Source organism: Amycolatopsis sp. NPDC051106 (assembly GCF_040682775.1).
In the GTDB taxonomy this organism is placed as follows: domain Bacteria; phylum Actinomycetota; class Actinomycetes; order Mycobacteriales; family Pseudonocardiaceae; genus Amycolatopsis.
Window position 1 is genome coordinate 1 of record NZ_JBFBBQ010000042.1, and the last position, 54,775, is coordinate 54,775.

Annotated in this window: 55 protein-coding genes (1 of these 55 cut by a window edge); 28 read left to right on the forward strand and 27 right to left on the reverse strand. The window is 71.3% G+C overall.

All coding sequences use genetic code 11. From position 1 onward, the window contains the following. Window positions 1-30: 30 nt before the first annotated feature. The 3 genes from AB0M83_RS27855 to AB0M83_RS27865 form a co-directional block, all read right to left on the reverse strand. Window positions 31-1,236, reverse strand: a complete 1,206-nt coding sequence (locus AB0M83_RS27855; RefSeq protein ID WP_364521332.1) for an MFS transporter — start codon at window positions 1,234-1,236, stop codon at window positions 31-33. Window positions 1,237-1,388: 152 nt separating this feature from the next. Beyond that, complete coding sequence (ilvD, locus tag AB0M83_RS27860; RefSeq protein ID WP_364521333.1) at window positions 1,389-3,104, reverse strand: dihydroxy-acid dehydratase; 1,716 nt, start codon at window positions 3,102-3,104, stop codon at window positions 1,389-1,391. Window positions 3,105-3,131: 27 nt separating this feature from the next. Further along, window positions 3,132-4,499 carry an FAD-dependent oxidoreductase gene (locus AB0M83_RS27865; RefSeq protein ID WP_364521334.1) on the reverse strand — a complete coding sequence of 456 codons (1,368 nt, stop codon included), beginning with the start codon at window positions 4,497-4,499 and terminating at the stop codon, window positions 3,132-3,134. Window positions 4,500-4,566: 67 nt separating this feature from the next. On the opposite strand from AB0M83_RS27865, the gene AB0M83_RS27870 reads away from it, so the two are divergent. Continuing rightward, a complete protein-coding gene (locus AB0M83_RS27870; RefSeq protein WP_364521335.1) occupies window positions 4,567-5,226 on the forward strand; it encodes a GntR family transcriptional regulator in 660 nt (219 codons plus the stop codon). An 85-nt stretch (window positions 5,227-5,311) separates the two neighbouring features. Next, on the forward strand, window positions 5,312-5,452 hold the full coding sequence (locus tag AB0M83_RS27875; RefSeq protein WP_364521336.1) for a hypothetical protein: 141 nt from the start codon (window positions 5,312-5,314) through the stop codon (window positions 5,450-5,452). Window positions 5,453-5,467: 15 nt separating this feature from the next. Here the strand turns inward: AB0M83_RS27875 and AB0M83_RS27880 are convergent, their stop codons facing one another. Next, window positions 5,468-6,286, reverse strand: a complete 819-nt coding sequence (locus AB0M83_RS27880; protein WP_364521337.1) for a helix-turn-helix transcriptional regulator — start codon at window positions 6,284-6,286, stop codon at window positions 5,468-5,470. 133 nt (window positions 6,287-6,419) lie between these two features. Here AB0M83_RS27880 and AB0M83_RS27885 point away from each other — a divergent pair, with 133 nt between their 5' ends. Both AB0M83_RS27885 and AB0M83_RS27890 read left to right on the forward strand, forming a co-directional pair. After that, entirely contained in the window at window positions 6,420-6,863 is a 444-nt protein-coding gene (locus tag AB0M83_RS27885; protein ID WP_364521338.1) for a nuclear transport factor 2 family protein, read from the forward strand. After that, a complete protein-coding gene (locus tag AB0M83_RS27890; RefSeq protein WP_364521339.1) occupies window positions 6,860-7,708 on the forward strand; it encodes an NAD(P)H-binding protein in 849 nt (282 codons plus the stop codon). The genes AB0M83_RS27885 and AB0M83_RS27890 overlap by 4 nt, the downstream gene beginning before the upstream one ends. 40 nt (window positions 7,709-7,748) lie before the next feature. Here the strand turns inward: AB0M83_RS27890 and AB0M83_RS27895 are convergent, their stop codons facing one another. The 5 genes from AB0M83_RS27895 to AB0M83_RS27915 all read right to left on the reverse strand — a co-directional run bounded on the left by AB0M83_RS27895 (window position 7,749) and on the right by AB0M83_RS27915 (window position 12,395). After that, entirely contained in the window at window positions 7,749-8,195 is a 447-nt protein-coding gene (locus AB0M83_RS27895; RefSeq protein WP_364521340.1) for a DUF2000 domain-containing protein, read from the reverse strand. Window positions 8,196-8,216: 21 nt separating this feature from the next. After that, window positions 8,217-9,284 (reverse strand): Glu/Leu/Phe/Val dehydrogenase dimerization domain-containing protein, encoded by a 1,068-nt coding sequence (locus AB0M83_RS27900; RefSeq protein ID WP_364521341.1) that lies wholly within the window; start codon window positions 9,282-9,284, stop codon window positions 8,217-8,219. Window positions 9,285-9,402: 118 nt separating this feature from the next. Beyond that, a complete protein-coding gene (locus AB0M83_RS27905) occupies window positions 9,403-10,599 on the reverse strand; it encodes an FAD-dependent monooxygenase (protein WP_364521342.1) in 1,197 nt (398 codons plus the stop codon). A 5-nt stretch (window positions 10,600-10,604) separates the two neighbouring features. Beyond that, window positions 10,605-11,822: an FAD-dependent monooxygenase gene (locus AB0M83_RS27910; protein WP_364521343.1), complete on the reverse strand. Its 1,218-nt coding sequence runs from the start codon at window positions 11,820-11,822 to the stop codon at window positions 10,605-10,607. A 39-nt stretch (window positions 11,823-11,861) separates the two neighbouring features. Further along, window positions 11,862-12,395: a hypothetical protein gene (locus AB0M83_RS27915; protein ID WP_364521344.1), complete on the reverse strand. Its 534-nt coding sequence runs from the start codon at window positions 12,393-12,395 to the stop codon at window positions 11,862-11,864. 65 nt (window positions 12,396-12,460) lie between these two features. Between AB0M83_RS27915 and AB0M83_RS27920 the strand changes: the two genes are divergently transcribed. Continuing rightward, complete coding sequence (locus tag AB0M83_RS27920; protein WP_364521345.1) at window positions 12,461-13,099, forward strand: TetR/AcrR family transcriptional regulator C-terminal domain-containing protein; 639 nt, start codon at window positions 12,461-12,463, stop codon at window positions 13,097-13,099. Window positions 13,100-13,257: 158 nt separating this feature from the next. Here the strand turns inward: AB0M83_RS27920 and AB0M83_RS27925 are convergent, their stop codons facing one another. Next, entirely contained in the window at window positions 13,258-14,607 is a 1,350-nt protein-coding gene (locus tag AB0M83_RS27925) for a ferric reductase-like transmembrane domain-containing protein (protein ID WP_364521346.1), read from the reverse strand. Window positions 14,608-14,811: 204 nt separating this feature from the next. Here AB0M83_RS27925 and AB0M83_RS27930 point away from each other — a divergent pair, with 204 nt between their 5' ends. Continuing rightward, window positions 14,812-16,068 carry an MFS transporter gene (locus tag AB0M83_RS27930; protein WP_364521347.1) on the forward strand — a complete coding sequence of 419 codons (1,257 nt, stop codon included), beginning with the start codon at window positions 14,812-14,814 and terminating at the stop codon, window positions 16,066-16,068. Between the two features lie 177 nt (window positions 16,069-16,245). On the opposite strand, the gene AB0M83_RS27935 is transcribed toward AB0M83_RS27930, so the two are convergent. Further along, window positions 16,246-20,736, reverse strand: coding sequence for an RHS repeat-associated core domain-containing protein (locus AB0M83_RS27935; RefSeq protein ID WP_364521348.1), 4,491 nt, complete (start codon window positions 20,734-20,736; stop codon window positions 16,246-16,248). Window positions 20,737-20,999: 263 nt separating this feature from the next. Here AB0M83_RS27935 and AB0M83_RS27940 point away from each other — a divergent pair, with 263 nt between their 5' ends. The 4 genes from AB0M83_RS27940 (at window position 21,000) to AB0M83_RS27955 (ending at window position 25,981) form a co-directional block, all read left to right on the forward strand. Beyond that, window positions 21,000-21,674: a HEAT repeat domain-containing protein gene (locus AB0M83_RS27940; protein WP_364521350.1), complete on the forward strand. Its 675-nt coding sequence runs from the start codon at window positions 21,000-21,002 to the stop codon at window positions 21,672-21,674. Then, complete coding sequence (locus AB0M83_RS27945) at window positions 21,668-22,669, forward strand: MerR family transcriptional regulator (protein WP_364521351.1); 1,002 nt, start codon at window positions 21,668-21,670, stop codon at window positions 22,667-22,669. The genes AB0M83_RS27940 and AB0M83_RS27945 overlap by 7 nt, the downstream gene beginning before the upstream one ends. A gap of 227 nt (window positions 22,670-22,896) precedes the next feature. Continuing rightward, the gene (locus AB0M83_RS27950; RefSeq protein ID WP_364521412.1) at window positions 22,897-25,557 is read left to right on the forward strand and encodes a glycoside hydrolase family 9 protein; all 2,661 of its coding nucleotides are present in this window, start codon (window positions 22,897-22,899) and stop codon (window positions 25,555-25,557) included. A 67-nt stretch (window positions 25,558-25,624) separates the two neighbouring features. Next, entirely contained in the window at window positions 25,625-25,981 is a 357-nt protein-coding gene (locus tag AB0M83_RS27955; protein WP_364521353.1) for a hypothetical protein, read from the forward strand. A 60-nt stretch (window positions 25,982-26,041) separates the two neighbouring features. Here AB0M83_RS27955 and AB0M83_RS27960 read toward each other — a convergent pair whose 3' ends face one another. The 5 genes from AB0M83_RS27960 to AB0M83_RS27980 all read right to left on the reverse strand — a co-directional run bounded on the left by AB0M83_RS27960 (window position 26,042) and on the right by AB0M83_RS27980 (window position 29,057). Further along, on the reverse strand, window positions 26,042-26,704 hold the full coding sequence (locus AB0M83_RS27960) for a hypothetical protein (RefSeq protein WP_364521354.1): 663 nt from the start codon (window positions 26,702-26,704) through the stop codon (window positions 26,042-26,044). Window positions 26,705-26,774: 70 nt separating this feature from the next. Then, window positions 26,775-27,374, reverse strand: coding sequence for an NAD(P)H-dependent oxidoreductase (locus AB0M83_RS27965; RefSeq protein ID WP_364521355.1), 600 nt, complete (start codon window positions 27,372-27,374; stop codon window positions 26,775-26,777). Continuing rightward, window positions 27,371-27,826 carry a MarR family winged helix-turn-helix transcriptional regulator gene (locus AB0M83_RS27970; protein WP_364521356.1) on the reverse strand — a complete coding sequence of 152 codons (456 nt, stop codon included), beginning with the start codon at window positions 27,824-27,826 and terminating at the stop codon, window positions 27,371-27,373. Before AB0M83_RS27970 ends, AB0M83_RS27965 begins: the two co-directional genes overlap by 4 nt. A 65-nt stretch (window positions 27,827-27,891) precedes the next feature. Beyond that, window positions 27,892-28,746 (reverse strand): citrate/2-methylcitrate synthase, encoded by an 855-nt coding sequence (locus AB0M83_RS27975; protein WP_364521357.1) that lies wholly within the window; start codon window positions 28,744-28,746, stop codon window positions 27,892-27,894. After that, a complete protein-coding gene (locus tag AB0M83_RS27980; RefSeq protein ID WP_364521358.1) occupies window positions 28,683-29,057 on the reverse strand; it encodes a helix-turn-helix domain-containing protein in 375 nt (124 codons plus the stop codon). The genes AB0M83_RS27975 and AB0M83_RS27980 overlap by 64 nt, the downstream gene beginning before the upstream one ends. Before the next feature lie 93 nt (window positions 29,058-29,150). Here AB0M83_RS27980 and AB0M83_RS27985 point away from each other — a divergent pair, with 93 nt between their 5' ends. Then, a complete protein-coding gene (locus AB0M83_RS27985; RefSeq protein ID WP_364521359.1) occupies window positions 29,151-30,356 on the forward strand; it encodes an MFS transporter in 1,206 nt (401 codons plus the stop codon). A gap of 24 nt (window positions 30,357-30,380) precedes the next feature. Here AB0M83_RS27985 and AB0M83_RS27990 read toward each other — a convergent pair whose 3' ends face one another. Beyond that, on the reverse strand, window positions 30,381-30,971 hold the full coding sequence (locus AB0M83_RS27990) for a helix-turn-helix domain-containing protein (protein WP_364521360.1): 591 nt from the start codon (window positions 30,969-30,971) through the stop codon (window positions 30,381-30,383). Between the two features lie 88 nt (window positions 30,972-31,059). Here AB0M83_RS27990 and AB0M83_RS27995 point away from each other — a divergent pair, with 88 nt between their 5' ends. Both AB0M83_RS27995 and AB0M83_RS28000 read left to right on the forward strand, forming a co-directional pair. Continuing rightward, window positions 31,060-31,737 (forward strand): nitroreductase family protein, encoded by a 678-nt coding sequence (locus AB0M83_RS27995; protein WP_364521361.1) that lies wholly within the window; start codon window positions 31,060-31,062, stop codon window positions 31,735-31,737. Window positions 31,738-32,390: 653 nt separating this feature from the next. Then, the gene (locus AB0M83_RS28000; RefSeq protein ID WP_364521362.1) at window positions 32,391-33,893 is read left to right on the forward strand and encodes an MFS transporter; all 1,503 of its coding nucleotides are present in this window, start codon (window positions 32,391-32,393) and stop codon (window positions 33,891-33,893) included. A gap of 15 nt (window positions 33,894-33,908) precedes the next feature. On the opposite strand, the gene AB0M83_RS28005 is transcribed toward AB0M83_RS28000, so the two are convergent. Next, window positions 33,909-34,064 (reverse strand): hypothetical protein, encoded by a 156-nt coding sequence (locus AB0M83_RS28005; protein ID WP_364521363.1) that lies wholly within the window; start codon window positions 34,062-34,064, stop codon window positions 33,909-33,911. A 233-nt stretch (window positions 34,065-34,297) separates the two neighbouring features. Next, window positions 34,298-34,939: a helix-turn-helix domain-containing protein gene (locus AB0M83_RS28010; RefSeq protein ID WP_364521364.1), complete on the reverse strand. Its 642-nt coding sequence runs from the start codon at window positions 34,937-34,939 to the stop codon at window positions 34,298-34,300. Window positions 34,940-35,034: 95 nt separating this feature from the next. Between AB0M83_RS28010 and AB0M83_RS28015 the strand changes: the two genes are divergently transcribed. Continuing rightward, entirely contained in the window at window positions 35,035-35,982 is a 948-nt protein-coding gene (locus AB0M83_RS28015) for a 2-dehydropantoate 2-reductase N-terminal domain-containing protein (protein ID WP_364521365.1), read from the forward strand. Here AB0M83_RS28015 and AB0M83_RS28020 read toward each other — a convergent pair. Beyond that, window positions 35,979-36,377: a hypothetical protein gene (locus AB0M83_RS28020; RefSeq protein WP_364521366.1), complete on the reverse strand. Its 399-nt coding sequence runs from the start codon at window positions 36,375-36,377 to the stop codon at window positions 35,979-35,981. The genes AB0M83_RS28015 and AB0M83_RS28020 overlap by 4 nt on opposite strands. 186 nt (window positions 36,378-36,563) lie before the next feature. Continuing rightward, window positions 36,564-36,968 carry a helix-turn-helix domain-containing protein gene (locus AB0M83_RS28025; protein WP_364521368.1) on the reverse strand — a complete coding sequence of 135 codons (405 nt, stop codon included), beginning with the start codon at window positions 36,966-36,968 and terminating at the stop codon, window positions 36,564-36,566. Window positions 36,969-37,123: 155 nt separating this feature from the next. Here AB0M83_RS28025 and AB0M83_RS28030 point away from each other — a divergent pair, with 155 nt between their 5' ends. From AB0M83_RS28030 to AB0M83_RS28045, 4 genes are all read left to right on the forward strand, one after another. Next, window positions 37,124-38,077, forward strand: coding sequence for an NADP-dependent oxidoreductase (locus AB0M83_RS28030; protein WP_364521413.1), 954 nt, complete (start codon window positions 37,124-37,126; stop codon window positions 38,075-38,077). Window positions 38,078-38,106: 29 nt separating this feature from the next. Then, entirely contained in the window at window positions 38,107-38,427 is a 321-nt protein-coding gene (locus AB0M83_RS28035) for an NIPSNAP family protein (protein ID WP_364521369.1), read from the forward strand. Between the two features lie 373 nt (window positions 38,428-38,800). Beyond that, window positions 38,801-39,658 (forward strand): oxidoreductase, encoded by an 858-nt coding sequence (locus AB0M83_RS28040; RefSeq protein ID WP_364521370.1) that lies wholly within the window; start codon window positions 38,801-38,803, stop codon window positions 39,656-39,658. 30 nt (window positions 39,659-39,688) lie between these two features. Beyond that, window positions 39,689-40,309 carry a helix-turn-helix domain-containing protein gene (locus AB0M83_RS28045; protein ID WP_364521371.1) on the forward strand — a complete coding sequence of 207 codons (621 nt, stop codon included), beginning with the start codon at window positions 39,689-39,691 and terminating at the stop codon, window positions 40,307-40,309. A 13-nt stretch (window positions 40,310-40,322) separates the two neighbouring features. On the opposite strand, the gene AB0M83_RS28050 is transcribed toward AB0M83_RS28045, so the two are convergent. Further along, window positions 40,323-40,859, reverse strand: a complete 537-nt coding sequence (locus AB0M83_RS28050) for a TetR family transcriptional regulator (protein WP_364521372.1) — start codon at window positions 40,857-40,859, stop codon at window positions 40,323-40,325. Window positions 40,860-40,931: 72 nt separating this feature from the next. Between AB0M83_RS28050 and AB0M83_RS28055 the strand changes: the two genes are divergently transcribed. From AB0M83_RS28055 to AB0M83_RS28070, 4 genes are all read left to right on the forward strand, one after another. After that, window positions 40,932-41,972: an aldo/keto reductase gene (locus AB0M83_RS28055; protein ID WP_364521373.1), complete on the forward strand. Its 1,041-nt coding sequence runs from the start codon at window positions 40,932-40,934 to the stop codon at window positions 41,970-41,972. Between the two features lie 254 nt (window positions 41,973-42,226). Then, on the forward strand, window positions 42,227-42,820 hold the full coding sequence (locus tag AB0M83_RS28060) for a TetR/AcrR family transcriptional regulator (RefSeq protein ID WP_364521374.1): 594 nt from the start codon (window positions 42,227-42,229) through the stop codon (window positions 42,818-42,820). 135 nt (window positions 42,821-42,955) lie between these two features. Next, on the forward strand, window positions 42,956-43,417 hold the full coding sequence (locus AB0M83_RS28065) for a hypothetical protein (RefSeq protein ID WP_364521375.1): 462 nt from the start codon (window positions 42,956-42,958) through the stop codon (window positions 43,415-43,417). Between the two features lie 52 nt (window positions 43,418-43,469). Then, on the forward strand, window positions 43,470-44,033 hold the full coding sequence (locus AB0M83_RS28070) for a hypothetical protein (RefSeq protein WP_364521376.1): 564 nt from the start codon (window positions 43,470-43,472) through the stop codon (window positions 44,031-44,033). Between the two features lie 470 nt (window positions 44,034-44,503). Here the strand turns inward: AB0M83_RS28070 and AB0M83_RS28075 are convergent, their stop codons facing one another. Continuing rightward, window positions 44,504-45,367 (reverse strand): LysR family transcriptional regulator, encoded by an 864-nt coding sequence (locus AB0M83_RS28075; RefSeq protein ID WP_364521377.1) that lies wholly within the window; start codon window positions 45,365-45,367, stop codon window positions 44,504-44,506. A gap of 92 nt (window positions 45,368-45,459) precedes the next feature. Here AB0M83_RS28075 and AB0M83_RS28080 point away from each other — a divergent pair, with 92 nt between their 5' ends. Further along, window positions 45,460-46,305, forward strand: coding sequence for an LLM class flavin-dependent oxidoreductase (locus tag AB0M83_RS28080; protein ID WP_364521378.1), 846 nt, complete (start codon window positions 45,460-45,462; stop codon window positions 46,303-46,305). On the opposite strand, the gene AB0M83_RS28085 is transcribed toward AB0M83_RS28080, so the two are convergent. Both AB0M83_RS28085 and AB0M83_RS28090 read right to left on the reverse strand, forming a co-directional pair. Further along, entirely contained in the window at window positions 46,268-49,360 is a 3,093-nt protein-coding gene (locus AB0M83_RS28085; protein WP_364521379.1) for a LamG-like jellyroll fold domain-containing protein, read from the reverse strand. The genes AB0M83_RS28080 and AB0M83_RS28085 overlap by 38 nt on opposite strands. 88 nt (window positions 49,361-49,448) lie before the next feature. After that, window positions 49,449-50,027: a TetR/AcrR family transcriptional regulator gene (locus tag AB0M83_RS28090; RefSeq protein ID WP_364521380.1), complete on the reverse strand. Its 579-nt coding sequence runs from the start codon at window positions 50,025-50,027 to the stop codon at window positions 49,449-49,451. Between the two features lie 74 nt (window positions 50,028-50,101). On the opposite strand from AB0M83_RS28090, the gene AB0M83_RS28095 reads away from it, so the two are divergent. Further along, a complete protein-coding gene (locus tag AB0M83_RS28095) occupies window positions 50,102-51,121 on the forward strand; it encodes an alcohol dehydrogenase catalytic domain-containing protein (RefSeq protein WP_364521381.1) in 1,020 nt (339 codons plus the stop codon). A 10-nt stretch (window positions 51,122-51,131) separates the two neighbouring features. On the opposite strand, the gene AB0M83_RS28100 is transcribed toward AB0M83_RS28095, so the two are convergent. Next, on the reverse strand, window positions 51,132-51,716 hold the full coding sequence (locus AB0M83_RS28100) for a TetR/AcrR family transcriptional regulator (protein ID WP_364521382.1): 585 nt from the start codon (window positions 51,714-51,716) through the stop codon (window positions 51,132-51,134). Window positions 51,717-51,816: 100 nt separating this feature from the next. Here AB0M83_RS28100 and AB0M83_RS28105 point away from each other — a divergent pair, with 100 nt between their 5' ends. Beyond that, entirely contained in the window at window positions 51,817-52,866 is a 1,050-nt protein-coding gene (locus tag AB0M83_RS28105) for an aldo/keto reductase (protein ID WP_364521383.1), read from the forward strand. Window positions 52,867-52,904: 38 nt separating this feature from the next. On the opposite strand, the gene AB0M83_RS28110 is transcribed toward AB0M83_RS28105, so the two are convergent. Beyond that, the gene (locus tag AB0M83_RS28110) at window positions 52,905-53,471 is read right to left on the reverse strand and encodes a TetR family transcriptional regulator (protein ID WP_364521384.1); all 567 of its coding nucleotides are present in this window, start codon (window positions 53,469-53,471) and stop codon (window positions 52,905-52,907) included. A gap of 103 nt (window positions 53,472-53,574) precedes the next feature. Here AB0M83_RS28110 and AB0M83_RS28115 point away from each other — a divergent pair, with 103 nt between their 5' ends. The 3 genes from AB0M83_RS28115 to AB0M83_RS28125 all read left to right on the forward strand — a co-directional run. After that, window positions 53,575-53,931, forward strand: coding sequence for a muconolactone Delta-isomerase family protein (locus AB0M83_RS28115; protein ID WP_364521385.1), 357 nt, complete (start codon window positions 53,575-53,577; stop codon window positions 53,929-53,931). An 11-nt stretch (window positions 53,932-53,942) separates the two neighbouring features. Next, entirely contained in the window at window positions 53,943-54,362 is a 420-nt protein-coding gene (locus tag AB0M83_RS28120; protein WP_364521386.1) for a DUF6640 family protein, read from the forward strand. Between the two features lie 268 nt (window positions 54,363-54,630). Next, window positions 54,631-54,775: the 5' portion of a CGNR zinc finger domain-containing protein gene (locus tag AB0M83_RS28125; protein WP_364521387.1), read on the forward strand. 434 nt of this gene lie beyond the right edge of the window; 145 of the gene's 579 nt are visible here — the first part of the coding sequence; it begins with the start codon at window positions 54,631-54,633; its stop codon lies beyond the right edge, outside the window.

The window sequence follows — 54,775 nt, forward strand, 5'->3', positions numbered from 1 at the left end:
GTTCAGCCGGGTTCCAACCCGGCTGAACACTCACGACGCCGGGCTGGGCGCCCTCTGCTCGCGTCCGATCCGGTTCCGGGCCGTCTCCGGGCCCAGCGCCAGCGCCACGACGGTCAGCGCCGCCATCGCCGCCATGTACACGAGGATGGGCCACCAGTGCCCGGCCCATGCGTAGAGCGCGGTGGCGATGAACGGGGCCAAGCCGCCGGCCAGGACCGAGCCGACCTCGCGGGAGAACGCGAACCCCGACATGCGGAACTCGGTGTCGAACAGTTCGGCGTACCAAGCGGCCTGCGGCGCGAGCATCGCCGGGTAGAACACGCCGAGCCCGATCACGAAGGCCAGGATCACCCAGCCCGCCGAGCGGGTGTCGCTGAGCAGGAAGAAGGGGACCATCCAGCACACGGAGCCGAGGATGCCGGCCAGGTAGACGGGTTTGCGCCCGACGTGGTCGGAGAGCAGCCCGCAGAGCGGGATCAGCACCGCCTGGACCGCGGAGGCGATCATGACCGCCCCCAGCCCGAGCGATCGGCCGAGGCCCAGCGTCGTGGCCACGTAGGCGACCCCGAAGACCGGGAGCAGGTAAGCAAAACCGTTCTCGCCCATGCGGGTGCCGACGACGATGAAGAAGCTGCGCGGGTGCCGGCGGAGCGCGGCGAAGATCCCGCCCGGCCGCCCGGCCGACGGGCCGGTCCTGGTGCCCTGGAAGACCGGCGGCTCCTCGACGGTGCGCCGGATGAGGTAGCCGACGAGCAGGCACAGCGCGCCGAGCAGGAAGGGCAGCCGCCAGCCCCAGGACGCGAACTGATCCTCGGGCAGCAACAGGAACAGGGAGAACACGCCGTTGCCGAGCAGGGTCGCGACGGCGTAGCCGAGCGGAGCGGCCGAGCCGGCGAACCCGCGACGGTCCGGGCGGGCGTGCTCCACCGAAAGCACCACGGCGCCGGCGTACTCGCCGCCGGCGCCGAAACCCTGGACGAGCCGAAGCAGGACCAGCAGGATCGGGGCCAGGGCCCCGACCTGTGCGTAGGTGGGGAGCAGGCCGATGGCGGTGGTGGACGCGCCCATGAGGACGAGGGTCAGCACGAGCATCCGCCGTCGCCCGACGCGATCCCCGAGCCGGCCGAGCACGAGGCCGCCCACGGGCCGGGCGAGGAAGCCGACGGCGTAGGTGGCGAACGCCGCCAGGGTGCCGAGCAGCGGGTCGTGCGACGGGAAGAACTGCGTGTTCAGCACGATGGCCGCGGCGGTGCCGTAGACGATGAAGTCGTACCACGACCAGCACGGTGCCGACCAGCGCCGCGAGCGACGCTTTCCGTGACTGTCCCGGCGCGCTGCCGGCGGGTTCTGCGGACACGGTGTTCTCCTTCGATCCGGGGGAGGGCGCGTCAGTGGCCGGACGACGGTGTGGCGGGTTGGGGACGGCGGAGGACGGCTCCCTGCTGGACCGGGCCGACGAGCGCGGCGTACTGCCCGAGCCAGCCCCGTTCTTCGGCGGGGCGGCCGGAGGTGACCGGTTCCCCGTGCCGGAGCGGGACGGTGTCGACGGTCCGCTCGTCGAGGTCGATGGTGATCGTGTCGCCGGATCGCACGCCCGCGAGCGGGCCGCCGTCAGCGGCTTCCGGCATGACCTGGCCGAGGACCAGTCCGTGGTTCAGGCCGGAGAGCTCGCCGTCGGTCACCACCGCGACCTTGCCGCCCAGCCCGGCGCCGTTGAGGGCCGCGACGAAGCTCGCCGCGAAAACCGTGCCGGGGCCGCCGCGCGGTCCCATCCCGCGCAGCACGATCACGCTTCCTTCGGCGATGTTCCCGGTGCCCAGCGCGGCGATCGCGTCGTCCTCGCCCGCGAACACCTCGGCGGGGCCGGTGAACCGGCGCCGGGCGGCGCCGGCGCCCGCGACCTTGACCACCGACCCGTCGGGGGCCAGTGAGCCACGCAGGATCAGCAAACCCGGTTCCGGGCGCACCGGGTCGTCGAGCCGGCGCAGGACGGTTCCGTCCGCTTCCGGGGCGTCGCCGGAAAGCTCGGCCACGGTTCGCCCGGTGACGGTCAGCGCGTCACCGTGCAGCCGGGGCAGCAGCGTCCGCAACACCGCCCGGACTCCGCCCACACGTTCGAGGTCCCACACCTGGTGGGTTCCGTTCGGGCGGATGGCGGCCAGCTGCGCCGTGTCCTCGCCGAGCCGCTCGAACAGGGCGACGACGTCGAGGTCCAGGTCCGCTTCGCTGGCCACGGCCGCCAGGTGGCGCGCGCAGTTGACCGAGCCGCCGAGCGCCATCGCGACCCGGACACCGTTCTCGATGGCCTTTCCGGTGATGATCTTCCGCGCGGTCAGCCCCTCGGCGACCATTTCGACGATCCGGCGGCCGGCGTCGGCCGCCAGCGCGCGCATCCGGTCGGAGTTCGCGCGGATCGGCGCCGCGCCGGGCAGGGTCATGCCCATCGCCTCGGCCAGGACGTGCATGGTGTTGGCGGTCGCGAGCCCGGCGCAGACTCCGGGACCCTGGATCGCGGAATCGGCCAGCTCGCCGAGTTCGCCGACCGTCATGGTCCCTGCTTGCACGGCACCGACCGATTCGTAGACGGTGTCGATGTCGACCGAGCAGCCACCGTAGCGGCCACCCCCCTGGAAGCCGCCGGGCACGATGATCGAGGGCAGGTCCAGCCGGGCCGAGGCCATCAGGTGCGCGGGGGTGGTCTTGTCGCACGACGAAAGGCACACCATGCCGTCCAGGACGGCGCCCTCCACCGCGGCCTCGACGTCGTTGACGATGAGGTCGCGGGTGGGCATCAGGTAGCGGGCCTTCCGGCCGGCACTGGTCACGAAGTCCAGCGGCGCGGTGGTGCGGATTTCGAACGGCAGCCCGCCCGCTTCCCACACCGCTTCGGCCACGAGTTCGGCAATGCCGTCGAGGTGGGAGAAGCAGATGCCGAGCTTCGACGAGGTGTTGACGATCGCGATCTTGGGGCGTCCCTGGTCTTCCGGGGCGAGACCCAGCGCCGTCCATTGGGCGCGGCGGACGGCCCAGCGGGTGCTGCCGGGGGTGAACTCGCTGCGCAGTGCGCCCTGGCGCACGGGGTCGTAGTCGGGCAGGCCGGTCACGGGAGTGGTCCTTTCGCGGAGATCGGGTCAGAGACTGCTGCCGGCGGCGTGCATCGCCGCGCGAACGTCGGCGCCGGGCACCGACCGGTACGGCAGGTCGTCGCGCAGCGACAGCAAAGTCGCCGTGGCGGCCGCGTGGCCGTACTCGAAGCACTGGGCGGTGACCCGGGCCGAGGCGAGGGCCTCGTGCTGTGCTCCGAGGCAGCGGCCGGCCACGATGATGTTTTCGCCGGTTCGCGGCACCAGGGAGAGGTAGGGGACCTCGTAGAAGTCATCGAGCAGCCAGCGCAGCTTCGGCCGATCGCCGGAGTGCAGTTCGATGGGCCAGGGTGACCGGACCACCCCGTCTGCTCGTTTGCGGCAGGCGAGGACGTCGGCGTTGGTGAGCTCCTCGACCGCTTCGATGCTGCGGGTCTGGCGAACGCCCGCTTCGACACCGGTGTCGACGACGAACGAATCGGCGCAGCCCGGCACCCGCTGCCGCAGGAACCGGGCGTAGTCCCGGACCTGGCGCCGGCCGTCGATCTCGGCTTCGGTGAAGTCTTCGGGGTCGATCACGTTCAGCATCCGCCCGTCGCGCCCGACCAGCCGGGTCGCGTTGACGAGCAGCTCACCGGGCCGGGTCGTCCGGAACAGCCACACGTGGGACCGGGGGAGGTCGAGCCCGTCCGCGCGGGCTGACTCGATGGCGGAGCTGACCCACGGCGGGCAGATCGTGTCTTCCCCGTACGCTTCGCGAAACGCCGCCAGGTCGACGTTGCCGAGCCGGAAGAACATGGTGGGGTTCTGGATCCGGCCACCGTCCCCGAACCGCGTCGCGTGCCCGGCACGCGCGACGACCGCGGCGTCTCCCGACGCGTCGATGGTGCGCGCGGCCCGGATCACCGATCGGCCGGCGTTCGATTCGACCACGACGCCCGCGTGCCGCCCGTGCTCGACGAGGACGCCCGTGACCGCGGTGTGCAGCAGGATCCGGACCCCCGCGCGTTCGAGGAAGTCGTCGGCGACCTCGCGCCAGACCAGCGGATCGTGCGCGACCGTCCAAGTCTTCCCGTACCGCTGGGGGCCGGTGACGCCGCCGCGCGCGCCGAGCGCTTCCCGGAAGCGCTCGGTGAACCCGTGCACCACCTGCCGCGGCCCGCCCGATTCCGCGGCCAGGTAGAGACCGCAGATCGTCCCGGACATCCCGGCCACCGCGGCGCCGCCGAAGAAGCCGTAGCGCTCGACGATCACCACGGACAGCCCGCCTTCGGCGCACACGGTCGCGGCGGCGACTCCCGCGGCCCCGCCACCCACGACCACCACGTCGACGTCGGCGAACACGGGGAGGCCGGTCGCCTCCGCTGCCGCGGCGTCCAGCCGCCAGTGCGGGAACCCGACTGACATATCACTCATATATTGGTTGTACATGGCCACGGCGGGCGTTGTCCAGCCCCGCTGCCGGATGAGCGATGATGGGGGAGTGACAGAACAGGTCAACAAGGCCGAGCAGGTCTACACCCTGCTGGAGGACATGATCACCTTCCAGGAACTCGCACCGGGTGAGGCCGTCTCCGAGGCCGGGTTGATGGCGCGCACCGGCTTCGGCCGCACGCCCGTGCGAGAAGCGCTGCAGCGGCTCGCCCGGGAGCGCATGGTCGAGATCCACCCGCATCGCGGGGTGTTCGTCGCGGCGGTGTCCGTCGAAGCGCACTTCCGGCTCCTCGAACTGCGCCGTGGCCTGGAAGAGATGGCGGCGCGGTTCGCGACCTACCGCGCGCAAACCCGGCAGAAGGAGCGGATGCTCGCACTCGTCGCCGAGCTGGACGCGTTCGAAGGCACCGATGTCCGGCAGTTCGCCACGTTGCTCAAACGCTCGCACTCCTTGATCGTCGAAGCCACGCAGAACGAGTACCTGGAACTGGCGATGGCGCCCTTGCAGTCGCTGTCACGACGCTTCTGGTTCGCTCACCTGCCCGACGTGGCCGAGGACCTGCGAACCGCGGCCCGGCTGCACGGCGACCTGCTGCGAGCGATCGCCCACGGCGACGAACCGGCCGCGGTCGCCGCGGCGCTCGCCCTGAACGACTACCTGACCGACCTCACCTACGCCGCGCTCGGCCGGCCGGAGTCGCGTACCTGAGGTCCGCTGGCGGGCTTTTCGCTCTTTCGTCAGCTGATGTGCCGGGCGGTGCATCCGCTTGCGGACGGGGGATGGGGCGCACGTCATGGTCACGCGTGCTCTGGAGGCGAGGATCGCGTCCTCGCTCAAGGTTCCGAACCTCGAGGGCAGCACCGGCCGCCCGAAAGCACGGGACCTGACCGACCTCACCTACGCCGCGCTCGGCCGGCCGGAGTCGCGTACCTGAGGTACGGCGAAGCCGTCAGAGACGCTCGAGGGCGGCGGCGCTCGAGCTGCCCGGCTCGGCTGTGTACATCACCAAGGTGTGTCCCGCGCCCGGGAACAGCAGGGTGGTCCGATCCAGCTCCAGTTCTCCCAGAGCCGGGTGGTTCACCCGCTTGCGGACGGCGGGGAGGGGGCGCACGTCGTGGTCACGCCAGCCGGCGGCGAAATCGGCGTCGTGGGCGGCGAACTCGTTGACCAGCTCGGCCAGCGCACGGTCGGCGGGGTGCTTCAGGACGGCCGTGCGCAAGTGCGAGGCGGATTGCCGCGCGAAAGTCGCTTCCGCCTCCGGTGCGGCGGCGCACAGGGTGCCGGCCAGCCGCAGGGCGAGCCGGACGGCGTTGCGTTCGCCGGGCGGCACCATTCCGAAGTCCGTGATCAAGGCCGTCGCCGCGCGGTTCCAGGCGACGATGTCCTGCCTGCTGTTCACGACGTAGGCCGGAATGGTGCCGAGCCGGTCGAGGAGCGCCCGCGCTTCATCGGGGATTCGCTCGGGCTCGCGGTGCGCACCGGGCAGGATCTGGCCGGCCAGCCCGGCCAGGTGCTCGCGTTCCGCTCCGGTGAGCTGGAGGGCGGTCGCCAGCGCGTCGAGCACCTGCGGAGACGGGCGGGAGGCGCGTGCCTGCTCCAGCCGTTCGTAGTAGCTGACCGACACCTGAGCCCGGGCCGCCACCTCTTCGCGGCGCAGACCGGGGGTCCGCCGGGCGCGGTTCCCCGGTCCGTGCGCCCGCCCGGCGGCCTCGGGGCGCAGGTTTTCCCGGCGGCGGCGGAGGAAGTCGGCGAGCTCTTGTCCGGACACACCGCCATCATCCCATGCGGCAGCCGGCTCAACCTCCCACTGACAGTCCGGGGCTGAAGCGTGGGTTCCCCGGGTGCCGGCCGGCTGGGCACGCTGGTCCGGCAAGCAAATTTCCGAGTCCGAGGAGGATGACGTGCCCAGTGCACCGGAGAAAGTCTTTCGGCGGCTGCTCGACTTCATGCTGGAGAAGGACATGGACGCTGTCGCGGATCTTTGGGCGGCGGAGGGCACCGCGGAATTCCCCTTCGCCGCCGGCGATGCGCCGCGGCGCCTGACGGGGCGCGAAGAAGTCCGCGGTTACCTGGCCGGCTACCCGGAACTGCTGGATATGCGGGAAATCGCCGCGCTGACCGTGCGTCCGACCGAGGACGCGGACACCGCGGTGATCGAGTGGACGGCCGAGGGCCGGACGGTGCGCACCGGCGAGCGCTACCGGCTGGACTACGTCGTCGTGCTGACCGTGCGCGAGGACCGGATCACGGTGTACCGCGACTATTGGAGCCCGCTGGCGACGGCTCGCGCGGCCGGGCGGCTGCCCGAGCTGATCGCTTCGCCCGAGAGGGACGACGTTTCGTGACCGGGGTGCTCGTGACCGGCGGCACCGGGAAGACCGGCGCGGCACTGGTCGAACAGCTTCGCAGTGCGGGAATACCGGTGCGGATCGCGAGCCGGCACCCCGCCACCGCCGATCCCGACGCGATCCGATTCGATTGGGGCGACCCGAGTACACACGAAGCCGCGCTGCGCGGCATGGATCGGGTCTTCCTGGTTCCCCCGGTGGAAAGCGTCGACCCCTTGCCCCTGGTGGGGCCTTTCCTGCGCCGGGCCCGGCGGTCCGGCGTGCGCCGGGTCGTGCTGCTCGGTTCCGCCATCGTCCTGCCGAACGCGCCCAGCGCGCTGGAGCTGGCGGCGCAGGTGCGGGCCGAGCCGGGCTGGGTGGTGCTGCGCGCCTCGGGGTTCATGCAGAACTTCTTGCGCCCGCACCCGCTGGGCGACCGCATCCACCGGCTCGGCGAGATCCGCACCGCGGCCGGCGACGGCAAGGTGGGGTGGATCGACGTCCGGGACATCGCGGCTGCCGCGGCGGCTTTGCTGGAGGATCCCGAAGTTCGCGCCGCGGACGGCGATTTCCTGCTCACCGGGCCCGAAAGCCTGAGCTACGGCGACACCGCGGAAGCCATCACCGTCCACACGGGCCGCCGGATCCGGGTGCGGCGGATCGAGCCGGGCGAGCAGGCCGCGGCTTACCGGGCCGCCGGCCTGCCCGCCGGGTTCGCCGCCGCCCTCGCGACCGTCGAGGACGGGATCCGGCGCGGGCGGGAAGACCGCGTCAGCACGACGGTGCTCGACCTGACCGGCCGGCCGCCCCGCACCTTCGCGCGATTCGTTGCGGAGCACGCGAACGAGTGGCGCGCGAACTGACCACGGAGCTGGGTGCCCGTTGCCTCAGGCCAGCAAGGGCTCAGGCCAGCAAGGGAAGGCGCTTGGTCAGTTTGGTGACCTGGTTGCGCGGGCCCGCGACGATCATGCCGACGAGGTCGGCGTCGGACTCGGCGGTGGCGGCGAGGTCGGCCAGGTACGCCTCGTAGGTGCGGGCGCGGCGGGCCGTTTCGGTCAGGCACAGCACAGTCAGCTGTTCCCGCTCGCCGGCGAGCCGGTGGAGGCGGGTCAGCTCGGCGGCGCCGGTGGTCAGGATCGGGACCGGAGTGGTGACGATGCCGTGGTAACGGGTGCCGGTGGCGTCGACCGCCTCGGGGCCCAGCGGGAGCCCCAGCCGGGTGCCGATGCTGGCCCCGAGGACGGTCGCGGCGTTGACCGCCTGGTTGGTGGGCAGCCCGTCCCGCACGACGAGCACGACTTTGAGCGGCGGTTCGGACGGCGGCTGGGGGGTGCCGGGCGCGCTGGTCATGGTGCGTGGTGCTCCGCGGTTTCAGGCCGTTGCCGGCTGGTGGTGGGTGGCGAGTGCGTGTGCGGCCCGCAGCGGGGTGGTCCCGTGGGTCCGGGCGTGGGCCAGGATCCGGTCGACCTTGGCGCCGATGGCGTCGATGCGGGCGTCGGTTTCCGGTTCGTCGCAGGCCAGCTCTTCGCGGCAGACGGCGTGGATGATGCCGCCGGCGCTCGCGACCGTGTCCGGGATCCACGTGATGCCGCGCTCGTGCAGGAGGGTGGCGACCTCGTCGCCGGTGAGCTGGTTGTTGGCCGGGCCGACGATCAGCGGGATCGTGCAGCCGGCGACGGTCTCGGGGCTGAGCAGCCCGCCGGTGGCGGCGGGCACGAGGATGTCGAGGTCGTGGCGCAGCAGGTCCGACGCGGTCCAGGTGAGACCGTCGGTTTCGACCTGCGCGCGGAGGCGGTCGTCCCGGTCGGCGACGACCACGTCGGCGCCGTCGGCGGCCAGCGACCGGCCCAGGAGACGGCCGACGCTGCCGTAGCCGATGACGCCGATCCGCAGGCCGGTCACGGCCCGGGTGCCACGGAGCTGGGCGACCGCGGCGTCGAGGGCGGCGCGGACCCCGCGGGCGGTGGCCGCGCTCGAGTTGCCGCTGCCGCCGAGCGCTTCGGGCCGGCAGAACGCCCATCCCGGGGTGAGGCGGTGGATCACCGCCATGTCCTGCGGGGTGGTCCCGATGTCGGGTCCGGTGCGGTAGCGCCCGCCCAGCCTGCCGATCGTCTCGGCGATGTCGAGCACGAGGTTCTCGCGCACCGGCGGCGTCAGCGGTGCGTCACCGAGGACCACGACGGTCTTGCCACCGCCGTGCGGCAGCTCGGCGAGCCCGCATTTGAGCGTCATCGCGCGGGAGAGCCGCAAGGCGTCGGCCACGCCGTCGCCGACGGATCGGTACGGCTTGATCCGGCAGCCCCCGATCGCCGGGCCGCGTGCGGTGGAGTGCACCGCCACGACGATCGGGATGCCGCTGCGGGCCCCGCGGACCACGTGCAGTTCCTCGTGCTCGACCCCCGCCCGGTCGAGCGTGGATACGAGATCTGTTCGACTCATGCCGTCAGAATCCACGACATCTCGGATCCATGCGCCTGATCCTGAGGTATGTTCGAAAACTAGTCGAAATTTCGAACGTCGATCGGATCGGCCCGGCAGTTGGTGCGTGCCTTGCGGCTCACCGCGACGCGCCGGACAGTGCCCGGGCTTGCGGACCGCCCGCCTCCGTCGCCGGCCGACGGCCGCGGATCCTGCGGACCAGACCGAGGAGGACCGACCGCAGCGCCTCGGCCCGGCGGCTGGACGGGACGAACATCTGCTGCTTGAGCCGGGCGGTGCGCTGGTGCTTGGTGATGAACGGACGCAGGCCGGTCTCCCAGGCGTCCAGGGCGGCGGCGAGGTCGCCGGGGTGCTCCCGCAGGGCCGCGCCCAGTGCGGCGCCGCCGCGCAGCGAGGACGTGGCACCCATGCCCGAGTAGAGGTTCATGCACCACGCCGCGTCCCCCACCAGCACGACCCGTCCCGTGCTCCACCGCGGCATCCGCACCTGGTGCACCGAGTCGAACAGGCGATCAGGGGCCTCCTCCAGGGAGTCCAGGACGTGGCGCACCACGGGGTCGTCCATTCCGGAGAAGACCGAGCGCAGCCGCTGGACCCGCGACCCGCTGAACTGCTCCTGGATGTCCGTCGTCCGGTACGTCAGCAGCGCGGTGGGCGCGTGGTCGGCGAGCCCGAACACCCACACCGCCCGCTTCGCGCGCGCGATGATGATGCTGTCGCTCGCCTCGTACGAGGGCACCTGCTCCTTCAGCTGGAACGCGCAGATCATCGCGTTCCACGTGGTCAGGTAGTCCTCGTCCGGACCGAACACCATCCGGCGCACGCTCGAGCGCATCCCGTCCGCGCCGACGACCAGGTCGAAGCTCTCGCGGTACTGCGCACCGGTGCCGGCCTTCTCGAGCAGCACCTGCACCTCGGCGGGACCCTCGGTGATCGCGACCGGAGTGGTCCCGAACCGCACCTCGACGCCGGTGATGCTCTGCCACAGCGCGGCCTCGACGTCCCCGCGCAGCACCGCTGCCGGCTCCCCGGGCTGGTCCAGGAATCCCAGCGCCGGCCGGCGCCTGCCCCGGCGATCCACCGACCACGAATTCGCGCCGGCCGCCCGGTCCGGGTTGCGGGTGTGCAGGTGGTCGGCGATGCCCAGGTCGGCCGCGGCTTGCCGGCCCTCAGGGAACAGCCCGACGAAGTAACCCCCGGTACGCCGCTCGGGTGCCCGTTCGATGATCACCGGAGTCCAACCGGCCTGGCGCAGCCCGATCGCCGCGGACATCCCCGCGATCCCGAGCCCCACCACCAACGCCCTCTTCCGCATGGCCGTCACCGCGCCACGCCGGACGGAACAGCGGCCGCTGCCGTGGTGTACTCCGCTGCCAGCCGGCGGTGGACGACCTTGCGGATCAGCTCGAGAACGCCCGAAACCACCACCTGGACCGGGCGGCTGGACGGGACGAACCGCTGTTGCTTTATCCGTGCGGAGCGCCGCTGGCTGGTGATGTAGGGACGCAGGCCGGTCTCCCAAGCTTCCAGCGCGGCGGCGAGGTCGCCGGGGTGCTCCCGCAGGGCCACGCCCAGTGCGGCGCCGCCGCGCAGCGAGGACGAGGAGCCCATGGCCGAGTAGGTGTTCATGCACCAGGCCGCGTCGCCCACCAGCACGATCCGCCCCGTGCTCCACCGGGGCATCTTCACCTGGTGGATCGAGTCGAACACGTGGTCCGGGGCCTGCTCCAGGGAGTCCAGGACGTGGCGCACCACGGGTTCGTCTTCCATCCCGGAGAAGGCCGCGCGCACCTGCTCGATCGACGGTCCGGCGAACCGGTCCGGGATGTCCTCGGTGCGGTAGGTCAGCCACGCGCAGGGCGCGTGGTCGGCGAGCCCGAACACCCACATCGCACGCTTGGGGCGCGAGACGATGATGCTGTCGCCCGCCTCGTAGGTGGGCACTTGCTCCTTCATCTGGAACGCGCAGATCATCGCCTTCCAGTTCGCCAGGTAGTCCTCGTCCGGACCGAACACCATCCGGCGCACGCTCGAGCGCATCCCGTCCGCGCCGACCACGAGATCGAAGTCCTCGCGGTACTGCTTCCCGGTGCCGGCGTCCTCGAGCAGGACCCGCACCCCGCCGGCGCCCTCGGCGATCTCGACCGGAGTCGTCGCGAACCGCACCTCGACCGCGTCCTCGGTCCCGTCGCCGGTGATGCCCTGCCACAACGCGGCCTCGATGTCGCCGCGCAGCACCGCTGCCAGCCCGCTGGGCGCGTCCAGCAATCCCAGGGCCGGCCGGCGCCTGCCCCGGCGATCCACCGACCACGAGTTCCCGCCCGGTCGCCATTCCGGGTTGCGGGTGTGCAGGTGGTCGGCGATCCCCAGGTCGGCCGCGGCCTGCACACCCTCCGGGAACATGAAGATGAAGTAACCCCCGGTACGCCGCTCCGGCGCCCGTTCGACGATCACCGGTGTCCAACCGGCCTGGCGCAGCCCGATCGCCGCGGACATCCCCGCGATCCCGAGCCCCACCACTAGTGCCCTCTTCTGCATGGCTTTCCTCTCTCCGTTGGTTCTGATCTGGGGGACGGCTCAACCCGGCACGACGACGGCGCGGCCGCGGCCGGTGTAGGCCCACGCCTCACCGACCCGGCTCAGCGGGAACGCGGTGTAGGGCAGCTGCCGGGACCCGTCGGCGAAGCGGGCCATGACCTCGGGCGCCTCGGCGAGCATCTCCTCGGTGCACCGCGAGCCGATGCCGCTGCCGGTCATCCGGATCCGCCTGTCGCGCAGCAGGTCCAGGGCCTTCTCCAGGCCGTCGGGTCCGTCGTGGGCCAGCGACACGGTCGTCGCTCCCGCGCCGCGCAGCCACTCCAGCGCCTTCGGATCGCGCCCGGCGGCGATGACCCGCTCCGCCCCGAGCGCCAACGCCCCCTGCACGGCGATCGTCCTCGAGGGTGGACGCGCGTATCCGGTGTAGACCAGGCGCCCGTCGCCGGTGCGAGCGGACGCGTCGATGCCCGGCACCAGCGGATAGGTCATCTGCCCGTGGCCGTGGTGCCACCCGGCAGCCAGCGTGCGAACGATGTGGTGACGTACCGGGAGTGTGACGACCGAAGCACGCACCAGAGCCTCCTTAACTAAGTTCAACGCTGTAGCCACCATGCCTGAACAATGTTAAGTTGTCAACCATGACCAAGGGCATCACTCGGGAACGGATCATCACGGCGGCGCTCGAGCTGCTCGACGACCAGGGCATGGACGCCCTCACGGTTCGTGCGCTCGCCTCCCGGCTGGACGTCCGCGCCCCCGCCCTCTACTGGCACGTGCGCAACAAGCAGGAGCTGCTCGACGAGATGGCCACCGAGGTCATGCGCCGCGTGAGCAGCGCCTTCGCCGCGGTCCCGCCCGGCGACGGCTGGCGCGACGACCTCACCGCCTACGCCCGCGTCCTGCGCGCGGAGTACTTGGTCCACCGCGACGGAGCCCGCATCTTCAGTGGCACCCGGATCACCGACCCGGACGTGGTCCGCATGAAGGAGCCGTTGTTCGAACGCTGGACCGCGGCCGGCTGGAAGCCCGCCGACGCCGATGACGCCGTCGATGTGGTCACCGCGTTCGTCGTCGGCTTCGTCATCGAAGAGCAGGAGCGGCGCCAGGCCGCCGAGACCGATCCGACGCGCTACTCGGCCACCGAGCGCGACGCCTGGCTTGGCGAAGGCGCGTCACTGGTGAAGGAGGCCGGGCACCTCCTCGACGACGGCGACCAGCGCTTCGAACGGCATCTCGGCATCGTCCTCGACGGGCTCGCCGCCCGGCCGGACGCGTGAGCCGGCCGCGCCTGCGAGCCGGCACGGTCGCAGCCGGCGCGGCCACGACGAGCGCCGCGCCAGGCAGGCGAGTGTGTCGCCGAAGCCAAGGGTGCGAGAAACGGCGCGGTCCTGATCAACGCCGTCCTCGAACATCCCATTGGCGAGGCAAGATGGGCCTAACGGAACTCGAAGTGCTCGGCGTGCACGTAATCGCGCGGAATGCCTTTCTGTCGCAGCCCGGTGCCGAGCCTCGCGACCATCGCCGCCGGGCCGCACAGGAACACGTGCGTGTCCGCCGTCACCGGACCGGCCGCGGCCTGGACGCGATCGACCGTGAGCCTGCCGTGCTTTTCGGAGAAGACCGGGTGCACCTCGAGGTTCGGCAAGCGGTCGGCGGCCGCGACGAGGTCGGGCAGGAACACCGCTTCGGCCTCGGTGCCGGTGCAGTAGAACAGATCGATGCGGCTCGGCTCGTCGACCCGTTCGGTGGTCAGCCAGCCCAGGAACGGCGCCACTCCGATACCGCCGGCGATCCAGATCTGGCGAGCGCCGCCGAGAGTGTGGTCGAACATGCCGTACGGACCGTTGACCACGGCCGGCAGTCCGGGACGCAGGTTCTCGTGCATCCGCAAGGTATCCCGGCCGCGTGAGCGGATGGTGAGCCGGACCGAGCCGTCCGACGACGTTCCCGCCACGCTGAACGGGTGTGCGCGCCAGCGGTGTTCCCCGCCCACGCTCAGGTAGACGAACTGCCCGCCCCGCAACGGCGAACCGGCACCGGTCGGCGTCAACAGGACGTCGGTGATGTGCGCTCCCGGGCGGAGCACCTCCTTGATCACGTAGTCGGCTTTCGCCGCTCTGCGCCGGAGCAGCAGTTCGTCGTAGCCGTATGCGGTGACTCCGACCGCGCTGATGATCACGTAGCCGACACGCAACACGGCCGATCCCGCCAGTACCTCGTCGAGCAACCACCCGTGCACCAGGGCGGCGACCAGCATCAGGCCGATGAACCGGTGCGTCACCAGCCAAAGCCGGTAGCCGACGCGCAGCAGCCGGCTCACCCGGCCCAGCGAAACCAGGGTCAGCGCGATCAAGCCGAGTGCGGCGAACAAGCCCAGCGCCCGCCCCGCCTCGCCGGAGAAGGTGAGCTCCTCCGCGGGTGCCGCCTGGTCGCTGCCGCTGGTGACCAGCGTGTGCGGGATGAACAGCAGGAGAGACCAGATGCCGCACAGCCGGTGCCAGAAGTACATGCGGTCCAGACCGCCGAAGCAGCGTTCCAGCGTGGGCAACCGGGTGGCCAGGACCGTTGTCCAGGTCATCAGGTAGACCGCGAGCACGCCGAGGACTTCGCCCAGCAGGTAGGAAGTGGCGATCCCGTCCGGCCGGAGCTTGCTCCAGGCCGCCACCACCGCCCCGGCGCCGGAAACGACCGCCAGCGGGCCGGCGTGCCGCAGCTTCAGCCGGACGTCCATCGGCCGGCGCAGGACGCGGATGACGTAGATCGCGATGGCGACGAGGAACGACATGGCGTGACTCCACGTGTCGGTGGGCAACCAGCGGTTGTCCGGCCAGCGCCTTAACAATGTTCAAGACCGTTCCCACGATGCCCGAACTTAGTTAAAGTGTCAACGGCGGCGCGGCTGACGAGGCGTCTTCGAGGTTGCGGCCGGTGAGGTACAGCACGCCCGTCGCCTCCCGCCGGGGCCGCTTCGACAAGCTAGGGTCGGGCAATGTCCGAGCACCGCCCCCTTCCGCTGTGGGCGGGCCGCGCGGCCGCGCTGCTGGGCATCGTGCTCGTCGCCTTCACCCTGCGCCAGGCGGTTGCGGCGATGTCGCCGATCCTCGGCGACATCCGGGTGGACATCCCGATATCGGACATCGGCGTCGGGCTGCTCGGCACGTTGCCGCCGATCCTGCTCGCGGCATCCGGGTTCATCGCGCCGCGCGTCGCCCGCGGCCTCGGCCTCGACGGCGGCATCGTGCTCGCGTTGCTGCTCATGACCCTCGGCCACCTCGTGCGCGCGTTCGCCCCGGGCTTCGCGGTGCTGCTCGTGGGCAGTGTCGTCGCGCTCGCCGGTACGGGCATCGGCAACGTGCTGCTGCCGCCGATCGTGCGGCGCTACTTTCCCGACCGGGTAGCGCTGCTGACCGCTGTCTACGCCTGCATCGTGGGCGTGAGCACGGCCGTGCCCGCTGCGCTCGCCGCTCCGGTCGCCGAGCAGCTCGGCTGGCGGTTCTCGCTCGGCATCTGGTCGGTGACTTCGGTGGTCGCGCTTGTTCCCTGGCTCGTCATCATCGTGCGGGAGCGCCGCCGGCGACTCTCGGATGCCGTCGCTGTCGAGTCCCCGCCTCCTGCCCTCGTCACGCGGCTGTGGCGGTCACGCGTGGCCCTGTCGATCACCGCCGTGTTCTCGACCAGCACGATCTGCACCTACGCGTGTTTCGCGTGGCTGCCCGAGATCCTCGGCGACATCGCCGGCTCGACGCCGACCGAGGCCGGTGTGCTGCTCGCCGTCACCGGCCTCATCAGCGTGCCCGGCGCACTCGTCGCGCCCCTGCTCGTCGCGCGGCTGCGCAATGTCGGCTGGCTGATCGCCGCCGGTATCGCGAGCTTCGTGCTCGGCTACCTCGGCCTGCTGCTCGCGCCTGCGGCACTCACCCTGCTCTGGGTGCTGCTCATCGGCTCGGGGTCGATCCTGTTCCCGGTCTGCCTCGTGCTCATCAACGGTCGCACCCGAACCCACGGCGGCACCGTCGCGCTGAGCGGTTTCGCCCAGGGGGTCGCGTACGCGCTCGGCGCGCTCGGTCCGCTGCTCGTCGGGCTGCTGCACGACGTGAGCGGCGGGTGGACCCTGCCGCTGCTGTTCCTGCTCGCAGTCGCCCTCGTGGCGACCATCCCGGCGATCACGCTGGCCAGGCCCACGTTCGTCGAGGACGAACTCGCCCGGCCGGCGCCGCCAACCCGGGAGTGCGCCGACAGAGCCTGATGTCCGGGCAGCTGTACCTGGCCATGCCCGGGGCCCATTCGCCGGCCGCTGCGGCCTCGGCCCAGCCCGATGGCCACCCGGTGCAGTCCCGGGCAACCCGGCCGAGCGGAAGCCCCGGCGAACCGGCGACGGCCGGCACGCCGGAACCTGGCACGACCGGCGCGGCGGCCGCGCGCGTCAGCGGATCGGGTTGGGCGTGATGTCCTGGGCGAAGAGGTTGCCGTTGGAGCTGCCCACGTGGACGTGGTAACCGCGGCCGCCCACGTTCACCGTGATGTGGGGCCGCGGGTCGGCGCCGCCCGCCGCGCCGCCGAGGCCGCCCTGGTGGATGCCCGCCGTCTGCTGCCAGCCGCGGCCTTCCTGCATCTGCTTCAGCAGTTCCTTCGCCCGGCGCGCGCCTTCGCCGCGGCCGGAGGCGAGGTTCTCCAGGATCCCGACGAACTTCTTGTCGCTGATCTCCGTCACCGGCACGTTCGCGTTGCCGTGGAACACCGGCTGGCCCGGGCGGTTGTTGCCCAGTACCGGGTTGTTCGCCTTGCCGCCCTTGCACTTGCCCTTGCCGCCCTTGAGGCCGACCGGGTCGAGCCAGCCGGTGGGGTTGCGGACGTACGCGTGCGGGTTGGTGCCGCCGCCGAGCCCGATCGGGTCCGGGCTGATGTACCGCCCGGTTTCCGGCTCGTAGTACCGGTTGACGTTGTAGTGCAGGCCTGTCTCGGCGTCGAAGTACTGGCCCGGGAAGCGCAGTGGCGTCGGCCCCGGGCCACCGGCCTCCAGGCCCCACAGGGTCTGCGCCGAGTGCCACGTGATCCGGCCGGACTCGTCGACCAGCTCCGCCGGGCTGCCGATCAGGTCGGCGACGACGGCGTGGAACTGTTCGTCGAGGCCGCCGTCCGCGCGGGTGCGGCGGTCCAGCACGCTCACCGGCACCGGCCGGTCCGGTTCCCAGTCCCACGTCGTGATCCGCGCCGGCGCACCGCCGTTCGTGACGATCTCCTCGGCCGGGACGATCCCGTCCCAGACGAAGACCGTCTCGGCGGCGACCGTGCCGTCCGGGCCGAGCAGGCGCTTGGCGACCCGGCGCCCCAGCGCGTCGTAGGCGTAGCGCCACTCGTGGCCGTCCGGGGTCCGCACCTGCTCGAGGCGGTCGTCGGCGTTCCAGGCGAAGCTCCAGCCGGCGGGGCCGCCCGGCTGCTGCCGCCAGGTCAGGCGGCCCAGGTCGTCGTAGCGGTACTCGACGTCGCCGGCGCGCCGCACCAGAGTCCCGGTGTACTCGCGGGGGCCCGCGGCCGGGTGGTCGGCCCACTCCGCCACGGCGATGTTGCCCGCGGCGTCGTAGGCGTACCGCTCGCCGCCGTCGGGCCGCTGCAGGCCGGTGACCCGGCCCAGCCGGTCCAGCGCGAACTCGCGGCGGCCCGAGAGCAGGTCGTCCACCCCGGCGAGCACGTCGTCCGCCCGGTGGCGGTAGGCGCGCCGCTGCCGCGGCTGCCCGTCGGCCCCGGCGACGACCTGCTCGACGAGCCGGTCGTTCGCGTCCCAGGTCTGGGCCAGCGTCGCGGCGCCGAAGACCCGGCCGATCTCGCGGCCGGCCGGATCGTGCGCGAACCGGATCGACCGGCCGGCCGTGCTCAGCTCGGCCGGCGCGCTCGCCGCGTCGTAGCTCCAGGTGCTCGTGACACCCGAGGCGGTGCGGCGCGCGGTCCGCAGCCCGCTGCGGTCGTAGCCCGAGCGGACTTCCCGGCCGTCGCAGGTCTCGGCCACGACCCGGCCGAGCCGGTCGTAGGCGAAGGTGAGGTCGGCGTCGGCGTTGGTCGCGCGCACCAGGCGGCCCGCGGCGTCGTAGGCGTAGGTCGTGACGCGGTCCCCGCGGCGCTTTCCGGTCAGCCGGCCCAGCGCGTCCCAGGTGTAGGTCGTCGGTTCCCCGGCGCCCGTGGTGCTTTCGACCAGCTGGCCGGCGGCGTCGCGCCGGTAGGTGACGACCCGGCCGTCGAAGTCGGTCTCGCGCACGACCCGCCCGGCGGCGTCGTAGTCGATCCGCCACTGCGCGCCCGCGGCGTTGGTCACCGAGACGAGCCGCAGCTCGGTGTCGTAGGCGAACCGCGTGCGGCTGCCGTCCGGCGCGATCTCGCAGACGGGCAGATCGAACGGCCCGAAGTCGGTCCGGGTCACGGCACCCGCGGCGTCCGTCCGCTCGACCGCGTTGATCTCGCCGTCGTAGGTGAAGCGCTCCACGGAACCGTCCGGGGCGATGCGCTTCCACAGCTCGCCCTCGACCGTCCACGCGAACGTCGTCGTGTTGCCGGCCGGATCGGTGACGGACTCGACGCGGCCGAGCCGGTCGTAGGTGTAGGCCGTGCGCCCGCCGGCGGGGTCGAGGACCGTGCGGGGCTTGCCGAGGGCGTCGCACTCGATCCCCGTCGTGCGGCCTTCTTCGTCGGTGAACGAGCTGAGCGCTCCGCCCGGGCCGTAGCCGTACCGGCGGACCCCGCCCATCGGGTCGGTGGTCGCGACGAGCCGGCCGGTCTCGTCGTACTCGTGGGCCCACACCGCGCCGTCCGGTTCGACCGTGGCCCGCGGACGGCCGCGCCCGTCGTAGCGGACGCTGTGCACGCTCCCGTCCGGGCGGGTTTCCGACGTCCGCCTGCCGTGTTCGTCGTAGCCGTACCGGGTGGCCCGGCCCAGCGGATCGGTGACGGCGAGCAGCCGGTCGTGGCGGTCCCACTCGTAGGTCGTCACGCCGCCGAGCGGATCGGTCTCGCGGACGAGCTGGAACTCCTCGTTCAGCTCGAAGGTGGTGGTGTGACCGAGCGAGTCGGTCGCTCGGTTGACGCGGTTTTCCCGGTCGTAGGCGAAGGTGTAGGAGAGCACCCCGCCCGGCCCGGTGCCGCGGACGCAGCGGTCCAGCTCGTCGTAGGTGAACTCGTAGCCCCGGCCGTTGCGGTCCTGCCAGCCGGTGATGCGGCCCGCGTCGTCGTAGGCGAACCGGTAGGGCCGGCCCGAGGAGTTGATCACCTCCACCAGGTTCGCCCGCTCGTCGTAGGCGAACCGGGCGAGGGTGACGCGGTCGTCGTCGCGGGCGCCGACGGAGGTGAGCTCGGTGATCCGGCCGTCGGCCGTGGTGACGGCGATGCGGTGCCCGGCCGAGTGCCGCACCTCGCGCAGCGTCCCGTGCGGGTCGCGGTCGAAGACGATCCGGTTGCCGTCGGCGTCGGAGATCGCCGCCAGCCGGCCGATCTCGCCGCCGGCGGGGAAGTGCAGGGTGCGGCCGAGGTCCGGCTGCTCCATGACGTACTCGTCGCCGAGGCGCCGCAGCGGCCACCGCGGGCCCTCGACCGGCGCGACGGCCGCGGCACCCGGGACGGGGTAGACCAGCAGCGTGCCGTCCTCGGCGGCGAAGTCGACGCGGCCGTCCCCGGTTTCCAGGCGCTGGTCCACGGTCGACGCCCAAGACCGTCCGAAGTGGACACCGCTGCGGTAGCCGGAGAAGTGGGCGCGCTCCAGCACGAGCGACAGGACGCCGTCGATCTCGACGTCGGTCTGGGCGAGCATCATCCGCCCGGTCGTCATGTCGATCGGGTCGCCGCTGCCCGGCCGGCAGTCGGTCGGGGTCGAGTTTTCCTTGGGGGAGCCGTTGTGGCCGGCGAGCCCGCCGTCGCGCGGCTTGCCGCCGTCCTTCCCGCCGGCCGGGCCCTTCCCGCCGCCGGAAGGCGTGGTCGAGCCGTTCGGCGACGGCGTGTCGTCGGGACCTTTGGACGCCGGCGGCGGCTCGCTCTTGGGCGGCGGGTCACCCTTGGCGCCGGACGGGGTGGTGCCGTCGCCCTTGGCGCCCGAGGGAGTGGTGCCGTCACCCTTCGGTCCGTCCAGGCCCTTCGGGTTGCCGTTGATGTCGGCGTGCTTCGGCGGCGGCGCTGCCTTGCCCGGCTTGATGTTCTTCAGCGCCTTGGCCGCGTCGGAAAACAGGTCACCGGCCCGCTTGAGCAGCGGCATCAGCGCCTGGAGTGCCTTGACCAGCCGCTTGGTCAGGTCGGCGATCTTCGACGCGGTCTTCGCGACGGCGGTGATCACCTGGGGAACGACCCACGTCATCCCGATACCGAGGGTGAACACCACCTGCAGGGCCCAGCTGATCAGGTGCCCCACCAGCTCGGCGATGATGTCGCGGACCAGCGCCCGCACCGCCGCGACGACCTCACCGGCGGTCTTCACACCACTGGACGCGCCTTCGCAGCCTTTCTGGGCGGTTTCCAGCAGCGTGACCGTGTCCTGTGCCCGCTGGCGGTACATGTCGCCGGCGTTCCCGGTCCACGACGAGATGTCGGTTTTGACCATGCCGGTCAGGTCTTGGCCGATGCTGCCCAACTCGGTCGCGACGTTCTTCCACGTCTCCGACTGCGCGGCGATCTCGTCAGCGTTGCCGGTCAGACCGTTGAGAGCTTCCTTGAGCGGCCCGACGTGCTCGATGAGCCAGCCGACGCCGGCGGCGAGGATCGCGCCGAAGGGGTCCATGGCCATGGAGAGAGCGTCGAGGGCGGTGCCGACGGCGCCCATGGCGACCGAGGCCCAGTCGCCGCTTTCGATCGCGGACTTGAGGTCGGCTGCCGACTCCAGCAGCGAAATGCCCGAATACGCCTTGGTGGAGTCTTTGGTCTCCGCGACCAGCGGGTTTCCCACTACGCGACCTTTCCGGTGGGCCGGCGAACCGGGTCACCGGCCGGTGACGGCGCCTTGTCGACGATCACTCGGCGGGAGGATAGCAACGCCGCGATGGCCGGTGTATGGCTTGGTGCCAGGCTGCCCGCCGGGGCAGTAGTTCCAGGCCGTCCGGGCAGAAAGCGTCAGCCGTCCTTGCGGCGGCGGAACCCGGCCGGGCCCGCCGCGCGAACACCGGGGCTTGACCTTGACACTGTGACAAGGTCTTCACTGGGCGGCAGGAGGTGATCCCCATCAACAGCGAAAAGAACCCGCGCCTGCTCGACGCGCTGGCTGCCGGGCATTCGTCGACACGGCTGAAGGCGGCGCTGGCGGCCGGGACGTACCCGGAGCCCGGCTTCGCCGACGCGCTCGTCGCCCGGTGCGCGATCGAGCCGGACTTCTTCGTGCGCGACATGCTCACCTGGGCGTTGACCCGCTTGCCCGCGGAGCTCACGGTGCCCCGGCTCGTCACCGAGCTGCGTTCCGGCCGGCCGCAGGCCCGGAGCCAGGCGCTGCACACGTTGTCGAAGATCGGCGACCGGACCGCGTGGCCCGCGATCACCCCGGCGCTGCTCGACGACCCCGACGACGAAGTCAAGCGAAGCGCGTGGCGGGCCGCGGTCGCCCTCGTGCCCGACGGTGACCGGGAGGAGCTGGCGGTGCGCCTGGCCGGCCGGCTCGGCCGTGGCGACCGGGAGCTGCGGCTGAGCCTGAGCCGGGCACTCGTCGCGCTCGGGGACGTGATCGAGCCGGCCCTGCGGGCGGGACTCGCCAGTGCCGACCCGGCGGTGCGTGCGCACGCCCGAGCCACGGAACGGCTCCTTGACGACCCGGACGCCGGGTTCGACTCGGCCGTCGACGAGGCGAAGCGGGTCGTCGCGCTCGGTCCCGAACGCGCCGGGGGAGCGGCGTGCTGATCGGCGAGGTGGCCCGCCGGTCCGGGGTGAGCACGCGGATGCTGCGGCACTACGACTCCCTCGGACTGGTGCGGCCGACCGGCCGCACCGTGGGCGGCTACCGCGAATACTCCGAAGCGGACATCCGCCGGATCTTCCACGTGGAAGGCCTGCGGTCACTGGGGTTGACGCTGCGGGAGATCGGCCGCGCACTGGAGGACGCGCTCGTCCCGCCGGCCGCTCTGGTCGACGACCTCATCCGCAGGACCGAGGACCGGCTGAAACGGGAGCGGGAACTGCTCGAGCGGCTCCGTGCGATCGACGCCTCGGCGCCCGACGGCTGGCCGGACGTCCTGCGCGTCGTGGAGCTGCTGCACGGGCTCGATTCGCCCAGCGCCGCGCGGCGCCAGCAGGCCGTCCTGGCCCCGGCCGAGGGCGTTCCGGTTCCCGCCGACCTGCTGGCCAAGGCGATCCTCGCCGAAGCCGACCCGAACGTCGCCGGCGCGCTCCGGTGGGCCCTCGCGCGGGCGGGCGGCGACGGCGTGGCGAGCGTGGCGGCGGGCCTGCGCTCGTCCGACGTCGGCGTCCGGCGGCGCGCGGTCTTGGCGATCGCCGAGCTGCCGGGCGACGAGGCGACTTCGGCGCTGTCGGGCGCGCTCGCGGACCCGGACCCGGCGGTGCGCCGGCCGGCCGCGCTGGCCGTGGGCAGCCGGGGCGGGAGCGCGGCGGTGCCGACCCTCGTCGCCATGGTGGTCGAGGGCACGAACGACGTCGAAGCGGCCGAGGTGCTGAGTTCGCTGGCGACCGAACACGGGTACGCGGACCAGGTGCTGAGCGCGATCGTCGGCGAGTTCGCCGCCGAAGCGGCGGATTCCGCGGTGCGGATTCGGCTGACCCAGGCGCTCGCCGAGCTGCCGCCGGAGTTGGCCCACGACGTCCTGCGGCGGCTGGCCGACGACGCCGATCCCGCTGTCGCCCGCGTCGCTTCCGCTCTCGTGGTCCACCGGTCCGGGTAGGACTCGCGAGACGGCCGTTCGACGGGGAAAACTGGGAACGCTCCCAAGGTACGCACTGTGAATGCCGGCCGATTCCATCCGGGCTACGCCGGATAGTCCAGTACTGAACGGCTGAAACGCCTATCGGTGGCGGCGATGCTTTACAGGCCGCACGCGGATCCTTACCGTCGTTCCGGAAGCGCTCCCAGAACCGAGGAGGCGGAGTGCACGCTTCGACGATGAAGTGGATGTCCCGGGCGCTCGTGGCGCTCCTCGTGCTCGGCTTGGCCGTGGTGGTGCCCGGTCTGTCCCCGGCGGCCCGCGCCGCGGCCGGCAAGTTCGCCTACGGCGAGGCCCTCCAGAAGGCGATCTGGTTCTACGACGCGCAGCGCTCCGGCGCGCTGCCCGCCGGCAACCGGGTTTCCTGGCGCGGCCCGTCCGCCCTCGACGACGGCAAGGACGTCGGCCTGGACCTCACCGGCGGGTTCTACGACGCCGGCGACCACGTCAAGTTCGGGCTGCCCTTCGAATTCAGCATGAGCATGCTGGCCTGGGGCGCGCTGGAGAACCGCGCCGCCTACCAGGACTCCGGGCAGTGGCCGTACCTGCTGTCGAACCTGCGCTGGGGCAATGACTGGCTGATCAAGGCGCACCCCCAGCCCAACGTGCTCTACGGCCAGGTCGGCAAGGGCGACGACGACCACAAGTGGTGGGGTCCCGCCGAGACCATGACCATGGCCCGTCCCGCCTACCGCGTCGACACCTCCTGCCCCGGCTCCGATCTCGCCGGCGAAGGCGCCGCGCAGCTGGCCGCCGGCTCACTGGTCTTCCGGGCCGACGACCCGACCTACGCGGCGACCCTGCTCACCCACGCCAAGCAGCTCTACTCGTTCGCGGACAACTACCGGGGCGCCTACTCCAACTGCATCACCGACGCCCAGAACTTCTACAAGTCCTGGAGCGGCTACCAGGACGAGCTGGTGTGGGGCGCGATCTGGCTGTACAAGGCCACCGGCGACGCCGCCTACCTGACCAAGGCGCGCGCCGAATACGGGAAGCTGGCCACCGAGCCGCAGACCTCCACCCGCTCCTACCGCTGGACGCTGGCGTGGGACGACAAGTCCTACGGCGCGTACGTCCTGCTCGCCCAGCTCACCGGCGATCCCGAGTACGTCGCCGACGCCAACCGCTGGCTGGACTGGTGGACCACCGGCGTCAACGGCCAGCGCGTGCCGTATTCGCCGGGCGGCCAGGCGGTGCTCGACCAGTGGGGCTCGCTGCGGTACGCCGCCAACACCGCGTTCGTCGCCCTCGCCTACTCGGACTGGCTGCGGACCACGGATTCCGCCCGCGCCACCACGTACCACGACTTCGCCGTGCGGCAGATCGACTACGCGCTCGGCGACAACCCGCGCGGCGCGAGCTACGAGGTCGGGTTCGGCGTCAACCCGCCCCGCAACCCGCACCACCGCACCGCGCACGGCTCCTGGGCCGACAGCATCACCGACCCGGTGGCGAGCCGGCACGTCCTCTACGGCGCGCTCGTCGGCGGTCCCAGCTCGGCCAACGACGCGTACACCGACGACCGCGGCAACTACACCATGAACGAGGTGGCGCTCGACTACAACGCCGGCTTCACCGGCGCGCTGGCCCGGCTGTACGGCGAGTACGGCGGCGCACCCCTGGCGAGCTTCCCGCCGAAGGAAACCCCGGACGGCCCCGAAATCCTGGCGCAGGGTGCGCTCAACCAGCCCGACGGCGGCACGTTCACCGAGGTCAAGGCGTACGTGATCAACAAGTCGGCGTGGCCGGCGCGCACGTTCACCGGCTCGCTGCGGTACTACTTCACCCTCGACGGCGCCACCACGCCCGGCCAGATCTCGGTCACCTCCGCGTACAACCAGTGCGACGCGCCGACCGTGCACCAGTTCTCCGGCTCGGTGTACTACGTCGACGTGCCGTGCTCCGGCGGCGTCGCTCCCGGCGGACAGTCGCGCTACCGCAAGGAAGTGCAGTTCCGGATCAGCAGCACCGGCACCTGGAATCCCGGAAACGACTGGTCGCACACCGGCCTCGCCCCGAGCGGAAGCGCGCCGGTGAACAACCCGCAGCTGGTGCTTGCGCAAGGCTCCGCGGTGCTGTGGGGCAGCCAACCCGGACTGTCCACAGGGGACACCACTCCGCCTGCCGCGCCCACCGGGGTCACCGCCACGGCCGGCAGCACCAGCGTCAGCCTCGCCTGGACCGCCGCGACCGACGACGTCGGCGTCGCCGGGTACGACGTGCTGAACCCGGCCGGTGCGGTGGTGGGCGCCACCACGAGCACCAGCTACCAGGTCACCGGCCTCACCCCGGGCACCGCGTATACGTTCTCGGTCCGCGCCCGGGACGCCGCCGGCAACCAGTCCGCGGCGAGCAGCCCGGTCTCGGTCACCACCACGACCGGCGGCAACACCGGCACCGGCTCCCTCGCCGTGCAGCAACGCGCCGACAGCGCCGTCACCGGCAACCAGATCCGCACCGGTCTCCAGATCGTCAACCGGGGCAGCGCGGCCGTCGCCCTGAACAGCGTCACCGCGCGCTATTGGTTCACCGGTGACGCGACCAACCCGGGTTACCAGGTTTGGTGCGACTACGCGGTTCTCGGCTGCGCGAACGTCACCCTGCGCGTGGTGAAGCTCAGTGCGGCGCGCCCGGGTGCCGACGCGTACGTCGAGGTGAGCCTCGCCGGCGGCACCCTCGCCCCGGGCGCGAGCACCGGTGAGATCCAGGTGCGGGTCGCGAAGGCCGACTGGTCAGCGCTCAACCAGGCCGACGACTACAGCTACCGCGCGGCGGCGTCGTTCGCCGACCTCACCACCGCCACCGCCTACCAGTCCGGCGCCCTCGCGTGGGGCACCGAGCCCTGACCGTTCGGGGTTTCGATCGACGGGCCGCGAATGTCAGGCGTCGCTGTTCCGCCTGGATGATTTCGGCATGGAACCTGACCATGAGCACGACCGCTGGACGGCGACCGAAGAGGAGCGCGGGTACATCCGCGCCCGGCTGCGGCTCGTGACCACGGAACAAGGCGGTCGTCACACCGCGATCCACTCCGGCTATCGAGCACACTGGGCATTTCCATCGGACGTTCACCGGGAACGCCACGACGCGCCTTTGACTCTGGAGGGAAGGAAAACGCTTGCCCCCGGGAACGAGGCGATGATTCGGCTCCACCCGCTCGCACCCGATCTCTGGCCGCCGATCTCGGCGGGGCTGCGGCTGTCGATGCTCGAGGGTCCCCGGCTCGTCGGCCTGGCCGATGTCGTGAACGTGGTTCCACCGCTCTCATAACCGGCGCGCCGGCTTGCTCATGTTCGGAGGAGCATGGGGCATGTTCTGGTGAACGGCCGGTCAGCGGATCGGGTAACCGGTTGCGGCGACGCGTTCTGCCACGGCCGCCAGGGTGGTGGCGGAGTTGAACGCGGTCACGACATTCGCGGTCAGCGGTTGCCCCGCGTAGATGTGCCGGACCGCGGCTAGGTCGATCGGCCTTTCGTAGTAGTCCTGCGCCCAGTCCTGGTACGCCTCGGGTGTGCCGTCGGTCAGCAGAGCGAACAGCCAGTCCGCGCCGTCGTCGCCGTCGTCGGGGAAGGCGATGACTCCGTGCCGCCAGGCGGTGTCGGCGTGCTCACGCCACAGGCACACGGTGACGTACGGCGTGCCGTACTCGTCGCAGAACGCCGGTTCCCGCACGCACTCCCGGAAAACGTCGGGCACGGTGTCGAGAACGCCGGGCCACGGCTCGTCGTCGTCCGTGGCGTAGGGGCTCATCGGCGACTCGTGGTCGAAGCCGCGCACGTACGCCCCCGCGGCCGTGAACACGACGGAGTATTCGTTGCCCGCACCGTCCCGCATGGACGCCAGCTCCTGGCCAGGCGCCCAATCAGTGTCGTAGAGGTGGTAGCGGTCATCGCTGCCGGGACTCAGCACGACGTCCAACGCGGCCAGCGCGCGGCACAGCGAGCGTAGGTCCGGGATGGCGGGCAGGGCGCGAGCAAGGTCGTACACGGTCACGCCGATATCCAAGCAGAGAGCCGAACACGCCCGGGGGACTTGCTCATCGGCATGGGTGGGCGCAAGTCGCTCAATGGCCTGATGGTGCCGCTTCGGCAAGGGTTTTGAGCGCGCGGGTGTGGTTGACGAGGTCGCGGAGGGAGGCCGGGACGAACTCGGCGATCCGGCGGGCCCGGTCGGACCGTTCGACCAGTTCGCCGGTGGGGCCGAGCAGCCGGTCGGCGTGGGCGAGGGGGAGGCTCTTGGGCAAGGGCAGCATGCCCGCTTTGCTCAGCGCCAGCCGCAGCTGCTCACCGGCCAGCGCCCCGCCGTGTGCGGTGGTGGAGTACGACACGATCGACGCGGGTTTGCCGGCGGCCTCGGTGGCGAGGAAGTCCAGGGCGTTCTTCAGCGCCGCCGGCGGCGCGTGGTTGTACTCGGGGGTCACGAAGACGTAGGCATCGGCGGCCGCCATGGCCGTGAGCCACGTCCGCACGGCCGCGGACGGGCGGCGGTCGGCGTTGGCCAGTGGCGCGAGCGGCTCGTCGAAGAACGGCATCGGGTGGTCGGCCAGGTCGAGCACGGCGAACCCGGCGCCGTCGACCAGGGCTGCCTTGTCCATGACGAACCGGCAGACGCGGTCGCCGACCCGCCCGGGGCGGGTGCTGCCGAGGATGACCACGATCTTCATCGCCGCTCCTCGTTCTCCAGGAGTTCACAGATCGTCTTCAGGGTGCGGATCGTGGTGGACATCGCGGCGTCGGTCAGGTGCTCGCCGCCGAGCCGCTCGTACTCGCGTTGGACGGCCAGCCCTTCCGTGACGAGGGACTGGCCTGCGGGGGTCAATGTCAATGTGTGCTCACGACGAGACGCGGCCGAGGTCGCGACCGCCAGCCATCCGCGGTGCCGGGCGGTCTCGACGTGACGGCTGACCGCCCCCTTCGTCAGGCTCAGGAGGTCGGCGATCTCCTGTTGCGACGGGGGGACTTCGCCGGCGTCGGCGATCGACCGCAACACCAGGAACAGGGTCCGGCCGATGCCGATCCGCTGCTGGAACCGGCGATCACCGGCCCGTTCGCTCAGCAACGCGGCCCGGTGCAGGTAACGCATGAGGTCCCGGTGCAGGGACGGTCGCTGCTTCACGGTGACAGTCTACACGTAAACAGTTGATATGTGAACTGTCCGATCGGAACGATCGGGTCCGGCGGTCAGCTCCCGGTGTAGAAACCCCGCGGGCGGAATCGGTACGGCCGCTCGCGGTACTCCTCCAGCGCGTGCGCCAGCCACCCCGCGGTCCGCCCGATCGCGCGGATCGTCTCACCCGCACCCGGCACCATGTCGCAGGCCTCCGCAAGCACTGCCAGCGCGAGGTCGACGTTCGGCCGCATGGCCGGCCGTGCAGCCATCAGGTCGTCCACTGTGGACCGGATCGGGCCCGGGGCGTGGACCAGTTCGAGCAGCCTCGCCGCCCGCGGGTCGCCCTCGGGGTAGAGCGGTTCCCCGAACCCCGGCACGCGGCCGGTTTCGTGGGCGCGGTCGGCCACGGCGGCCATCGGGTCGGCCAGTTCGGCCGCCGAACGCAGGAAGCGGCGCACCGCTTCCGCGGCCGCCCCGTGCGTCGGGCCGTCCAGGGCGCCGAGCCCGGTCGCGACCACCGCGTACGGATGCGCTCTGGTGGACGCCGCCGTGCGGACAGCCATCGTCGACGACGCGAGGTCGTGGTCGGCCAGCAGAACCAGAGCGGCGTCGAGCGCGCGGATCCCGTCCTCGTGCGGCTCCTTCGCGGTCAGCGCCGACCACAGGCGCACCGCGAGCGGGTCCGCCGGCCGGGCGTTCCCGTACGAGGGCAGGGCGTCCACCATCACCGCGAGCAGGGCCCGTCCGGCGCCCACCACGATCGCCGGATCCACGTCGTAGCGCAGCGGATCCGCGGTGGCGGCGGCTCCGACGATCACCGGCAGCAGGTCCACCGGCCGCGCCTGCCGCGCGAGAGGCCGGATCACCGCGCACGCGAGTTCGCGCACGGGCTCGGCCGCCACGAACGCCGCGCCCTCGGCCGGCACGCCTGTCCACAACAGATTCGCGACGGCCTCGAAAGTGGTGGTGCCGCGAGTTCGGCGGCGTTCCGGCCCCGGTAGTACAGCTCGCCGTCGCGGATGACGGTGAGCGCCGTCTCGATCGGGGCGGATTCCGGTGCGCCCCTGCGGTTCCTGGCCGCCAGGCGCCGGACCTCCTCGGCGTCGAACCGGCTCGTGCGCCCGTCGGCGGCCCGGGTCCTGCTCAGCAAACCGCGGCTCACGTAGGCGTACACCGTGTCCGCCTTCACCCCCAGCAGACGGGCGGCCTGCGCCGTGGTGAACGTCCGATCGGTCATGCCGCCAGCATCTCACATTGATTCCATCAAGATTGACGACATTGATCGTGGCGGCGATGCTCGGCGGACCGAACCGGATCGACAGGGGGCGTGGTGTCCGAGAGCCGTATCGCGTGGCGCGGGCTGCCGCCGCTGGCCGTGCCCGCCTACCGGAAGCTGTGGATCGTCTCGGTGCTGTCCAACTTCGGAACGTGGATGCACAACACCGCGGCGGCCGCGCAGCTCGCGCTCTCCTCGCCGTCGCCGCTGATCAACGCGCTGCTCCTGGCCGGGGCCACCCTGCCGGCCGTGGTCCTGTCGTTCCCGGCGGGCGTGCTGGCCGACCGGATCGGCCGTGGCCCGGTCCTGTTCTGGGCCAATGCGACCGGCGCCCTGGTGGCGGCGGTCTTCGCCGTGCTCGGGTGGTGCGGCGGCCTCGGCCCGGTCGTGATCCTCGTGCTGACGTTCGCGCTCAACGCGGGCTGGGCCGCCGGCTACCCGGCGTGGAACGCGGAAGTGTCCTCGGTGCTGCCGGCGGATCTGGTGAAGGACGGTTCGGCGCTGAACAGCCTGTCGTTCAACCTCGCCCGCACGCTCGGCCCGGCGGCCGGCGGGTTCGCCTTCGGTGCGGTCGGCGGGTTCCCGGTCTACCTCGCCAACGCGCTGTCCTTCGCCGGTTTCGTCCTGTGCTTCCGGAAGAGCCGGACAGTCGTGACGTCGAACGTCGCGGGCTCGTGGCGGGATTCGCTGCGGGAAACCACGGCGTTCCTCCGGGCCACGCCGCGATACCGCGAACTGCTCGTGCGCGCGGCGACGTTCTTCTGGCTGGCTCAAGCGATGTCCGCGCTCGTCCCGGTGTACGTCCTGACGGTCCGGCACCTTTCCGCCACCGACCTCGGGTTCGTGCTGGCCGCGTTCGGGATCGGCGCGGTCTGCTCGGCCGTGGCCTACCCGAACCTGCGCCGGTACGTTCCCGAGCGGGCGCTGCGGTCCGCGTGCGCACTGTTCGCCGCGCTCGCGCTCACGGCACTGCCCTTGCTCGGCTCGGTGCCGGCGTTGTTCGCGACCGGCCTCGTCTTCGGCGCCGCGCAGGCGTCGATGGTCACGGTCAACAACGGCTTCCTGCAGGCGACCGTGGCCCTTTCGCTGCGGTCGCGGGCGGTGGCGCTGTACATCGTCGTGCTCTACGGCGCCCAGACGATCGGTGCGGTCACCGCGGGCGCCCTGTCCACGTGGTGGGGCGTCGGCCCGGCGGCGTGGACGATCGCGGCGCTGCTCGCCGCGTGCGCACTGCCGGGCAGAACAGGTGATCCGGCATGACCGCCGTTCGGCAGGTGCGGTGAGCTAGGCGCCGGGGCGACGGGGTGCGTGGTCCAGCAGGGTTTCGGCGGCCGCGCGGGCGTGGCGGCCGTAGCCGGGGTCGTTGAGGACCATCGCGCGGCCGGCCGCGCCGTCGGCGAGGGTGACCAGCTGCTCGGCCAATGGTGGTGGCTCGGCGATGCCCAGTTCGTCGAGGAGGCCGGTGACCAGGGCGAGCATGACGAGTTTCTGCTCGCGCGCGAAAGCGTGCACGCGGCCGGCGGGGTCGGGGTGCTCGGCCGCCGCGTGGATGAACGGGCAGCCGTGGACGATGCCGTCCGGCCACGGCTGCACGACGAACATCGCGAGGAGCCGGTCGCGGGCGGGCAGGTCGGTCCGCTTCAGGGTCTCGAGCAGCGTGTAGCCGGACCGCAGGAGATGGTCCAGCTGGGCCAGGACCAGGTCTTCCTTGGTGGGGAAGTGGGCGTACAAGGTTCGCTTGGACACCGGGGCGTGGGCGGCGATGTCCTCCATCGTGGTCGCGGTGATGCCACGCGCCGCGAACAAGGTGCTCGCGGCGGCCAGCACGCGCTCGCGGCCGCCTCGCCCGGCTCGGCGGGCCGGTTCGTCTCCCATGTCGCCAACTATACGGCAACGTTTACATAGCGCGGAGCGTCCGTTACGGTCGCACAGGTAAACGTCAGCGTGTACCTAGGGAGTCGATGTGACCACGGTGCTGAGCGGAGTGGCGGAGCGGCTCATCCGGGACAGGCGCGCGACCAGGGGATTTCTGCCCGACCGCGTCCGGGACGAGACCATCGAGGCGATCTTCGGCCTGGCCGCCGCCGCGCCGTCGAACTCCAACGCGCAGCCCTGGCAGGTCGAGGTGGTCAGCGGAGCCGCGCGGGACAGCCTGGCCGACGCGATCGTGGCTGCGGAGCGCGCCGGCCGGCGGACCGTCGACTTCCCGTACAGCGACGACATCTACTCGCCGGTGCACCACCGCCGGCGTGCGGCGTTCGGCGCCGCCTTGTACGACACGCTCGGCATCGCCCGCGGTGACCGCGATCTGCGTGCCACGTACGACGAGAAGAGCCTGCGGTTCTACGGTGCGCCCCACGTCGCTCTGCTGTACGCGCCGGAGTCCGGCGACCCGCGGCTGACCGCCGACGTGGGCATGTACGCGCAGACGCTGCTGCTGGCGATGGCCGCCTACGGGGTGGCCAGCTGCCCTCAAGCGCTGCTGAGCTTCTACGCCGACACCGTGCGCGAGACGCTCGGCATCGCCGGCGGGAAGCTGCTGTTCGGAATCTCGTTCGGCTACGCCGATCCCGGCGCCGCGATCAACTCCCTCACCGTCGGCCGGGAGCCACTGGAGAACACGACCCGCTTCCATCGCTGACCGCCGCGTGCATCGAGGAAAGACGGCGTGGACCGAGTCATCGGGGCGACGGCGCGGGGAGACCGGCGACGGCCAGGGCTTCCCAGAGCGGCTTCGCGTCGTACCGGCGGGGCCCAGCCCTTCGACGAACTGGCACCCGAAACCGGCGGCGGTGAGGGTCGTCGTCCGGCCCTGCGCGTCGAGGAAGCGGAGTTCGTAGCTCGGCCCGAGTTCGAGGGTGCAGGCCAGCTCCCGCGGCGGGGTCGGCAGCGAACACGCGGCGGCGGCGATCTTCTTGATCACGGCCGCGTCCGTGGTGCGGGTTTCGCCCGGCTGGTGCTCGTCCGGTCGGTGGCCCGAGGGGAACGGGAACGTCGGCTGGAGCGGGCCGCGGCCGACGAGTTCGCGGGGTTCGTAGGTGGGGGAGCACAGCGCCGGTTCGTTCCCGGACCCCGATTCGGTGAGGCCGCACGCGGTGACGGTGACGACGAGGAGCAGGAAACCCGACAAGGCGGGCAAGCTTCGCATGGGCACTCTTCAGGGACGGAAGTGCCGGGCCGGACGGTTGCACGCCGCTGCCGGGTCAAGCCTCGGCAACCGTTGCCGCGGCCCGGGTTTCACCGGCGACGGCGGGGGAAGCCGTGCGGGGCAGCTCGTTCCCCTGGGAGGTTGGCATGGCGGCGACACCCGCGTCATCGGCGGTCCGGACGCTGATCCCGGCCCGCATCGACCGGCTGCCCTGGTCGCGGTTCCACACCCGGATGGTCGTCGCGCTCGGGGTGGCGTGGATCCTCGACGGCCTGGAGATCACGGTGGCCAGCGCCGTCGCCGACACCCTCACCAAGCCCGAGACGCTGCACCTGTCGTCGGCGGCGGCCGGGTTGCTGGCGACGATCTACCTGGCCGGCGAGGTGGTCGGCGCCCTCTTCTTCGGCAACCTGTCCGACAAACTGGGCCGGCGGAACCTGTTCATGCTCACCCTGGCGGTCTACCTCGTCGGCAGCGGCCTGACCGCGGCGACGCTGGGCAACGGCGCGGGCTGGGTCGCCTTCCTCTACGTCACCCGGTTCGTCGCCGGCATGGGCATCGGCGGCGAGTACGCCGCGATCAACTCCGCCATCGACGAGCTGATCCCGGCCCGCTACCGGGGCCGGGTCGACATCGCGGTCAACGGCACGTACTGGGCCGGCGCCGTGCTGGGCACGATCGGGACCTACATCTTGCTCAACCGGATGGACATGTCGCTGGGGTGGCGGCTGGGCTTCCTGATCGGCCCGGTGCTCGGGCTGGTGATCCTGCTCGTGCGGCGGCACCTGCCGGAAAGCCCGCGCTGGCAGATCATGCACGGCCGGGAGCACGCCGCCGAGGAGTCGATCAAGCAGATCGAGCACGAGGTGGAGCAGTCCGGCCGCAGCCTGCCGCCGGTCGACCGGAGCAAGGAGATGGAGGTGACGCCGGCCGAGCGGATCGGGTACGTGGCGCTGGCCCGGGTGCTGTTCCGCGAGTACCCGTCCCGGGCGATCCTGGGCGCTTCGCTGATGATCAGCCAGTCGTTCCTGTACAACGCGATCTTCTTCACCTACACCCTCGTGCTCGGCAAGTTCTACGGGGTGCCGTCGGCGGCCACGCCGATCTACCTGATCGCGTTCGCGGTCGGCAACCTGGTCGGCCCGTTCACCATCGGCCACCTCTTCGACACCCTCGGCCGCCGGACGATGCTCTCGGGCACGTACCTCGTTTCCGGCGTCCTGCTCGCCGTCACGGCGGTGCTGTTCTACACCGGCTCCCTCACCGCGATCACGCAGACGATCGCGTGGTGCGTGATCTTCTTCTTCGCCTCCGCCGGTGCCAGCGCGGGTTACCTGACCGTCAGCGAGATCTTCCCGCTGGAGGTGCGGGCCAAGGCGATCGCGGTGTTCTTCGCGATCGCGCAGTGCTTCGGCGCGCTGGGACCGGTCTTCTACGGCGCTCTGATCGGCACCGGGGACCACCCCGGCCGGCTGTTCCTCGGTTACCTGCTCGGCGCGGCCGTGATGATCGCGGGCGGCCTGATCGCCCGCTTCCTCGCCGTCGACGCCGAAGGCAAGTCCCTGGAGGACATCGCCCAGCCGCTGGCGGCGACCGCCCGCCGTGGCCGCACCCGCGCGGAAGGCGCGTCTTCGCCGTTCTCCACCTGAGCCCGCTCGGCGCACTCACCCTCGTTCTCGTCGTCCCGGTGCCGGGACGACGAGCACGATCGCGGTGACGAGCAGCCAGAACACCAGCATCGTCCCGGCGCCGCCAGGGCTGCCGCCGAGCGCGTACCGCAGGCCGACCACGACGAGACAACGCCACAACCGGGGAGGCATCCTCCCGCCATACCCGCCCGCACGGGGTTTACCCCTGCACCGCGCGATGAGAACGGCTTTCGTTGCGGCGAGCCATCTTCTCGTCGCCGCGTCGGTCACGGACCACTGCCCGGCGCGGGACTGCGCAGCCGTCAGCCATTGCGCCGGCATCAGCTCCACCGGACCACCGAACGTTTCGTAGCAGAGCTCGATCCCGTTCGACTGGGCAAAAGGCACGCGGTCAGCTGAACGTTCTATCTCTTGGCTGGGCCCACCGCGTGCTCCAGCCCGAGGGGGCTCGCCGGCGGAAGCGGGGCGCCGCCGGGGCCGGGTGCGGTGCCGAACGCGTCGAGGAGGTACGCGACGAGCCGGCGGGAAAGGGCGTGGGCGTGCTCGGGTGGGGCGTCCCGGAGGCCGCCGTTGGCGAACAGGAGCATGACGAGGTCGCTGGTCGCGAAGTCCGGCCGGAGGCGGCCGGCTTGCCGGGCGCGGCGGACCAGTCTTTCGAACGCGGTTTCGGCGCGGTCGCGTCGGTGCCGGTAGTCGTTCTCGCCCGTGAACGACGCGAGGACCGCTTCGGCGAACCCCCGGTCCTTGATCTGCTCGGCGCACATGAACTCGATGAGGCGGCGGAAGCCGTTCCAGGGGTCCGGGTCGTCGACGGCTTCGTCCAGCAAGGCCTCGCAGCGGCTGATCTGCTCGGCGAACACCTCGGTGAGCAGGGCCTCCCGGGACGGGAACCGGCGGAACAGCGTCGCCACGCCGACCCCGGCACGCCGGGCGATCGTGCTCATGGCGACGTCGGCGCCCCGCGCGCGGAAGAGCTCGTGAGCCGCCTCGACGATCTTCGCGCGGTTGTGCGCCGCGTCGGCCCGCAGGTGAGTCGGTCCGGCCAATGTTGTTCTCACTTCCTCGCGGGGGTGAACGGCGGCGGTGTTCTTCGCCTACAGTAAACAGCAAGTGGAACACCATTTCCAGTTAGAGGAAGACAATGAAGATTCTGTTCTTCGGTCGCGGCGCGATCGCGACGCTTTACGGGTGGGCACTGGAGAAGGCCGGAAATCAGGTCGAGTTCTACGTCCGTCCCGGCCGCGCGGCCGCCTACGGCCCCGTGGCCGACCTGGAAATCCGGGACGGCCGCGCCGATCGCGGCGGACGTCCGGTCAGCGAGAAGTGGCCGATCGTCCTGCGGGAAGAACTGGACGCCGGCCACGACTACGACCTCATCGTCCTGAGCGTCAACCACGACCAGCTGGCCGAGGCCACCGCCTTTCTGAGTTCGCGCGTCGGCGATGCGACCGTACTGGTGTTCAACAACGTGTGGGCCGACCCCGCGGTCGCCGTTTCGGCACTGCCCGGCGAGCAGGTGGTCTGGGGCTTTCCGGGCGGAGGCGGCGGATTCACCGGGTCCACGCTCCGGGGCGGGATCCTGAAGACCGTCTTCATGGGATTCTGCGGTGACGCGAATCGCACCGGACGCTACCGTGCCGTGCGTGCTCTATTTCAGAACGCGGGTTTCGCGGTTTCCGAACACCGGGACTTCCGCAGCTGGCTCTGGTTCCATTTCATCCTGGACGCCGGGCTCTTGACCCCGATGATGAAGGCGGGCGGGTTCGCGGATTTCGTGCGATCGCGAGCCGCGGCCGAAGAATCGATCCTGCTCATCCGGGAAATGATTCCCCTGATGACGGCCAAAGGGGGAACGCCCAGGCTGGGCGCCGCGATCGTCTCGCGCCTTCCGGCCGGGCTGCTCGGCTTCGTCCTGCGCAAGGTCCTCGGCGGGAACAACTTGGCCGCCTTCCTCATGGAGCAGATCGAAGATTCCGGCCGCCTGAGTCGTGAATCAGCCGGTCTCTACCCCCGGGACGTGCTGGCCGACGGCCGCAGGCTCGGTGTCCCGCTCCCGCGTCTCGCGGCGCTGGAACCGGTGTTCGCCTAGCCTCGGTCCTTCGTTGCTCGGCTCGGCCAGGCGATCGCGTCGAGGAACTCGTCGATCGCGGTGAGCACGCGGCCGAGCACGGCGACCGACTCGCTGACCGGGCCGGGAACCTGCATGCCGTGGTCGGCCTCCTCGACCTCCAGCAGGTACGGCGACAGCCGGCGAGCCTCGGCGCCGTCCCACAACGCATCGCCCGTGCCGCCCACCAGCAGCATGGGCGCGGTTGCCCGCTCCAAAGCGGCGACCACCCACGGCACGGTGAGAATCGGCGTCAGCCACACCGCCGGCAGGCCCCGCTCGGCGGCCGGCGTGGCAGCATTCGTCCCGAGTGACTTCCCGATCAGCAGCGGGCTCCCGCCGAGGCGGTCGAGCAGGGGCCTGATCTCGTCGCACACCCAGCTTTCGCTTCGCGGCTCCAACGGTGGCAACGGCGGCTGTGACCACCAGTGCCGGTGCACTGTCACGCCGCGTCGCTCCGCCACCACCCCGGCATACATCAGCAGTCCCGCTGCCGGCCCGAACGCACCACCAGGAACCACGACGGCGTCAGCCACAAGTCCTCCACCGCGAGCAGTAAAAGATCACGCGCCGGCCGTCTCGGCCGCGCAGGAGGCCGCCGGCGCTCCGGCGTGGGCGGCGCTGTCGATGTTGTCCTCGACCCAGCTGCGCAGCATCCGCAGGGGCACGGCCGCGCTGTGCCCGAGTTCGGTGAGCGAATATTCGACGTGCAGGGGCACCGCGGGGTAGACGGTGCGATCGACGAGGCCGAACTCCTGCAGGCGCCGCAGGGTCTGGGTCAGCACCTTCGGGCTGACTCCCTGCAGGTGCCGCTGCACCTCGCCGAACCGCTGCGGGCCGTCTTCGAGCGCGCCGATCGCGAGTGCGGACCACTTGTTCGCCAGCAGGTCCAGCATCGCCCGGCACGGGCACTGCGCGGCGTAGACGTCGTGGTCGGAGTGCTGTCCGGTCAGGCACACGGTGGTCATGGCAAGCCCCTCACCTTGATGCTTCCCGTTGGGAAGTTCTCTCCCTTGCGGGTAACTATATCCCCGGGGATACGTTGCCGGTGTCCGGGGAAAGATCACCTTCCGATCTTTCCCGGTATCCGATCCAGGGAGAGAATCCAGTGTCCGACACCTCCATGCGCGCCGTCGTCCAGCACACCCTCGGCGGTCCCGAAGTGCTTTCGGTGGAGCGGGTGCCGCGCCCCGAACCGCTGCCGACCGAGGTCCGGGTGAAGGTGCACGCGGCCGGGATCAACCCGGTGGACTGGAAGACGCGGGCCGGCGCCGGGATGGCGGGCGTGCTCGGCGAGCCGCCGTTCATCCTGGGCTGGGACGTCTCCGGCGTCGTGGAGAAGGCCGGCTTCGGCGTCACGACCCTGCGCGAAGGCGACGAGGTCTACGGCATGCCCTGGTTCCCGCGGGCGGCCGGCGGCTACGCCGAGTACGTCACCGCGCCGGCCCGGCAGTTCACCCGCAAGCCCTCGAGCGTCAGCCACGAGCAGGCCGCGGCGGTGCCGCTCGCCGCGCTCACCGCGTGGCAGGCCCTGGTGGACACGGCGCACCTCGAGTCCGGCCAGCGGGTGCTGATCCACGCCGCCGGCGGCGGTGTCGGGCACTTCGCGGTCCAGTTCGCCAAGCACCTCGGCGCGCACGTGCTCGGCACCGCCCGGGCCGGCAGCCACGACTGGCTCACCAAGCTCGGCGCGGACGAGCTCGTCGACTACACCGCCGTCCGGTTCGAGGACGCGGTGTCCGACGTCGACGTCGTGCTCGACCTGGTCGGCGACGCCCACGACGCCACCAGCACGCGGTCGTTGGACGTGCTGCGCCCGGGTGGGCTGCTCGTCGCGGTGCCGGCCGGTGTGTCGCCCGAACTGGCGGCCGCGGCCGAGGCGAAGGGCAAGCAGGTGTCGCCGTTCCTGGTCGAGCCGGACGGCCCCGCGCTCACCACCATCGGCGCCCTGATCGACGCGGGCGAGGTGGCGGTGGAGGTCGAAGAGGTGTTCCCGCTCGAGCAGGTCGCCGCGGCGCACGAGCGCGGCGAGGCCAACCGCACGCGCGGCAAGCTCGTCCTGCGCGTCGCTTCCTGAACTCCCGTCGAGAAAGTAGTGGATTGCCGATGTTCTACGAGATCCGCCGCTACCAGATCCAGCCCGGACGCCGTGCCGAATGGGTCCGCTTCATGGAAGACACCATCATCCCGTTCCAGGCCGAGAAGGGAATGTCGGTCACGGCGTCCTTTGTGGACGAGGAGGACCCGGACGGCTACGTGTGGATCCGCCGGTTCGAAGACGAAGCGGAACGGGAGACGTTGTACGCCGACGTTTACCAGAGTGATCGGTGGCGAAACGAGTTGGATCCGAAGGTGAAGGACTTCCTGCTCGTCGACCGGATCAAGGTCACCAGGGTCGTCCCCACCCCGAGTTCGGGTCTGAAGTGAGCGGGCCGAGGACGCACAACGCGCCGTCGATCAGCCGGGCCGCGGCCCGGGCGTAGGTGCCGGTGGTGCGTGTACGCCAACGAGTTGGCGCCGACGCCGGTGGCGACCCCGGCGAGCACGACGCCGGCTCGGCGCGCGTGGCCTAAGCCGCGTAGGAGGGCGAACTTCCTGCCGACGCCAACGTTTACCAGAGTGATCGGTGGCGAAACGAGTTGGATCCGAAGGTGAAGGACTTCCTGCTCGTCGACCGGATCAAGGTGACCAGGGGCGTCCCCACCCCGAATTCGGGTCTGAAGTGAGCGGGCCGGAAGTCGCCCGCGCGAGACCGTCGACACAGTGTTGATTTTTCTGGACACAGCGTAGAGTTGACGGCATGACGAAGCGAACCTTTCTGATCACCGGCGCGGGCAGTGGCCTCGGGCGCGCCTTCGCGCAGGGCGCGCTCGCGGCCGGGCACACGGTCGTCGGTACCGTGCGCAAGGCTGAAGACGTGGCGAAGTTCGAGGCGCTCGCGCCCGGGCGCGCCCACGCGCGGCGGCTCGACGTCACCGATGACGACGCCGTCTTCGGCGTGGTCGGCGAAGTCGAATCCAGTGTCGGCCCGATCGACGTGCTGATCGCGAACGCCGGTTACGGGCACGAGGGCGTGTTCGAGGAGTCGCCGATGGCCGAACTGCGGGCGCAGTTCGACACCAACGTGTTCGGCGTGGCCGCCACCGTCCACGCGGTGCTGCCGGGGATGCGGAAACGGCGCTCGGGCCACATCTTCGCCGTCAGCTCGATGGGTGGCCTGATGACCGTTCCCGGGCTGGCCTACTACTGCGGCAGCAAGTACGCGGTGGAGGGCATGCTCGAAACCCTGTCCAAGGAGGTCGCGGGGTTCGGGGTGCGGGTGACCATCATCGAGCCCGGGTCGTTCCGGACGGACTGGGCGGGCCGCTCGATGGTCCGCAGCGAGCGGTCGATCGCGGACTACGACGAGCTCTTCGAGCCGATCCGCGCGGCCCGGCAGGCCGCCAGCGGCCACCAGCTGGGCGATCCCGCCAAGGCCGCCGAGGCGGTGCTCGCGGTGGTCGAGGCGGAGAAGCCGCCGGTGCACCTCGTGCTCGGTTCGGACGCGCTGCGGCTCGTCGCGGCCGGCCGGGCCGCCGTGGCCGCGGACATCGAAGCGTGGGACGAGCTGTCGCGGTCCACGGACTTCCCGGACGGTCACCAGATCGCGGCGAACTGACCGCCGGCGGAAGCGGGAGGGGACAGGGAAATGCCTGATCGGGTCAAGGGGAGTCGCCGGCGCTCCGCGGCACCGTCCAAAGGAGACCTGCGCGAGCTCAAGATCCTGGAGGTCCTCGAGGATCTGCTGGCCGTCAAGAGCTTCGACGCGCTCACGACCAACGACATCGCCGAACGCGCCGGGCTCTCCCGTGCGTCGATGTACTTCTACTTCAGCTCCAAGCAGGAGGCGTTGGTCGCCCTCTTCGCCAAGACCGTCGAAACGCTCCGCGAGAAGTCCCGGGCGGCGGCCGACGACCCCGCCGCGCCCAGGGACGCGATCGCGACGGCCGTGAACCGCACCCGCGACCGCTGGCGTGAGCACGGGCTGATGATGCGCGTCGCGATCGACCAGTCCTCGGCCATCCCCGAAGTGGGAGCTTTGTGGACGAAGACCGCGGACATCTTCATCGACGCCATCGCCGCGATCATGGTGCGCGCCGGGGTCCCCGCCCACGAGGGGCCCGACGGCGCCCGGGCCCTGGCGCGCGCGGTGTGCTGGATGATCGAGCGGACGTTCTACCACGCTTCGGCGGATTCTCCGGAGGCGCTCGACCAGGCGGCCGAGACCTGCCGGGTGGTGTGGCTGCGGATCGCGGGACTCGAGCCCTGACCGGGCCCGGACGTCAGGATCCGATGATCGCCAGGAGAGCCGCGGTGAAGGGGGCCGGGTCGACGTCGCCGCGCACGGCGAGCTGCTGCGCGTAGCCGCCGCACAGAGTCACGAACGCCTCGGCGATCCGGTCCGCTTCGGCCGGCTCGTGCTCCGGCAGGAGCGCGGCGACCGCGTGGCGCAGACCCTCGAGCTGCCGGCCGACGAGGGCGGCCAGCAGCGGGGAGACGGCGGCCTCGGCGTAGATCTGCGCGACCAGCCGCGCGTGGTCTTCTTCGCGCGCCAGGGTGCGGATGTGTTCCAGGAAGCCGTGCACGGACTCGGCCGTCAGCTCGGTGGGGAGCGCTTGGTCCGCCTGTTCGCAGATGGCGGTGACGATCTCGTCCTTGCCCTTGAAGTACCGGTAGATCGCCCCGACGGACAGGCCCGAGGCCTCGACGAGGTCGGTCATGGACGTGCGCGCGAAGCCGTGCGTGGCGAAGCGGGCGCGGGCCGCGTCGAGGATCTGCTGACGGCGCGCGTCGAGGTGGGCTTGGGTGACTCTCGGCATAAAAGAACGACCATTCGTTTTTGTGGTAGCGTCCGAACTGTACCCCACAGCTCGTGCCTCGAGGAGATTTCCGTGCGCTACCAGACATTCGGACGACACAGCGGGTTGCGGGTCTCGGAGTACGTGCTCGGCACGGCCACCTTCGGCTCGGCTCCCACCGCCGCCGGCCTGGCGGGCGCCAAGGCGATCTTCGAGGCGTTCGTCGCGGCCGGCGGGACCACCTTCGACGTCTCGAACATCTACCAGAACGGCGAGGCCGAGACCGTCCTGGGTGATCTCCTCGGTCGCGAGCGCGACGACTTCGTGGTGATCACCAAGTACAGCGGGACCCGGCAGGCCCGGGTCCGGCCGGGGACCACCGGCAACAGCCGCAAGACCATGATCCGCTCCCTGGAGGAGAGCTTGCGGCGGTTGAAGACCGATCACGTCGACGTCTTCATGCCGCACTTCCCCGACGGCGTCACCCCGGTGGCGGAGATCCTGGCCGGCTTCGAGGACCTGATCCGGTCGGGCAAGGTCCGCTACGGCGGCCTGTCGAACTTCCCGGCCTGGCGGGTCGCGGGCGCCGCCGTCCGGTCCGAGCTGAGCGGGCGCACGCCGCTGGCCGGCATCCAGACCGAGTACAGCCTGGCCGAACGCTCCGCCGAACGGGAGCTGATCCCGATGGCCGAGGCCCACGGGCTCGGGGTCGTCCTGTACTCGCCGCTGGCCGGCGGTCTGCTGACCGGGAAGTACCGGCGCGGCGAGCAGGGGCGGCTCAGTGCCCGGGCCGGCGAGGGCACCGATCACCGCACCGCTGTGCTCGACGCCGTCCTCGCGGTCGCCGAGGAGGCCGGGACCGGCCCGGTCCAGGTCGCGCTGGCCTGGCTCCGTCACCGCGCCGCCCAGGCTCGGACGTCGATGATCCCCATCGTGGGACCACGGACTCCGGCTCAGCTGGACGGCTATCTCCAGGCCCTGGACGTCGAACTCGGCCCGGAGCACCGCCGGCTGCTGGACGAGGTCAGCGCGATTCCCTTGGGCACCCCGCATGAAGACGTCGCGGCCGCGTGGGCCCACGGCATCGACGGCGATCGCAGCCTGCTCGACGCCCCGCTCGTGCCGGTGGCGTGAGGAGAACTTTCGGTATCGCGACTTCGCGATCGAGAAAGGACTTTCCGTCATGAGCGAACCCCTGTACCCCGGCATCGCCACCTCCACCGGCGACGGCCGGCGGGCTTCCTTCGCGGGACGGAGGCGACGACAGGTGGCCGAACGTTCTCTCCACTTGGATGGAGTGCTCACTCGCGGAAGGTCCGCTTCCTGCGGTGATGGACGGTGACGCGACTCGGTAGATACTGATCGTTCTATCTGTTACCGTCGGGTTGATGGTGCACAACACTCGGGGCCAGGTATCCGAAGCGCGGTCGAGGCTGCTCGCGACGGCAACCCGGATCTTCTACGCGGAGGGCCTGCACTCCGTGGGGATCGACCGGGTCGTCGCCGAGGCCAAGGTCACGCGCGCCACGCTGTACCGGCATTTCCCCAGCAAGGACGACCTCGTAGTCGCGTACCTTCAGAGCGTCCACGAGATGGAGTGCGAAGGGGTCGACAAGGCGCTCTCCAGCGGCCTTCCCGCGGCCGACATCCTGCGCGCCATTGCCAAGTCCATCACCGAGGGCATCCGGTCGGCCCAGTTCCGCGGATGCGCCTTCCTCAACGCGGTCGCGGAGTACCCGGACCCCGCGCACCCCGTGCACAAGGCCGTCCTCGCCCACCGCGAGTGGTTCCTGCGCACCATCACGGACCTGCTCGCGCAGGTCGGGAAGACGCCGCCCGGGCTCGCGGGCCGCCACTTCGTGATGCTCCGGGACGGCGCGATGGCGGCGGGCTGCCTGTCGGACCCGGCCGAGGTCTGCGACACGTTCCTCCAGGGCGTCGACGGGATCCTGCAGTTCCGCATCGACTCCGCGGCGAAGTAGCGTTCGGCCGGCGCCTTGGAAATAGAACGTCCGGTCTTGACCGGCTGATGGAGTCTTCGCTGCGGTGCGCTGCTGTACCTGCACTGGCAGGCCGGTGGCGGGTACGGTGACCCGCTGCTCCGCTCGCCCGAGAGCGTGCGTGAGGACGTGCAGCAGGTCCGGGTGACGGCGGACGCGGCCGAGGACGTCTACGGCGTCGTGCTCCGCGACGGCGAAGTGGACGGGTCCGCGACCGACGAGCGACGCGGGAAACTGCGGCGTCGCCGGGCTTCCGGCGCCGGACTGGCCGGGCTCACGCGCATCGGCACGCCGGAGCTGGGCGAGGTGCGGCGGCTCGACGACAACCTCGCGGTGCTGGCCGGCGGAGTGGTGGCGTGTGTCCACTGTGGAACCGAGATCGGGCCCCTCGCCGGGGGCGCGTTCGTCGCTTCGCTGGCCCGCCGTGAGGCGCCGCCGACCGAAGCGGGCCCGCACATCTGGCACGACCCGCTGGAGTACGTCGACGCGGAGATCGTCTTCCGGGTCTTCCGGCACGTAAGAATTCAGATAGAACGTTCTGTCTTGACAACGCGAGACCTGAGCACCATGCTGAACTGAGATAGAACGTTCGGTCTTGTCGGGGAAGGTTTCCCCGCATGGTGAAGGGATCATGGTGACTACTGTCGACTCGCCCGCCGTAGGTGGGTTCGCCCCGGCGCTGCGCCGGTTGTACTTCGTGCGGTTCGCGTTCGCCATCGTGTGGGCGATCCTGGTGTTCCTGACGACCAAGTCGGGGCTGGGGGCGGTCGGCGTCGTCCTGGTCGTCCTGTACCCGCTGTTCGACGTCGGATCGGCCATCGTGGACGCCCGGTCCGCGAAGGGCGCCGGCTCGGTCACCGGGCTGTACGTGAACATGGCGATCAGCACGCTCGCCACCATCGGCATCGGCGTCGCCGCCGCCTCCGGGATCCCGGCGGTGCTGCGGGTCTGGGGTGCCTGGGCGATCGTGGCCGGTCTCGTCCAGCTGATCGTCGGCGTCGCCCGCCGCAAGATGGGCGGCCAGTGGCCGATGATCCTCAGCGGCGGCATCTCCGTGCTGGCCGGCGGCTCGTTCATCGCCGGTGCCTCCGCGGCGAACGCGTCACTGTCCAATGTGGCCGGTTACGCCGTCCTCGGCGGCATCTTCTTCCTCGTCTCGGCGATCCGGCTCGGCCGCGCCGCCAAGGGGAACTGACATGACCACGTACGACGTCGTCGTCATCGGTGCGGGCCCGGTCGGGGAGAACGCGGCCGATCCATTGTGGACATGTACCCAGCGGGGAACATCGACTGGCGGCATCGCGAGATCCCGCTTCCGTTCCGGGCGCGCAGGCACCCGCGCGGGGACGAAGCCCAGGCGGCCACGCGGCAGTGGGCGCACCGTCTCGGGCTGATCCGGAGCGAGAGCACGCTGAGGAAGTTCGACGCGCTCGGCTACGGCCGCCTGATGCCTCGTGCACCGGCCCGGGACGAAGGTCCGGGAGCTGCCGATGGTGACTGTGCAGCCGTCGGGGTTGCGGATGGTCGTGGAGCGGAGGTCTGGCGCCTGACGGCAGGCCGGGATTCACGTGCGGTGTGCGGGGCGTCGGCGACCGCCTGGTCACTGTGCAACCGTCGGGGCTGCGTGGTCGCGGAGCGGGGGTGGCGGGCCGGGCTGGCCGGGATTCACGTGCGGAGTGCGGGGGCGTCGGCGAAGGCCCGCACGAACGACGACACGCAGTCCTCCGGGGTCGACAGCGAGGCGACGATGTGGCCGTCGATGGTCAACGGCGGGTCGAGCGGGATGGCGCGCACCCGGCGGGCGGCGAACCCGGTCAGCTGTTCAGCCGGTAGGAGGGTCCAAGCGTCCTGTCCGGCGCCGATCTCGATCAAGATCGTCAAGATCGAGCCGTCCGAGCGGGCCGCCGACCTGCCTTCGGCCTGGCGCAGTGCGGCGAGCACCGCGTTGTGCATCGCCGGGTCCTCGTCGTGGGCGGGCAGGCGCAGCGGGGTGCGGTCCAGCTCTCCGAGCGTCGCGCGGGGGTGGCCGGCCAGCGGGTGTTCCTCCGACACCACGGCGAGCAGCGGTTCGGACCAGGCCCGCACCACCCGGACGCCGGTCGGGTCCACCGGCCCGCGCACCAGCGCGAGGTCGAGCTCGCCGGCGCGGACCGCCGCGAGCCGGGCGGGCACCGGCAGGTCCACCAGCGCCGCTTCGGCCGGTCGCAGGAGCTCCGCCGCGCGTTCCAAGCGCGCGGTCACCCCGGGGGCGACGCCGATCCGCAGCCGGACCGCCGGCTCGCCGGCGACCACGCGCACGCGCGCCGCCGCGGCGAGCGTGTCCCGGGCGGCCGCCAGCACCCGCTCACCGGCCGGCGTGAGCCGGACGTGCCGGGGCGACCGGTCGAGCAGCCGGGTCCCGAGGTCCCGCTCGAGCCGCGCGATCTGGTGGCTCACGGCCGGCTGCACGATGTTGAGCCGCTCCGCGGCCCGCCCGAAGTGCAGCTCCTCGGCGACCGTCACGAAGTACCGCAACGAGCGCAGTTCCACCGTTCCTCCCGGGCCGCACGATGACGAAAAGTGATCGCTGGACAGTCTAAGTGGGTCTGGTTCGAGCCCGTCCCGGCAACTGGAATCGGTTCATGCACATCGGAACCGCTTTGATCGACCCTTCGTCCCCCGCGGAGGTGGTGGCGGCCGCGGCCGACGCCGCCGAGCGCGGTTTCGCCGGCTTCTGGACCAACCAGAAACCCGGCGGCTGGGACCCGCTCACCCTGCTGGCCTCCCTGCGCCGGCGGCCACCGGAGATCGGGACGGCGATCGCCGTCACCTCTCCGCGCCACCCGGTCACCACGGCGGCCGAAGCCCTCACCCTGCAAGCCGCCGCGGGTGGTCTCGTCCTGGGTCTCGGCCCGAGCCACGCCTGGTACGTCCGGGACCAGCTCGGCCTCGGCTACACCTCCCCGCTGCGCCACACCCGCGAGTACCTGACGGTCGTGCGCGCGCTGCTGCACGGCGAACCGGTCCGGCACGACGGCGAGTTCTTCACCGTCGACACCCGCCTGGACATCACCGCCCCGGCGCCCGGCCTGCTGCTGTCGGCGCTCGGGCCGCGCATGCTCGAGCTGGCCCGTGAACTCGCCGACGGAGTGGTCGTCACCTGGATCACCCCGCGGATGATCGCCGAGACCATCACCCCGCACACCGCCCCCGGCGCGCGCGTCGTCGCCCAGCTCATCACCCTGCTGAGCCCGGACCCCGACCGCGCCCGGGCCGGCCTGGCCGGCCGGCTCACCGCGGTGGGGCAGATGCCCGCCTACCGTGCTTCGCTCGGCCGGGCCGGGTTGTCCGGCCCGGCCGACACGGTCGTCATCGGGGACGAGACGGCGGTCGCCGACGCCCTCAAGCGCTATGAGGACGCCGGCGTGACCGACCTGATCGTCAGCCCGCTCAACGAGCGGAGCCGGACCCTGGACCTCCTGAGCTGACGTCGGCGGCCGTCAGAACCCGGTTCCACACGGTGACGTCGTCGATGCCGCCGGGCCAGAAGTCGCTGTGCCGGCCGCCGGAGACGGCACGGCCGACGGCCAGCGGGCCGGGGGCGGCGTCGCCGGTGGGCTGGCTCCAGGTCCTCGTCTGTGCCACGCCGTCGACGTAGAGGACGTACGTTCCGGCGTCGGCGTCGTGCACGCCGACCAGGTGGTACCAGCGTCCGGGCACGGGGGCGACGTTCGACAGCGCGCGGCCCGCACTGGTCGAGAACGCCAGGCGGTCGTCGGCCGCGGAGTACTGGAGGTAGAAACCGCTGCTCGGGTCGCCGTCCTGGCTGACCGCGGTGGCCCACGAACCCGTGCGGTCCAGCCGGACGCGGGCGCTGACCGAGTAGTTCCCGGTGGTGTCCACGACCGGGCCGCCGGTTTCCGCGTACTGGCCCGAACCGTCGAGCTGCAGCGCGGTGCCGGTGACGCCGGGGACCCAGCCGGGGGAGCCGGTCAGGGTGGCGTCGTGGGATCCCGCGCTGTCGTGGACGGTGGTGCCGCTGCCCTCGTCGAAGCTCCAGGCGCCGACCGGATCGTGCTGGCCCGCCGGGTGGGCGACCTGGACGCTCTGCCGCCGGTGCGTCGTTTCTTCGCCGCCACCGGGGCCGCGGTACGACGCGGTCGCGGTCAGCGTCGCGGCGCTGCCCGGCTCGGCGCCCGCCGGGGCCGTCAGGGTGTAGGACCACGTCCGGGACTGGCCGGGCGGGATCGTGGCCGGCGGGCGTCCGGCGGCGGTGGCGGCCCAGCCGGCCGGAACCGCGAGGCTCACCCGCGGGGAGAGGAGCGGGCGCTGCGTCGTGTTGCGCACCGTGACGTCGAGCGGGGTGCTCCGGCTGATCGTAACGACGCCGTTGGCGTTGGCGGGCCCGACGTCGATGCGGGCGTCCGGGCTCGAGGGTGCCCAGGACTGCAACTCGGTGACGCCGACGAAGGCGCCCGGCGGGTTGGTGAACACCAGCCGGACCTTGCTGGTGGTCAGGGTGGGGAACGTGATCCGGTTGACGCCGTTGCCCACCGGCTTCGCCGATCCGCGAACCTGGCCGGGGATCTCCTGCCAGGCCGAGCCCGTCCAGTACTGGAGGCTGTAGGCCGCGGCCGGCTTGACCCCGCCGCCGTCGTCGTAGCCGTGCCAGCGGATGTCGCCGACGGGCGTGGGGACGCCGAAGTCGACGCCGTAGAAGTCGTTCGCGTTCGGCGAGGCGTAGTTCGTCCACCGGGTGTTCTCCGGCACCTCGTTGTACCAGACCTTGCCGTCGAGGGCGTTCCACGCGTTGTCGTAGGTCCAGGTGTAGGAGGTGATCGGCCGGGGGTAGCCGGTGCGCAGCGGGTTGGCCGCGTCGTTGACGAGACCGTCGGGGCGGGGAAGCAGGGCGCCGCCGACGTCGACGGTCGTGTTCCGCAACGTCGCCGAGGACTGGACGAGCCGGCCGTCGACGTAGAGCCGCATCCCGGCGCCCTGGCCGTAGTGCTTGCCATCGCGGTCCCACAGCACCGTGACGTCGTGTCCGTGGTACGGCACGTTTTCGGCGGCGAAGTGGTCCCATGTGGACGGTACGAGCGGCCGGACTTCGAGCGTGTTCCCGGTTTGCGGGCGCAGCCCGATCAACCCGGACAGGACCAGGTCGGTGTAGGTCGAGTGGTTGTAGTCCTCACTGTGGTTGCGGCCGTCGTAGATCCACGCGTCGCGGTCCGGGTCGTGCGCCTCGGCGACGTAGGGCTTGCCGTCCTTGGTCTGGGTCCGGGCGTAGGTGGCCAGCGCGGCCGCGTAGTCCTCTTTGGACACCGTGCTCTGGGCCGGGTAGTCGTCCAGCAGGTTCGCCATGCCGGTCAGGGTCTGCGCGGTGGCGAAGGGCCAGCTGGGCCCGTCCCAGCGGCAGCAGGAACCGGCGTCCTTCATGAAGTACGGGCTGCGGCGCTCCGCGGTGGTCGGGCCGTACGCGCTCGCGAATCCGCTGGGGTCGCGCAGCTGGGCCCACGCCGTGCTGTCGGCCGGCTGCGCGGCGCCGAACATCCACGGGAGGTAGCCGATCTGCTCGCGGCTGTCGGACAGCCGGTGGCTCGGGTTGTCGTCGCGGGCCATGGCGTAGTAGAAGCCGCGGGTGGGGTCCCACAGCCATTTCTGCAACGCGGCCTTGAGCTGCGCGGCGCGCTGGGCGTACTCGGTGGCGAGCTGGTGGTCGCCGACGGAGTCCGCGATGCGGCTGATCGCGACGGCGTCGCCGTACTGGTAGGAGTTGAGCGTCGGGCGGTACCCGGCGCCGCCGTGGTACGGCTCGGCCGACTCGTAGGACGAGGCCGAGAACTCCATGGCGTCCCAGACCGGCACCGACCAGTACAGGCCGAGGCCGGCGTTGTACTGCTTGTCCCAGCCGCGGTACTGGCGCACCAGCGCCGGCAGCAGCTCGCGCAACGGCGCGAAGTCCCCGGTCACCTGGGCTTGGCCGTAGGCCGAGCTCGCCAGCCACACGCTGTACTCGTGCGCCCAGTCGGTGGTGTCGGCGTTGACGTCGTCGGTGGCCGGCTTGGGGCCGGCGCCGGGGCCGGTGAGCCAGAACTTGAGGTAGTCCCGGCCGTAGGACGGGTCGCGCAGCCAGCGCCCTTCCGTCAGCTGGTGCCCGGTGGCCGCGTTGATCGCCTGGTAGGGCGCGGCGTACCCGCAGCAGTCGAGGAACTCCGTCGAGATCCAGCCGTCCGTGGGATTGGTGTAGCGCAGGTGTTCCTTGAAGACGCGCCACCGGTAGTAGTAGACGTTCTCCATCGTGGCGTCGGGCAGGTCCACGAACGGGATGTTCGCTTCGTACCAGGCGGGATCGGCGTAGCCGGCGAGGGCGGAGCTGTGGTCCAGGAAGTGCGTCCCGGCTGCCGGCGCGGCGGGAGCCGCGGTGGTCTCCGCCGCGTCCGCGACGCCGGCGAGAGCGAGTTGAGCGATGAGGCCGGCCGCGGCCAGCCAGGCGATCGCGCCGCGTCCGCGTCGGTTATGTCTCCAGGACAGCCGCTCGCGCATCGAGCCTCCCACGAGGATTTACAACGTTGTAAAACACAGACTCGACCACTATCGCTCAGGAAAGCCCAAAATGGAACACCTTCGTGGCTCAGTGGCCGGCGAGCTGGGTCCGGATGACGCGCTCGACGATGCCTTCGAGGCTCGCCGGGATGTCCCGGCCGGCGCCGAGGTAGCGGCGCACGGCGGCGTAGGGCAGGTCGAGGACGACGAGGAGGATTTCCGCGGTCTCGTGCCCGGTCGCCGTCTTGAGGCCGGTCACCAGCTGGCGGATGTGCTCGTCCCAGCGTGCTTGGTCGGCCTCTCGCGCGCTTCGGCTTTCCGCGGGCCACGCGGCGGGCTCGAAGGCCCCGAGGCCCGCCAGCAGCACCCACGCGTCGGCAGGGTTGGCGCGGCACCACGACACGGTCCGCCGCCCGAGAGCGGCCGCCGCGGCCACCGGCTCGCCGGCGAAGAGCGGGTACAGCTCGGCGTGGAAACCCCCGACGGCCCGGTTCCAGACGGCGGCGAGCAGAGCCGCACGGTTGGGGAACCGGTGGTAGACCGAGCCGCTGGACACCGCCGCCTCCCGGATCACGCCGGCGATGGTGATCGCGTCGGGGCTCCCGGCCGCGAGCAGCCGTACTGCGGCGTCGAGGATCGCCGACGTGTCGTGGACCAGGCGAGGCATGGGTTGACGATACCGAACCCGCTCTCTAGAGTCTGCTCTCTAGAGAGAATCCTCTAGTCAACGGCGGGAGACCCATGCAGAGCCTCGTCCTCACCGGTCCTCGCGGCCTGGAATGGCAGGACCGGCCGGCGCCCCGCCTCTCCGCCGGCGGGGACGCGTTGGTGCGGCCCATCGCCTCGTCCGCCTGCGACCTCGACCGCCGGCTCGTCGTCTCGCCCGCGCCGTTCGAGACGCCCTTCGCGCTCGGCCACGAGGCGGTCGGCGAGATCGTCGACCTCGACGGCGACGACTCGCCGCTGCGGGTCGGCCAGCGGGTGGTCATCCCGTGGCACATCAGCTGCGGCACGTGCGAAAACTGCCGGCGTGGCCTTCCGGGGGCGTGCGCTTCGGTGCCCGGTCTCGCGTCCTACGGCACGAGCGCCGGCGGCCTCTGGGGCGGGTTGTTCGACGAATTGGTGCGCGTCCCCTGGGCGCGGCACAACCTGACGCCGCTGCCGCTGGCCGTCGAGCCCTTCGTGGCCGCCTCGGCCGCCGACAACCTCACCGACGCCTTCCAAGCCGTCCGGCCGACGCTCGAAGCGCGGCCCGGCGCCGAGGTGCTCGTGGTCGGGGGAACGGCCAGTCTCGGGCTGCTGACCGTCTTGTGCGCCGTCGCCCTGGGGGCCGCGAACGTCACCTACCTCGACGTCGACGAAGGGCGTTGCGCCCAGGCCGCCGCCGCGGGCGCGACCGTCGTCGCCGTCGACGCGTACCCCGATCGGCTCGACGGCGGTTTCGATCTGGTCGTGGACGCCGCGGCGGCGGCCGCGGGGTTCCGGTGCGCGCTGCTGTCCACCCGCCCCGGCGGCACGTGCGTCGTCCGGTCCGTCTACTTCGGAGAGCCGCGCATGCCGTACTTCGCCTTGTACGCGACGGGTCTCAACCTCGTCATCGGACCACCGCACGCGAGCCCGCACGTACCGGACGTGCTGAAGCTCATCGCCGAGGGCATCCTGGACCCGGCACCGATCCTGGCCGGTCCGTTCGGCTACGACGAGGCGGTCGGGGTCCTGCTGGACCCGCCGCCGGGCAAGCCGGTCTTCACGCGCTCGTGAGCCGGGCCGCTCACACCGGTCGGGGCGTCTGCTCGAGGCCGGAGAACACGGCGGCGATCAGGCGCCGCCCCTGTGCGGCGCCCTCGTCGTTGTTCGCCACCCGCCACAGGAAGCTCATCAGCATGATGATGTCCGCCGGGTCGTGCCCGGCGGCGATGGTGCCTTCCGCCACGCAGGCGTCGACGAGCTTCTTGACCGCCGCGGTGGTCGGTGCCCAGGAAGCGTCGATCACGTCCTGGGCGGCGGCGCTGTGCAGCGCGTCGCCGAGGCCGTGCTTGATGCGGATGTAGGCGGAGAGCGTCTCGAACCACTCGACGAAGGCGGCTTTCGCGGACGAATGCCGCTCGAGGACCTCGTCGGCCGTGGTGGTGAGACGTTCGATGTCGTGCTGGTAGGCCGCGAGGATCAGGTCTTCGCGGGTGGGGAAGTGGCGGTAGAGCGTCCCGGCGCCGACGCCGGCGCGCTTGGCGACTTCGCTCAGCGGCACCAGCGGGTTCTGCGCGAACAGCTCGTGGGCGGCCTCGATGATCGCGACACGGTTGCGCGCGGCGGCCTTGCGCTGCGTGCCGTACGTGCCCGGCGTCTGGTCGGTCATGCCTCGATGATGCCCCACGCTTTGACTCGCGGACGATCCTCCGCTAGTTTCGGACCAACATGCGGAGAATCGTCCGCATGTTGGATCCCAGGAGCCTCTCATGCGCTACCGCAAACTCGGCACCACCGGCCTCGACGTCTCGCCCATCGCGATCGGCGCGATGACCTACGGCGAACCCGACCGCGGCCACCCCGTCTGGTCCCTCGGCGAGGCCGACGCGCGTCCGCTGATCAAGCACGCGCTGGACGCGGGCATCAACTTCTTCGACACCGCGAACATGTACTCGAACGGGTCGAGCGAAGAGATCCTCGGCCGGGCGCTGAAGGACTTCGCCGACCGCGACGACGTGGTGATCGCCACCAAGCTGCGTCACCCGATGCGTCCCGGCCCGAACGGGAAAGGCCTGTCCCGCAAGGCGATCATGACCGAGGTCGAGCACTCCCTGCGGCGCCTCGGCACCGACTACATCGATCTCTACCAGGTGCACCGCAACGACCACGCGACGCCGCTGGAGGAGACGCTCGAAGCGCTCAGCGATCTGGTGAAGGCGGGCAAGGTGCGCTACCTGGGCGCGTCGTCGATGTTCGCCTGGGAGTTCGCCAAGGCGCTGCACCTGCAGAAGCAGCACGGCTGGGCCCGGTTCGTGTCCATGCAGGACCACTACAACCTGCTTGCCCGCGAAGAAGAACGCGAGATGATCCCGCTGTGCCTGGACGAGGGCGTCGGCACGATCGTCTGGAGCCCTCTCGCGCGTGGCCGCCTCGCTCGCGCTTGGGACGACGCGAAAACGACCGCCCGCTCGGAAACCGATGGCGGCTACGCCGACCTGCTCTACTCGCCCGCGGAAGAGGCGTCGAACCACGCCATCGTCGACGCGGTCGGGAAGGTCGCGGCCGGCCACGGCGTGAGCCGCGCGTCCATCGCGCTGGCGTGGCTGCACCGCCAGCCGGTCGTCACCGCTCCGCTCGTCGGTGCCGGTTCGACCAAGCAGATCGACGACGCGATCGCTTCGCTGGACGTCGAACTGAGCGACGAGGACGTCCGCGCTCTCACCGCCCCCTACACGCCGCGGTATGACTGGCAGGGCGTCTCGGACGAGGCGACCATGGACGCGATCCGCGCCCGGGTACCGGGAATGGCGCTCAAGTAAGGCTTCGGCGCGGCCGCCCGCTTGTTCGAACGCGGGGATCAGGCCGGTGCGGTCAGGGCTCGCAGCTGGGCGAACGACCGGTCGATGGCGTCGCGCAGGTCGAGGTCTTCGGTGGCGTCGACCCAGTGTTGGAAGGCGACCCGGTACACCGCGGCGCCCGTTTCGGTGGCCAGGGCGGCTTCGGCGGCGGCGATACCTCGACGTCGGAGGCCGTCGGCGAGGGTGGCCGACATCTGGGCGAGCTTGATCAGCTCCCGTTCCCGGAGGTCGGCGTTGGCCATGATCACCGCGTGCCGCTTCCGGGCCAGCTCGCGGTCGTGCCCGATGGTGTCGGCCACGGCGTCGAGTGCGGCCGTGACGATCTCGAGCGTCGACGCCGTGGCGGGCGCCGCTTCCAGTGCGGCCAAGGACTTTTCCTCCAGTTCGGCCGCGGCGTCGAAGAGGACCTCGCGCTTGTCGGCGAAGTAGCGGAAGAAGGTGCGGGCGGTGACGCCGGCCCGCTCGGCGATGTCGGCCACCATGGTCTGCTCGAAGCCGCGCTCGAGGTAGAGGGTCAATGCGGCCTCACGCAGCCGGTCACCGGCTCCTGGCTCCCATCGTCCCATGGGGCCGAGCTTAGTGCGTTCGCGCAGTGATGTCAGCTGATGACATCGGCGTGGTACGGTGATGTCATCAGCTGACATCACCGCCACCGAAAGGGCTGAACACATGTCACCGACCCAAAACACCGCCGAGACGTCCACGTTCATGGTGTTCGCCACCTTGCGTGACGACACGGACTTCGCGGAGTTCGCCGCGCTGCGAGAGGACGAGCAGAAGCAGCTGGAGGTGCTGCGCTCGGCCGGGCGGATCGGCGCCCACCACGTTTCGCCCACCCGGCGGGCGACGTTCGTCGAGGTCATCGCCGCCGACGAGGAAGAAGTCGCGGAGACGCTGGCCACTCTGCCGTTCGCCCGGTTCTTCGACGCCGACGTCTACCCGACCACGCCTCCCGACGCCGCGGAGACCGCCCACCGGCTCGCGATCGCGACTCGGCAGCCCGCTGTTCCCGCAACGACGGCCTGACGGAGAAGGACATGGCGAATCTCAAGGTCGGGAAGTTCCCCGTCGGCAAGGTGCTCATCTCCTTGTCCGCGGCGGGAACCATGGTCGGCGCGTACATCGCCGACTGGAACGAAACCCACATCCACAACCCGGCGTGGCCACCCCACGCCAAGTTCCACAACGCGCAGACCATGAGCATGGGCGTCGGCCTGGGCGTGGCGGCGTTGTACCACTTGTGGAAACCGGGCCGGTCACGCCAGTCGCTGGACAGCGCGGCGGTCATCGCGAGCCTGTACGGGCTCACCCAGCTTTCCGCCGTGCTCTACCCGGGCACCGCCAGCGTCGACCCGCCCCGCGAAGACGACTGGCCGCAGCTCAAGTCCACTTTGCCCAGTCTCGGACTGGTCCTGCTCGGCTACTTGACCGAGCGCCGCCGGATCACCCGGAAATGACGATGCCGTGACTACCGAGGACTGACGATCCCCGGAGCCGGGGCACGACGATCGGGAACAGCCGGCGTCCCGGCCGACACCACCGCGGCGCTCGGGAAAGTCACATCGCGGAGGAGTTCGTCGGTCGCCATCGGCCCGGTATCCGGATGCGTTCGAGAGTGTCACTGTCCGGCGGGTGAGGTGCGCGGGTGGGCGCCGTGGTCGCGGCGGATGGTGACCTCGACCACAGGGCCGGCCATGAAATAGGTAAACGAGTCATGCTTATTTCATGACTTGGCTCGCCACCACGCGGTACGGCCTCCAGCCCGCCCCGGGCGGGCTGGGGTTCGTCCACGACCTGCTCAACACCCGGTCCGCCGGCCGCCCCCGGCAGCCCGACCTGCTCGCCGACGTCGCGTCGGCGCGGCACTGGG

Bases quoted from the DNA above. Each gene is read 5' to 3' on its own strand.
- AB0M83_RS28060 (WP_364521374.1), top strand. From the start codon at position 42,227: ATGGTGCACAACACTCGGGGCCAGGTATCCGAAGCGCGGTCGAGGCTG.
- AB0M83_RS28090 (WP_364521380.1), bottom strand. From the start codon at position 50,027: ATGCCTCGCCTGGTCCACGACACGTCGGCGATCCTCGACGCCGCAGTA.
- AB0M83_RS27875 (WP_364521336.1), top strand. From the start codon at position 5,312: ATGGTCACGCGTGCTCTGGAGGCGAGGATCGCGTCCTCGCTCAAGGTT.
- AB0M83_RS28030 (WP_364521413.1), top strand. From the start codon at position 37,124: ATGCGCGCCGTCGTCCAGCACACCCTCGGCGGTCCCGAAGTGCTTTCG.
- AB0M83_RS27950 (WP_364521412.1), top strand. From the start codon at position 22,897: ATGTCCCGGGCGCTCGTGGCGCTCCTCGTGCTCGGCTTGGCCGTGGTG.
- AB0M83_RS27895 (WP_364521340.1), bottom strand. From the start codon at position 8,195: ATGACCAGCGCGCCCGGCACCCCCCAGCCGCCGTCCGAACCGCCGCTC.
- AB0M83_RS27900 (WP_364521341.1), bottom strand. From the start codon at position 9,284: ATGAGTCGAACAGATCTCGTATCCACGCTCGACCGGGCGGGGGTCGAG.
- AB0M83_RS28050 (WP_364521372.1), bottom strand. From the start codon at position 40,859: ATGCCGAGAGTCACCCAAGCCCACCTCGACGCGCGCCGTCAGCAGATC.
- AB0M83_RS28045 (WP_364521371.1), top strand. From the start codon at position 39,689: ATGCCTGATCGGGTCAAGGGGAGTCGCCGGCGCTCCGCGGCACCGTCC.
- AB0M83_RS28000 (WP_364521362.1), top strand. From the start codon at position 32,391: ATGGCGGCGACACCCGCGTCATCGGCGGTCCGGACGCTGATCCCGGCC.
- AB0M83_RS28120 (WP_364521386.1), top strand. From the start codon at position 53,943: ATGGCGAATCTCAAGGTCGGGAAGTTCCCCGTCGGCAAGGTGCTCATC.
- AB0M83_RS28080 (WP_364521378.1), top strand. From the start codon at position 45,460: ATGCACATCGGAACCGCTTTGATCGACCCTTCGTCCCCCGCGGAGGTG.
- AB0M83_RS27955 (WP_364521353.1), top strand. From the start codon at position 25,625: ATGGAACCTGACCATGAGCACGACCGCTGGACGGCGACCGAAGAGGAG.
- AB0M83_RS28015 (WP_364521365.1), top strand. From the start codon at position 35,035: ATGAAGATTCTGTTCTTCGGTCGCGGCGCGATCGCGACGCTTTACGGG.
- AB0M83_RS28100 (WP_364521382.1), bottom strand. From the start codon at position 51,716: ATGACCGACCAGACGCCGGGCACGTACGGCACGCAGCGCAAGGCCGCC.
- AB0M83_RS27920 (WP_364521345.1), top strand. From the start codon at position 12,461: ATGACCAAGGGCATCACTCGGGAACGGATCATCACGGCGGCGCTCGAG.
- AB0M83_RS27925 (WP_364521346.1), bottom strand. From the start codon at position 14,607: ATGTCGTTCCTCGTCGCCATCGCGATCTACGTCATCCGCGTCCTGCGC.
- AB0M83_RS27865 (WP_364521334.1), bottom strand. From the start codon at position 4,499: ATGAGTGATATGTCAGTCGGGTTCCCGCACTGGCGGCTGGACGCCGCG.
- AB0M83_RS28040 (WP_364521370.1), top strand. From the start codon at position 38,801: ATGACGAAGCGAACCTTTCTGATCACCGGCGCGGGCAGTGGCCTCGGG.
- AB0M83_RS28025 (WP_364521368.1), bottom strand. From the start codon at position 36,968: ATGACCACCGTGTGCCTGACCGGACAGCACTCCGACCACGACGTCTAC.
- AB0M83_RS28085 (WP_364521379.1), bottom strand. From the start codon at position 49,360: ATGCGCGAGCGGCTGTCCTGGAGACATAACCGACGCGGACGCGGCGCG.
- AB0M83_RS28005 (WP_364521363.1), bottom strand. From the start codon at position 34,064: ATGCCTCCCCGGTTGTGGCGTTGTCTCGTCGTGGTCGGCCTGCGGTAC.
- AB0M83_RS27930 (WP_364521347.1), top strand. From the start codon at position 14,812: ATGTCCGAGCACCGCCCCCTTCCGCTGTGGGCGGGCCGCGCGGCCGCG.
- AB0M83_RS27980 (WP_364521358.1), bottom strand. From the start codon at position 29,057: ATGACCGATCGGACGTTCACCACGGCGCAGGCCGCCCGTCTGCTGGGG.
- AB0M83_RS27910 (WP_364521343.1), bottom strand. From the start codon at position 11,822: ATGCAGAAGAGGGCACTAGTGGTGGGGCTCGGGATCGCGGGGATGTCC.
- AB0M83_RS27965 (WP_364521355.1), bottom strand. From the start codon at position 27,374: ATGAAGATCGTGGTCATCCTCGGCAGCACCCGCCCCGGGCGGGTCGGC.
- AB0M83_RS28095 (WP_364521381.1), top strand. From the start codon at position 50,102: ATGCAGAGCCTCGTCCTCACCGGTCCTCGCGGCCTGGAATGGCAGGAC.
- AB0M83_RS28070 (WP_364521376.1), top strand. From the start codon at position 43,470: ATGGTGACTACTGTCGACTCGCCCGCCGTAGGTGGGTTCGCCCCGGCG.
- AB0M83_RS27905 (WP_364521342.1), bottom strand. From the start codon at position 10,599: ATGCGGAAGAGGGCGTTGGTGGTGGGGCTCGGGATCGCGGGGATGTCC.
- AB0M83_RS28035 (WP_364521369.1), top strand. From the start codon at position 38,107: ATGTTCTACGAGATCCGCCGCTACCAGATCCAGCCCGGACGCCGTGCC.
- AB0M83_RS28110 (WP_364521384.1), bottom strand. From the start codon at position 53,471: ATGGGACGATGGGAGCCAGGAGCCGGTGACCGGCTGCGTGAGGCCGCA.
- AB0M83_RS27990 (WP_364521360.1), bottom strand. From the start codon at position 30,971: ATGGGAGACGAACCGGCCCGCCGAGCCGGGCGAGGCGGCCGCGAGCGC.
- AB0M83_RS28105 (WP_364521383.1), top strand. From the start codon at position 51,817: ATGCGCTACCGCAAACTCGGCACCACCGGCCTCGACGTCTCGCCCATC.
- AB0M83_RS28115 (WP_364521385.1), top strand. From the start codon at position 53,575: ATGTCACCGACCCAAAACACCGCCGAGACGTCCACGTTCATGGTGTTC.